Below are 56,723 nucleotides of genomic sequence, written 5' to 3' on the forward strand. Positions count from 1 at the left end.
CGCTTGCAGACGTCCAGGATCGAGTAGAATCAACGCCATGCGCTTCGTCCAATAAATTTAAACCGGACAGCCGTGGGACAAGCCCGGCCATGACAGCGAGTGTGTAGACGCAGGGCGCGCCCCTTGGCACAAGCCCGGAATCCATTTCCCGGCGTGAGCTGCGGCGCGATGGATTTCGGGCTCGACGCTGTGCATCGCGCCGGAATGACGTTGGAGAGCGATCAGCCCCTTGGCTGCACCGGCGTGCCGTCGGCCATGATGGCCACGCCCCTCCGCTCGACGATCATCCCATAGGCCTGCGGCTGGCGGTGGAGGTCGAAATTGAACGTCGTGCGCTTGTAGGAATTGCAGAGATCGAGATCACAGCGAGCGAACGCGAGTTCGTCGCCCTTGGTCGTGCATCGCGCGATGATCTCGCCGGAGGGGGCGATGATGCAGCTGCCGCCGATATGGTCGACGCCCTCTTCGACGCCGGCCTTGGCGACGCCGACCACGAAGGTGCCGTTCTGGTAGGCGCCGGACTGCATCACCAGATGATTGTGGAACAGCGAGAGATCGTCATGCTCGGGCGCCGGCGGATTGTGCACCGGGGTATTGTAGCCGATCATGACCATCTCGACGCCCTGCAGCCCCATCACCCGATAGGTCTCGCTCCAGCGGCGGTCGTTGCAGATCGCCATCCCCATCACACCGCCGAACGCATCCACCACACCGAAGCCGGAGCCCGGCTCGAAATAGCGCTTTTCCAGATGCTGAAACCTGCGCGATGGCTCGTGCTCGGCGTGACCAGGCAGATGGACCTTGCGGTACTTCGCAACGATTGCGCCGCTTTTGTCGACGAGAATCGACGTGTTGTAGCGATGGACGATTCCGGCCTCGATCGTCAGCTCGGCGTAGCCGAGGCAAAATCCCATTCCGCTCTCGCGGGCGAGATCAAACAGCGCTTGCGTCTCCGCGCCCGGCATCTCGCGTTCGAAAAAGCCGTCGATCTCGGCCTGGCCCTCGAAGTACCAGCGCGGAAAGAAGGTGGTCAGCGCGAGCTCGGGATAGACGATCAGATCGCAGCCGTTGGTCCTGGCCTGGCGCATCAGCGCCATCAGCCGCGCCACGACGTCCGTCCTCGTCTCGGTCTTCGCGATCGGACCCAATTGGCCGGCCGCGACAGTCACAAATCTCGCCATCAATTGCCCCTCTTTCATTTCCCGGATTGATCGGGCCTGTCGCGCATATGCAGATTTTGCGCCTGATGGCGCCGGCGTCAAAGGATGAGCCAGCACGCGCAGGTATTCAGGAACTTCCGTGGCCAATCTGCAACGGTTCCCGACGATCTAAGACCGGCCAAAAGAAACGCCCATTGCGGCCACGAACCCTGCTCACAACGCCGTGAGACAAGTCAGGGGAACGACGATGCGTGCACAACGCGTTTGGAACGTGACGGGAGCCGCCAGCATCGGGCAGCTTCAGTCCAGATTGGACGATTTGAACAAGCGACTGAACCAGCTCGAGAGCCAGCATCCCGAGAGCGGGAAGGTCGACGAGCTGAAATCGAGCGCACTCAGCCTGTCGCGGGAGATCGACGACATCCGCTGCGCCGAGGCGACCGCCGCTTTACGGGACTTGCTGCGGAAATAGTCGCACCTCGACGATTCGGCGCTTGCGCTGCGGAACCAACGCTCCGCCCCGCCATTTCCCATGGAGAGCATGGAGTAAAATCATGACCAGGCACCTGACGCGAGCCCATCTCGCGCGCGGTGTGGCCGGCGCGGTTTCCACGCTGGTCCTGTGCGCGACGGCGGCGTTCACCATCGCGTACCACTTCGCGCTGTGAGGAAACATTCGCATGATGTCCGACCCCGAGGAGTCGGTGAGGCTGCAAGGCTTTGGCGAGATGACGTTGCGCACGGCGATCGCGACGGTGATGTTGCTTGCGCCGCGCGAGCGCGCAGACGCTGCGATCTTCCGTGTCCGTGACGGGGTCCGTCTGGCCGCAAGCGAGATCGCCGAGCTCGCGTCGGAATGGGGCATCGCGCCCGCAGCCGAGATCAGGTCGCCAAGACTCGTTCCCGATCCGCACTGGTCCGACGTTGTCCGCGGCATGGTGCGCGAAGCGCCGCTGCCGTCGCTGATGGTGGCGTTTTTGATCGGCGTCATGGTGACGCGGCGGTGAGGCTGCCCTCACCGCCGACGCAACGCCCCAACCTATTCGTGGCGGTCCATCGCGGACATCGTCTTGGTGTCGCGCATCGTCAGGTAGACCAGCAGCGACACCGCGATGCAGCCGGTCAGGTACCAGTAGAACCAGCTTTCGTGGCCAATGGACTTGAACCACAAGGCAATCGATTCGGCAGTGCCGCCGAAGATCGAGACGGTCAGCGCATAGGGCACCCCGACCCCGGTCGCGCGCACGCTGGTCGGAAACAGCTCCGTCTTCACCACCGCATTGATCGCTGTATAGCCTGATACGATCATCCAGGCGGCGGCAATCAGCAGAAAGGCCGAGAATGCATCGTGAGTGGCCTGCAGCGTGGTCAACAGCGGGATGGTGAACAGAGTGCCTGATACACCGAAGCCGATCAGAAGCCATTTGCGCCCGATGCGGTCGGAGATCGCGCCGTAGACCGGCTGCAGCAGCATCGCGAAGACGAGGCTGCCCGCCGTCACCATCGTGGTCTGGTCGTCGGTCAGCTTCACCGAGAGACGAAGGAATTTCTGCATATAAGTGGTGTAGGTGTAGAACGCCGCCGTGCCGCCCATGGTCAGTCCCACCACCAGCATCAGTTCGCGCGGATAGTTGAGCAACGCGCGAATTGAGCTGGATTTCTTCACCGCGGCCTGACTGTTCTTGAAGGCGTCGGTCTCGTGAAGGTTGCTGCGCATCAGCGCGGCGACGACCGCGAGCACGGCACCGAACGCAAAAGGCACGCGCCAGCCCCAGGCGCGGATCTCGTCCGTCGAAAGAAACACCTTCTGCAGGAGAAGCAGCACGAGGATCGCGCAGAGCTGTCCGCCGATCAGGGTCACGTACTGGAAGCTGGAGTAGAAGCCGCGATTCTTCTCGTCGGCGACCTCGCTGAGATAGGTGGCGCTGGTGCCGTATTCGCCGCCGAGGCTCAACCCTTGCAGGATTCGCGCAAGGCCGAGCACGACGGGAGCGGCAAGGCCAATCGACGCGTAGGTCGGTGTCAACGCGATGATCAGCGAGCCGAAGCACATCATCACGACGGACAATGTCAGCGCATTGCGTCGGCCATAGCGGTCGGCGAGATGGCCGAACAGCCAGCCGCCGAGCGGACGCACCAGAAAGCCGGCGGCGAACAGCAGCGCCGCGTTGAGTTGCTGCACCACCTCGTCGCCTTCAGGAAAAAACGCCTTGGCGAAATAGAGCGAGAACGCCGCATAGGCGTAGAAATCGTACCACTCGACGAGATTGCCGACCGAGCCGACGAAGATCGCACGCAGCCGGCGCTTCATGTCGGCAGCATTGGCGCGCGCCGCCGTGACGGGCTCGCCCATCGTCTGAATTGAGGCTTCCTGTGAACTCACGACATTCCTCCGCAGATTTATTGGAAAACCGGATGGTTTCGTCGCGGCTTCAGCAACGACTGTGCCAAGCGGGAGCGACGTGCGGAAATGCGGGGAATTGCAAGAAGTGGCGCGGATTCTTGCGAAGGACGCCCCGACGTGGGCCAGGCTATCGGCGAGAATCCGCCGATGCGAGGGCCGCCATCGGCGGATTTCCGCCGATGGCTTGCCGGCTCAGGGATCCTTGCGGCCGGGTCGCGCCAGCGCGTATTTCGCCATCTTCTCGTTCAGCGTCCGGCGCGGGACGCCGAGCTCCTCGGTGACGGCAGCAATCGACCAGTCGTGCTCGCGCAAGGCGGCCTCGATCAGGGCACGTTCATAGGCCGCGACGCGATCGGCGAGCGTCCGCTGCGGCGCTCCCGGCTCGCCGCGCCGAAGGATCTCGGCAACGCTGCGGCCGGTCGCCGCGAGCCCCAGCGCATAGCGTTCCGCGACGTTCTTCAGCTCGCGCACATTGCCGGGCCAGTCATGGGCGAGCAGCGCATCGAGATCATCCGCCCGCAGCGGCGACATCGTGCGGCCCGCGCCCTTTGCGGCGGCAGCGGCAAAATGCTCGAACAGCAGCAGGACGTCGTTGCCGCGCGCGCGCAGCGCCGGCAGGTGGATCTCCGCCGCGGCAAGGCGGAAGTAGAGATCGGAGCGGAAGCGTCCCTGGCGGCTCTCCGCAGCGAGGTCCCCCTTGGCAGCCGCGACGACGCGAACATCGACGGGCAGGAGCTTGTTGGAGCCGATCCGCTCGATCGTGCGCTCCTGGAGAGCGCGCAGGATCTTGGCCTGGAACGGCAGCGGCATGCTCTCGATCTCGTCGAGCAACAGGGTGCCGCCGTTGGCGTGCTCGAATTTCCCGATGCGGGCGCCACGTGCGCCGGTGAAGGCTCCGGCTTCGTGGCCGAACAATTCGCTTTCGAACAGCTCGGCCGGAATCGCCGCGCAGTTCACGGCGACGAACGGCGCCTTCGCACGCGGTCCGAAATCGTGCAGGGCCCGCGCCACCACCTCCTTGCCGGTTCCGGTCTCGCCGGTGACGATTACGTCGCGATCGTGGCCGGCGAGCTCGAGCACGCTGGCGCGCACCGCGTTCATCGGCCTCGACAGGCCGATCAGGCGTGCGTCGATCTCACCAGGCGCGGCGAGACGATCCGAGAGCTGGCGCAGTTGCAATTTCAGCCGCCGTCGCTCGACCGCGCGCATCATGACCGCCGAAAGCAGTTCGGGATCGTGAGGTTTTTGCAGCAGATCGTAGGCGCCCTCGCGCATCGCGGCCACCGCCAGCGGCACGTCGCCATGCGCGGTCAGGAGCACCACGGGGATGTCTGGATCGACCCGGTGAATATCACGCATCAGTTCGAGTCCGGACCGGTGCGGCATGCGAAAATCGGTCAATACGGCGTCAGGCAGGATTTCCTGTACCAGGCGCAAGGCTTCGTCGGCACCGGCGGCGGCGCGAACCGTGAAGCCGCCAAGCTCCAGCCATTGCCGCACCGAGTTGCGGACGATCTCCTCGTCGTCGACGACGAGCACGGACCCGGTCATGCCTGCAATTCCTGATATTGCGAGGCCGGCGCGACATCCATGAGCGGAATGACGACCTTGAAAGTCGAGCCCCTGCCCGGCGCGCTATCCACCAAGATATCTCCTCCGAACTCCCTGACGATTCCGTACGAGATCGAGAGCCCAAGGCCAAGCCCCTCGCCGGTCTCCTTGGTGGTGAAGAACGGATCGAACAGCACCTTGACGTGCTCGGCTGCAATGCCGGCGCCGGTGTCACTGACCTCGATCACTGCGCTGGCGCCTTCCCTGCCGAGCGCGACGGTGAGCAGGCGCCGCTCGGAGTCGCGCATCGCATCGATCGCATTCGACACAAGGTTGACCACGACCTGCTCGAGCCGGATCGGATTGGCGAGACTATGGAGCGGCTCGGCGGGCGCCGCGCGCACCACCTCGATATGCTCGTTGTCGATCCGGTATTGCAGCAGGCGGACCGCATTGTCGACCACCGGGGCGAGCGCGACGGCGCTACGCGTGCCGGTCTCCTTGCGCGCGAACATTCGCAAATGATCGATCAGTGCCTTCATGCGCTCGGCAATCGAAGACATCAGCTCGAGGTTGGCGGCAGCACGATCGACCTCGTTGCGGCGGAGCAGGACACGGCTGCTCGCGACATAGGTGATCAGCGCCGCCAGCGGCTGGTTGATCTCGTGCGCGACACCGGCGAGCGCCTGACCGAGGCTCGCGAGCTTGGCGCTCTGCACAAGGCTCTCCAGGGTGCGGCGCAGCTCTTCCGTGCGCTCGGCTACGCGCCGCTCCAGAACATCATGCGCCTCGAGCTTGGCCCTGACGACCTGGCGCCGCTGATAGGCAACCAGCACCACCAGCAGCGACGCGATCAGCGCAAACATTCCGGCGATCGCGACGGTCGCCGCATTGCGCCGTGCATCCACGACATCCGAGAACAGCAGCAGCTTCCAGCCCTGATCGTGCGGACGGATCTGAAGGGCATACTCCCCGAGTTCGATATTGCCGCGGCCGCGCGCGCGACCGATCTGGATGCGTTGACGGTCGCCCTTGGGCACGAAGACGGGCGCGGCGTCGATGGCTTGACCGAATTGCTGCACGGCATTCAGTTCAGCGAGACGCTCGGCGGGGACCGGCACCAGCGGACGATATTTCCAGTCCGCGCGGCTGGCGAGAAAGATCACACCGTTCTCATCCTCCATCGCCACGAGGTCGCCGGCACGCGCCCAGTCGGCCTCGAGCGCGGAGAGATCGATCTTGACCACGGCGACGCCGAGGGTCTTGCCGCCTTCCGTGATCCGATGCGACAGGAAATAGCCGGGCTGCCCCGTCGTGGCACCGACGGCGTAATAGTGACCTTCGCCGGCGCGCATGGCGTCGACGAAGTAGGCGCGGAATGCGTAATTGTGTCCGACGAAACTCGACTCCTGATCGAAATTGCTCGCCGCCAGAGCAAGGCCGGTGCTGTCGAGCACATACAGCTCCGCGGATCGCGCGCCCTGATTGAGGGATTTGAGGTAGCGATTGGCGGCGGCGATCGCCGCTGTGTCCCGCGGATCGCGGTAGAGATCGCGGATGGGATCGGCGAGCGATAGCACCGCCGGCAGATAGCGATAGCGCGCAACCGTCGCATCGAAGGTGCTGGCGATCAGCGCAAGCCGGTCATTGGCCTCCCGCTGCATGCGCGCAAAGCCGGCATCGAGCGCCAGGACGTAAGCCAGCCAACCCGCCGCCGCGATCGCCGCGAGCGCAAACGCACCAATCAGCGCGTATCGCAGCTGGGCTGGACGAGGAAGTTGCATCGAGGCTCCGGATCGAGGCGATATCGCTAGGTACCACATCGCAAGACGCGCGCCGCTGCGAACACGCCGCTCGCACGGGACTTCTTGGCGGAACGCCCCGGGCAGGTCGTTCATTGGCCGTGGCGTTGAACCGGCTGTGGAGCCATGCTCGCGGAACATGGTCACCCTGCTCCGGCCAAATCGGCCGTGGACCCGCCCCGAAAATCGTTGCAAAAAGGGCGCCCAAGGCGCTGGCGGCCGGTCCGCCAAGCCTTTGGAAAAGGTCAACTTTTGGAAGAATGGTCGGAGTGGCAGGATTCGAACCTGCGACCCCTGCGTCCCGAACGCAGTGCTCTACCGGGCTGAGCCACACTCCGACAAGAGGCCGGCTTATAGCGTCGGGTTTGGCGCACCGCAAGCGGCCGAGATGAGGAATTTTGCCCCTGTGAAAACGGGTCTTGAAACGTCGATTTTACCGGCAGGCCCAGCCGCCGCCGAAGCCGCCGCCCGAACCTTGGCGGCCGGCGGGCTGGTCGCGTTTCCGACCGAGACCGTCTACGGGCTCGGCGCGGACGCCGCCAACGCCACGGCGGTCGCCCATATCTACAGCGCCAAGGGCCGGCCGGCCTTCAATCCGCTGATCGCCCACGTCGCCGACCTCGCGGCTGCGCGGCGGATCGGGCGATTCGATGCGCGCGCGTTGAGGCTCGCGGAGGCGTTCTGGCCAGGACCGCTGACGCTGGTGGTGCCGAAAACGGACGACTGCCCCGTGGCGGATCTTGCCACTGCGGGCCTCGACACGGTTGCGATCCGCATTCCCGCCCACCCCGTGGCGGAAGCGATCTTGCGGGCCTTTGGCGGGGCGGTGGTGGCGCCCTCGGCAAATATCTCGGGCCACGTCTCGCCGACACTGGCCGCGCATGTCGAGAACGATCTTGCGGGACGGATTGACCTGATCGTCGACGGCGGGCCGGTCGCGGTCGGCGTCGAATCGACCATTGTGGGCTGCTTCGAGGCGCCGATGCTGCTTCGCCCGGGCGGGCTCTCGCGGGAGCGGATCGAGGCCGTGCTGGGCGCGCCGCTGGCGCGGCCGCCGGTGGAGACTGAGAGCGACGACAGCCAGCCGCTGGCGCCGGGCATGCTGGCCTCGCATTACGCGCCGCGCGCCCATGTACGGCTTCGCGCGCAGGACGTTGCGCCGGGTGAGGCGCTGCTGGCATTCGGCCCTGCCCGCTTGCCGGGCCAGAAGGCGGCCGCGGCTGTCATGAATTTGTCGCCCGCGGCTGATCTCGATGAAGCCGCCGCCAATCTGTTCGGCTATCTTCGCAGCCTCGATGCGAAGGCACCGAAGGCGATTGCCGTGATGGCGATCCCTGAAGAAGGCTTGGGCGAAGCGATCAACGACCGGCTGCGGCGTGCTGCGGTGGCACGATAAGAAGTAGAGACGAGACGATGAACATCAATCAATCCGCCACTCCGCCGCTCGCGCCCGAACTGATCGACCAATTCCGCAAGATCGTCGGCGACAAGCACGCCATCACCGACGCGACCGACATACAGACTTACGTCACCGAGGAGCGCAATCTGTTCCACGGCCGCTCGCCGCTGGTGTTACGCCCGGGCTCGACCGCGGAAGTCTCCGCGATCTGCAAGCTCGCCTCCGAGCACAAAATCGCGCTGGTGCCGCAGGGCGGCAACACCGGCCTCGTCGGCGGGCAGACCCCGCACAATGGCGAGGTGGTGGTGTCGCTGCGGCGGCTGGACAAGATCCGCGAGGTCGACACCGCCTCCAACACCATGACCTGCGAGGCAGGCGTGGTGCTGCAAATCGCGCAGCAGAAGGCGTCCGACGTGGACCGGCTGTTTCCGCTGTCGTTAGGTGCGGAAGGAAGCTGCACCATCGGCGGCAATCTCTCGACCAATGCCGGCGGCACTGCCGCGCTCGCCTATGGCGTCGCGCGCGAGATGGCGCTGGGGCTGGAGGTCGTGCTGGCCGACGGGCGCGTGCTCAACGTGCTGTCGAAGCTGAAGAAGGACAACACCGGCTACAATCTGCACAATCTCTTCATCGGCGCAGAGGGCACGCTCGGCATCATCACCGCGGCGACATTAAAACTGTTTCCGAAGCCGCGCGCGGTCGAGACCGCCTATGTCGGACTGAAATCGCCGGCGGCGGCGCTGAAATTGCTAACGATCGCGCAGAGCGAGGCTGCCAATGCGCTGACGAGCTTTGAGCTGCTCTCGGAAATGGCGGTGGACTTCTCAGTCCGCCACGGCATCGACGTGCGCGATCCCCTCGCCGAGAAGCATCCCTGGTACGTGCTGATGGAATTGTCCGCCCCCAGCGACGATGCCCGCACGCCGTTGGAGACGATCCTCGCCCGCGCCATGGAGGAGGAGATCGTCGATGACGCCGTGATCGCGGCCAATCTCACCCAGCGCGGCAATTTCTGGAAGCTGCGCGAGGAAATGTCGTCGGCGCAGAAGCCTGAGGGCGGCTCGATCAAGCACGACATCTCCGTTCCCGTCGCCGCGGTGCCCGCGTTCATCGAAGAAGCCAACGCCGCCGTGGTGAAGCTGATCCCCGGCGCGCGGCCGGTGCCGTTCGGCCATCTCGGCGACGGCAATCTGCATTACAATGTCAGCCAGCCGATCGGCGCCAACACCGCGGATTATCTCGCGCGCTGGCACGAGATGAACGCCGTGGTGTTCGAGATCGTGCTGCGCATGGGCGGCTCGATCTCGGCCGAGCACGGCATCGGCGTGCTCAAGCGCGACGAGCTGCCTGAGGTGAAGGACAAGACCGCGATCGAGCTGATGCGATCGATCAAGGCGATGCTCGATCCGCACGGCATCATGAATCCGGGGAAGGTGCTGTGAGCGCTCTTGCGATCGACGCGATCAGGGATGCCGATGTCGAGAACGTCGTGGCGCTGTGGCAGCGCTGCGGCCTGACGCGGCCCTGGAACGATCCGCATGCCGATATCGCGCTGGCGCGGCGGCGCGACAATTCGACGGTGCTGGTCGGCCGCGACGGCGGCGCGATCGTCGCCACCGTCATGGTTGGTCATGACGGCCATCGCGGCTGGGTCTATTACGTCGCGGTCGATCCCGATGGCCGCAAGCGCGGCTATGGCCGGGCGATCATGGCGGCTGCCGAGGACTGGCTGCGCGCGGCCGGCATCGCAAAACTTCAGCTGCTGGTCCGGCGCGAGAATGCGCAGGCCAATGCGTTCTATGACTCGCTGGGCTTCGAGCTATCGACCTCGGTGATGTTCCAGAAGTGGCTCGACGGCCGCGCCAGTTCGTAGGCAACCAAGATGTGGCCTCGAACGCACCTGCGCCCCCTCGCCCCGTTCTTACGGGGAGAGGGCTGGGGTGAGGGGCTTCTCTCCCCACGCGAGATCGTCGACGGACCTGTACCCCCTCACCCGGATTGCACCGGACGATGCTTCGCATCGCCGAGGCAATCGACCTCTCCCCGCGAGCGGGGCGAGGTGAAGACAACAGAGAGACAGCAATGACCATCTCCGACCGCGTCCGCATCAAGGACATCCGCGTGCTCTCGAACGGCTGGACCACGCTGAAGAGCACCACGTTCGAGTACCGCCGCAGCAATGGCGAATGGCAAACGCAGAAGCGCGAAACCTATGAGCGCGACAATGCTGCGGCCATCCTGCCCTACAATCGCGCACAGCGCAGCGTGATCCTGGTGCGCCAGTTCCGCCTGCCGGCCTTCATCCGCGGCTATGACGATCTTCTGATCGAAGCGGCCGCCGGCGTGCTCGACGACGCCGCGCCCGAGGTGCGCATCCGCGCCGAGGCCGAGGAGGAAACCGGCTATCGCCTGCATCACGTCGAGAAAGTGTTCGAGGCCTTCATGAGCCCGGGCGCCATTACCGAGAAGCTGCATTTCTTCGTCGCCGAGTACGAGCCTGCGATGCGCGTCAGCGCCGGCGGCGGCCTCGCGCACGAGGGCGAAGACATCGAGGTGCTGGAGCTCGGCATCGACGAGGCCTTAGCGATGATCGCCGACGGAAGGATCATCGACGCCAAGGCGATCATGCTGCTGCAATACGCCGCGCTGCATATTTTCAGGTGAGCCTGCCGCTGGCTTCTTCCCTTCGCCCCATGTGGGAGAAGGTGGCATAGGCGGCCTTCGGCCGCCATTCTTAAGAACGCCGAAGCGAAGCTTCGGCCAGGGCGCCGGATGAGGGGTATGTCGCCGCGTATTCAAATGCGAATTGGATTCGCGGATAGATACCCCTCACCCGTCTCGCCGCGACGCGGCGAGCCACCCTCTCCCCGGTCTGAACACCCACAAGGGAAGAGGGTAAGACCACGCGGCTCCCTTGCTGGATTGCAATTCTGTCCTGCGCCGCGCTGCCCCCTGTTGAGCACCCCGAAAACTATCTCTAGTCTGGCTCCAACCAAGAACCAGGAGACGCGCCCATGTCCGCTCCGCGCGACGACGAATTCGGCTTTGCGCCCGACTACGACTCCCCCATCCCCTATATGCAGCGCACGCGGGATTATTACACCGCGATCGGCTACACCACGCCGTATCGCTGGGCGCACTACATCGAGGCGCCGTTCCAGAAGCTGAACAGGCCGCTGGCACAGTCGCGCGTAACGATCATCACCACCGCGGCGCCGTACGATCCTGATAAGGGCGACCAGGGTCCGGGTGCGGCGTATAATGGCAGCGCGAAATTTTACCAGGTCTATGACGGCGACACCTCGCAGCAGCACGATTTGCGCATCTCGCATATCGGTTACGACCGCAAGCACACCACGGCCACCGACAACGGCACCTGGTTTCCACTGCCGCAACTGTTGAAGGCGTCCGCTTCGGGGCGCATCGGCGAGGTGAGCCAGCGCTTCTTCGGTGCGCCGACCAATCGCAGCCATCGCGTCACGCTCGATACCGACGCACCGGAGATCCTGGCGCGCTGCCTCGCGGACAAGGTCGATGCCGCCGTGCTGGTGCCGAACTGCCCGGTCTGCCACCAGACCACGGCGCTGGTGGCGCGGCATCTGGAGGCCAACGGCATTCCAACCGTGATCATGGGCTGCGCCAAGGACATCATCGAGCATGCCGCCGTGCCGCGCTTTCTGTTCAGCGACTTCCCGCTCGGCAATTCCGCGGGCAAGCCGCACGACGTTGCCTCGCAGGCGCAGACGCTGGAACTGGCGCTTCGGCTGCTGGAGAGCGCGAGCGGGCCGCAGACCACGATGCAGTCGCCGCTGCGCTGGAACGAGGATGCCTCCTGGAAGCTCGACTACAACAATGTCGCGCAGCTTTCGCCGGAAGAGCTGGCGCGCCGCCGCGCCGAATTCGACAAGCAGAAGGAGATCGCGCGCGGCAACCGCGCGGCCTGACGTCCTCCAATAACAACAATCAAGGGAGAGAGGCGTGACGCGACCGTTCGAGGGCGTGAAGATCCTGGACTTCACCCAAGTGCTGGCCGGCCCCTATGCGAGCTACCAGCTCGCGCTTCTCGGCGCCGACGTCATCAAGGTCGAGCGGCGCGAGGGCGAGGACATGCGCCGCACGCCGCTCTCTCGTGAATGGGCCGAGCGCGGGCTGGCGCCGGCGTTCCAGGCCATCAACGGCAACAAGCGCAGCCTGACGCTCGACCTGCAAAAGCCAGAGGCGATCGCGATCGTAAAGAAGCTCGCCGCGACCGTCGACGTCGTCATGGAGAATTTTCGCCCGGGGGTGATGGACAAGCTCGGCATCGGCTATGAGGCGCTCTCGGCGATCAATCCCAAGCTGATCTATTGCGCGGTGTCAGGTTTCGGCCAGACCGGCCCGGATCGCCTGCGGCCCGGCTATGACGGCAAGATACAGGCGCTGTCGGGCATCATGGCGATCACCGGCCATCCCGAGACGGGTCCGACGCGCGCGGGCTTTGCCGTGTGCGACGTGCTCTCCGGTGCGACAGCGGCGTTCGGCGTGTCGAGCGCGCTCTACCAGCGCGACCGCACCGGCAAGGGCCAGCTCATCGACGTCTCCATGCTGGAGGCGACGATGGCGTTTCTCTCCGGCCAGATCGCGGACTGGTCGGTCGCGGGCCATCGCCAGCAGCTGTCGGGCAACCAGGCCGTGAGCCGTAAGACCACGGCGAACCTTTTTCGGGCGGGTGACGGCTACATCCTGCTCGCCGTCAACAACGAAAAACAATACCGCGCGCTGATGGCGGCGCTCGGCCGCGAGGACACGTTGAACGATCCCCGCTTCGCCGACTGGTTTTCCCGCAACGAGAACGAGCCGGCACTGCGCGCCATCATCGAGGCGGCGCTTGCGAAAAAGCCGGCGCGCGAATGGGAGACGATTTTGGAAGACGCCGGCGCGCCCTGCGCCAGCATCTGGAAGGTCGAGGAAGTCATTGATCATCCGCAGATCAAGGCCCGCGGCGCGATCCAGGAGCTGGATACGCCCTACGGCCGCCTGCGCTTTGCCGGCAGCGGGTTCAAGCTCGCACATGGTGGCGGACGGCTGGACCGGATGGCACCGGAGCTCGGCGCGGATACGGATGCGGTGCTGGGCGAGCTGGGGTTCGATGCGGCGGAGATTGCGGCCTTGAGGGCAAGGGAAATCGTGTGAGGGTAGCGCCACAAACTCAACCGTCGTCCCGGCGAAGGCCGGGACACATTACTACGAAATTGAGTTTGGCGAAGGTTGCCCACGACCATCGCGCACAACAACTGCTCCCTGGGGGTATGGGCCCCGGCCTTCGCCGGGACGACAGCATATTTCGTGACCCCGTCTTGCCTAGAACAACGACCCCTGCCCGTCATCTGATGACGCGGCCGCAACCTTCCGCACCGCCTTCTTCGGCTTCGCAGCCTCCGCCTCCATCTCTTCCGCGCTGATCGGCAGCAGCAATTGCTCGTCGTCATTGACGACGCGGTTGACGCGGGTGGAAACCGGGTGCCAGACGAATTCACCAAGGCGCGGGGCCGTCATCAGCGGCAGGATCGCATCGATCTCATCACCGCGGCAATCGAGCCAGCGCTCGAAATCGCGCGGGCTGATGGTCACAGGTACGCGGTCATGCAGCGCGGCGAGATCCTCGCCCGCCGCTGCCGTGACAATCGCGACCGTGTCGAGCTCCTCGCCGTTAGGTCCGATCCAGGTCTCGAACACCGCGGCGAAGCCGAGCGGCGCGCCGTCGGCGTGATGGATGAAGAACGGCTGCTTGCGGCCGTCAACCGCCTTCCATTCGTAATAGCCATCGGCCGGAATCAGCCCACGCCGGCGGCGAATCGCCTTCTTGAAGGCGGGCTTCTCCAGCACCGTCTCCGAGCGCGCGTTGATCAGCAGCGTAAAGCTCTTGGGATCCTTCACCCAGCTCGGCAGCAATCCCCAGCGCATCAAGCTGAAATGGCGGGCGCCATTCTCGACCAACACCACCGGAATCGGTTGCGTCGGGGCGACATTGTACCGGGGCGGGAAATTCGGCTGCTCGATATACCCGAACAGTTGCCGTAAAGCCGCGGGGGCCGAAGTTATGACGAAGCGTCCACACATCTTAGGGCGTCTATATAGGGTCCGTTCAGGTCCTTTTAACCCCGAACGTTAACACTGCGGCCGATGAGCTCAATGGCCTCCCAACCCGCGACGCGCGCACAGACGGGCCCCGAGGCCGCGGCCTGGGCTGAGCGCCTGCGCGTGGCCAACATCAACCCGCGGACCGGGCTTGCCACCGACTATCTCAACCATTTCAATGAAGCCGTGATGCTCCTGGAGATGATCCCGGACATGCCGGAATGCGCTGAGGACTTCTTGACCTGGTCGCCGCTGTCCTATGCCGAGCATTTTACGGCCTCGAACTTCAGGGCGCGGGATCTCGCCATCGAGGCCTATGAGAAGGCCGCTCCCAACGTGCGTGCCCAGTTCGACCACATCACGGACACCATGACCTCGATCCTGACCGCGGTCGGCTCGGCCATGCGCGAGGTCGAGAAGGACACGACCCGCGTCCGCCTTGCCGAGCAGGCCACTCTCTGGGTCAAGCCGCTGATCGCGACCTGCGGCGGCATCATCAATGGCGGCGCGGAAGCCGACGTCGATACCATCATGGCGAACTGAGCTCATGAGATTCGATCAAAGGCCGGCGCGAACACGGACCACCTCTCCCATAGGGAGAGGTCGGCGCATCGCGCCGGGTGAGGGGTTGCGATCCCTCGCAGGAACGGTGCCCCCTCACCCGATTTGCCGCGCAAATCGACCTCTCCCCGCTGGGGAGAGGTGACGAAGCCATGGCTTCGGTCGTCCAGCCCACCCATCCCCAGATCGCGGTCAGCGCGGCCATCTTCCGCGACGGCAAGGTGCTGCTGACCCGCCGCGCCCGCTCCCCCGCCAAGGGCTTCTACTCGCTGCCGGGCGGCCGGGTCGAATTCGGCGAATCGCTGCATCAGGCGCTCAGCCGCGAGGTCGACGAGGAGACCGGGCTTCGGATCGAAATCATTGGCCTTGCCGGCTGGCGCGAGGTGCTGCCAGCGGCCCCCGGAGCCGGCCATTATTTGATCATGTCCTTTGCCGCCCGCTGGGTGGCCAGGGAACCGTCCCTCAACGACGAGCTCGACGATTACCGCTGGATCGACCCGGACGCATTGGGGAGCCTCGGCGATCTCAAGCTGACCGGCGGGCTGGAGGAGATCGTCCAGTCCGCTCACCGGCTGATCCTGACTTAAGCCAGCCGCGAACTGCACCTCTCCCGCTTGCTTGCGGGAGAGGCCTCCCCGACCCTCCCCCGCAAGCGCAAGAGGGAGCGCACCTTCACTGCGCCCCTAACCTTGCCTTGCTTCCCCGACCCCGAGGGGGCATACAGCCCGCCGATGTCGATGCGATTTCTGGCCATTTTTGCCCTGATTCTCGCCTGCGCCTCCGCGCCCGCCCGGGCCCAGGATGTGGCGGCGCCGTTCGACGCCGATTTGCAGCGACTGGCCGAGATTCTCGGCGGCCTGCATTATCTGCGCGGCATCTGCGGCACCAACGAGGGCAATAAATGGCGCAGCGAGATGCAGGCCCTGATCGATGCCGAAACCCCCGCCGGCGAGCGCCGCACCCGCATGATTGCGGCCTTCAACCGCGGCTTTAACGGTTTTCAACAGACCTATCGGAGCTGCACGCCGGCGGCGACGGTGGCGATCCGCCGTTATATCGAGGAAGGCTCGAAGATTTCGCGGGATCTGACGGCGCGCTACGCGAACTAGCTTCTCTCTCCGTCATTCCGGGGCGCGCGCAGCGCGAATCCGGAATCCATCGAGCCGCAGAGTTGATAGCACGATGGATTCCGGGCTCGCGACTTCGTCGCGCCCCGGAATGACGAGCAGCGGAACCCTGTCATCGTCTTTGTCCACACGCATTAACCGTTCTTAAAGATGTGCCCTAGCGGACGTTAATACGCGTGCTACACCTCATCTGCAGCGCATCGCCGTGGATCGCGCCCCAGCCCTGATCGAGTTTCATGAGCCAGCCGATTTCCTACGCCCCCGCCCGCGCGCCGCTGCCCGACCACGAGCAGAAACAGGCCGCCTTGAGCTATCTGAACGAGGCCTGGGCCGAAGCGCGCCATGACGGTGTCGACGGCGACTGCCTCGCACAGGCGAGCCTGTTCGCGGCACTCGCCGAGCTCGTCGGCACCTATGGCGAGGACGCGGTGGCGAAGTTCGTCGAGGGGTTTCCCGCCCGCATCCGCAACGGCGAATTCTCGGTCTGCCTCGCGAGGCAGTAAGGACCGCCGGGAACGCCCCGCCCCGCGAGCGCAGCCATTCGTCAAGGCTCGATCTTGAGCGTCGCCTTCATGTTGGGATGATAGCGGCAGTAATACTCGACCGTCCCCGCCTTCTTCAGCACTGAAGTCGCCGATTTCTTCGGTGGCAATGTCACGTCGAAATCGCCGTTCTTCGCGGTGGCGGTGTGGGCGAAGACGTCCTTGTTGATCCATTCGATGGTGTCGCCGACCTTCGCCGACACCTCCGCCGGCGAGATCACGAGATTCTCCATCGTGATCTCGATGGTCGCGGCATGCGCCGGGACGGCCAGCGACAGGAAGGCAATCGCAAGCCCGATTGATCCGAGGCGTCCCGGGTTCATCACACGCCTCCTATTTCAGCTCAGCCGCGACATGCTCAGCATGCTGCTGATGACCCTGAAAAATCTTCAGGCCGGTCTGCAACAGGCTCTTCAGCTCCGCATTGCCGGCAGACGGAATGAGCTGGGTCTCCAGCGCGCCGTTGACCGCCTTGTGATAGGCGACCTCGTTGGCGACATAGGCCTTGTCGAACGCCGCGCCGTCCAGCTTGTCGAACTCGGCCAGCTTGTCGCTCGCCTGCTTCGACAGCGTCTTGCTGGTGTCGTTGTCTTCAGGCGTGACGTTGAGCTTCTTGACCAGCGCCAGCGCCTGCTTGTTGACCGCTTCGTGGTCGCGCAGCATGTCCTCGGCAAACGCCTTGACGTCCTTGTTCTTGGCCTTTTTCTGCGCCTGCTTGGCCGCGTTGATGTCGATCACGCCGGCGGTGTAGGCGATGTGGGCGATCTGCGGATCGGTGAGCTTGTCGGCCGCACGTGCGCCTTGCAGCAGCATGGGGCTGGACAGCAGAATGGCTGCGGCGATCGCCGCGCTCCAACGAACGAACATGGTTTGACACTCCTGTGCTGCCGGATGTTTTGCCGGCGCGTTGCTTCACAGGAATTGGATGGGAGTTTCGCGCGAACGTTCCCGAGAAAATTCAGCCACCGATCCCGAGCCGCTTCAGCACCGCCTCGGTCAGACGTTCGCAGCGCCAGCCGGCAAACGGGAACGCGTCCATCATCACCGGGCCGATCTCCTTCTCGACATTCTCGCGCAGCATGGTGCGGGCGCGATGCAGTCGCGTCTTCACGGTTTCGGGCTTGACGGCGAGCAGATCGGCGGTTTCCTCGATGGACATCCCCTCCATGACGCGTGCGACGAAAACCATGCGGAATACATCCGGCAACTCGTCGATGGCGCGCTCGACGACGCGCTGGATTTCACGTTGGGCCATGGTCCTTTCCGGATCGCCTGGAGGAGAGACGGGAAATTTGATGATCTGCGCCTCGAGCGCCTCTTCCGGCACTGCGCCGAGCTCGACATGCGGCTTGCGACTCCTGGCGCGGCCAAGCGCCTCGTTGATCGCGATGCGCGACAGCCAGGTCGACAACCCGGAATCACCCCTGAAGCCATCGAGATGGGTAAAGGCGCGGACATAAGTCTCCTGCACCACGTCCTCGGCTTCGCTGTCGTTGCGCAGGATGCCGCGCGCGAGTCGGTAAAGCCTGCGGTTGTTGGCCTGCATGATCTCGCGGAGCGCCGCCTCGTCCCGGTCGCGCGCGCGGCCGATCAGCTCGGCTTCCGTTGTTCTGGCGCCGGCGGGCAGGCCGGCTGCGGTCCGTTGCATGGCGGTCACCTGTCTCCGTTGGTTCCGGACATTGGATGCAGGCTGGCAGAAAAGGTTCCCAACTTTCTTACCCTCCGCGAGAACGTAAGATTTCCCCCTAATCCGTCTCGATCGGCAGCGACGGGTCCCTCGCCCATTCGCCCATGGAGGCATCGTAGAGCGTCAGCTTGTCGTATCCGAGCCGCGTCAGCATCAGCAAATCGATCGTCGCCGAGATGCCGCCACCGCAATACAGGATCACGTTCTTGTCGCGCGTGACGCCCGCCGCCGCGAATTTCGCTTCGGCGTCCGCAAGCGAGGTCAGCGTCTTGTCGGCATTCACAAGCGTCGCAGCCGATACGTTGACGCTGCCGGGCACGCGGCCCGGCCGGCCATAGCGGCTCGGCTCGAGGCCTTTGTGAAATTGCGGTCCGAGCGCGTTGACGGTGACGGTCGAGGGGTCGCCGATCCGCGCCTTCACGAAGCTCTTGTCGACGAAGAAGCCCGCGCGCGGTGTCGCCTTGAAGGTCGTCGCCGGATAGCCCTTCGGGGCGCCGGTCTCGACAGGTCGTCCCTCGTCTTTCCATTTGTCGAAGCCGCCATCGAGCACCTGCGCGTCGAGGCCGAGCGAACGCAGCATCCACCAGAACCGGGTCGCCCACATCATGGTGCCGATGCTGTAGAGCACGATGGTCTTGTTGGCATCGAGGCCGTGGCGGCCGAAGGCGGCCTCGAGCTGGGCCACGGCCGGCATCATGAAGAACTGTTGCGCAGAGGTGTCGGAGAACTCGCCCTGCAGGTCGAGGAAATCGGCGCCCGGGATGTGGCCAGCCGCGAAGGTCTTGTCGCCGGGGACGGCGCGATACGGCACGTCGCTGCCTGGCGGCACGGGCTCGTTGTAGGTCGTGCAATCGTAGATGCGGAGATTGGGGTCACCGAGGATGGCGGCGAGTTGCCCGGCGGTGATGAGGGGTTGGGTCATTGACTGCACTCCCCCTCCCCGATGTCGTCCCGGCGAAGGCCGGGACCCATAACCACAGGGAGACGTTTGACGAAGATTAGCAGCTAATCCCTTCGCCGGGACTGCGACCGTCAATCACCGCGAGATTCCGCGGTATGGGTCCTGGCTTTCGCCAGGACGACACCAACTGTGCGGCATCGACGCCGCACAGTCCTACTGCTTCAGTGTCTCCAGAAACCGCACCGGCTCACCCTGCGAGGGCGTCACGAGTTCGCCCTGCCACATCACGCGACGGCCGCGGATGAAGGTGCCGACGGGCCAGCCGGTGACGCGGACGCCGTCATAGGGGGTCCAGCCGGCCTTGGAGGCCACCCATTTATTGGTGATGGTCTCGCTACGCTTCAAGTCGACGATCGTGAAGTCGGCGTCGTAGCCGGCGGCGATGCGGCCCTTGCAGGCCATGTTGTAGAGGCGCGCGGGGCCGGCGCTGGTGAGATCGACGAACCTTGCCAGCGACAGGCGGCCGGCATTGACGTGGTCGAGCATCAGCGGCACCAGCGTCTGCACGCCGGTCATGCCGGAGGGCGAGGCCGGATAGGTCTTCTGCTTCTCTTCAAGCGTATGCGGGGCGTGGTCGGAGCCGAGCACATCGATGATGCCCTGCTCGATGCCGCGCCAGATGCCGGCGCGATGATCGGCGCCGCGCACCGGCGGATTCATCTGCGCCAGCGTGCCGAGCCGCTCATAGCATTCGGGCGCGACCAGCGTGAGGTGATGCGGCGTCGCCTCGCAGGAGGCGACGTCCTTGTGATCGCGCAGGAATTCGATCTCTTCCTTGGTCGAGATGTGCAGCACGTGGATGCGTTTTCCCGTCTCATGCGCGAGCTTGACCAGACGCTGCGTCGCCATCAGCGCGGCGGTTTCGTCGCGCCAGACCGGATGCGAGCGCGGATCGCCCTCGATGCGCAGCGACTTGCGGTCGTTGAGACGGTACTCGTCCTCGGCATGGAAGGCCGCGCGGCGGCGGATCACCTGGAAGATGCGGCGCAGGCTTTCGTCGTCCTCCACCAGCAGCGCGCCGGTCGACGAGCCGATGAACACCTTGACGCCGGCGCAGCCCGGCGCGCGCTCCAGCAGCGGAAGATCCTGCACGTTTTCGCGGGTGCCGCCGATGAAGAAGGCGAAATCGCAATGCATTCGGTGATGGGCGCGCTTCACCTTGTCGGTGAAGGTGGCCTCCGTCACCGTGAGCGGAGACGTATTCGGCATCTCGAACACGGCGGTGACACCGCCCATCACGGCGCTGCGCGAGCCGGTCTCGAGGTCTTCCTTCTGCTCCAGTCCGGGTTCACGGAAATGCACCTGCGTGTCCATCACGCCGGGCAGGATGTGGAGACCCTTGCAGTCGATCACCTCGGCTGCGGACGCCTGCGAGAGCGGACCCAGCTCGGCGATGCGACCATTGGTGATGCCGATATCGCGAACACTCTCGCCATCCTGGTTGACGACGGTGCCGCCTTTGAGGATCACATCGAAACGCTGCGTCATGGCTGGAGGCCTCTCTCATCCCCAAGCGCAGGGCTCGAGGTCTTGTCGTTTATGCCTTGCGGGCTTACGTTCCGGAGCACCATGTCGCAAGAGATTTTCGCATGAAATCAGCGTTTCTTCCCGACCGGGGCGTGATCAAGGTCGCGGGCGAGGATGGGCGCAACTTCCTCAACGGCCTCATCACGACCGATGTCGACAGGCTCAAGCCGGGCCTGGGGCGATTCGGCGCGCTGCTGACGCCGCAGGGCAAGATCATCGTGGATTTCCTGATCACGGAAGCACCCGCCGGCCATGGCGGCGGGTTCCTGATCGACTGCCCGAAACCGCTGGCCGAAGGCTTCGCCACCAAGCTGAAATTCTACAAGCTGCGCGCCAAGGTCACCGTGGATAACCTCTCCGACGATCTCGGCGTGCTCGCGGCCTGGGACGGCCAGCCCACAGCGCAGCCGGACCTCGCCTTCGCCGATCCGCGCCATGCCGAGCTCGGCACTCGCATCTTGATCCCCGAGGATCTCAAGCAGAAATTGTCCGATCTGATCGGTGCCGAGCTGGTCGATGCGACCGACTATGAGGCGCACCGCATCGCACTCGGCGTGCCGCGCGGCGGACTCGATTTCATGTACAGCGATGCGTTCCCGCACGAGACCAACATGGACCGCCTCGCCGGCGTCGATTTCGACAAGGGCTGCTATGTCGGCCAGGAGGTCGTCTCGCGCATGCAGCATCGCGGCACTGCGCGCACCCGCAGCGTCAAGGTGCTGCTCGATGATCTCTCGCCGGAGACCGGCGTCAGTGTCATGGCCGGCGACAAGCAGGTCGGCACGATGGGCTCATCGGCGAAAGGAAAGGGCATCGCTCTGGTGCGCATCGACCGCGTTGCGGACGCGCTGGATGCCGGCCAGCCGCTCACCGCCGGCGGCCTCGCCGTGAGGTTGGCAGACCCCGATGTCGTTCGCATTCCCGCAAAGCAGCCCATCGCATGAGCCGTGCTCCCCGCCTGCATCCCGACGGAAAGACACGCTGCCCCTGGCCCGGCGAAGATCCGCTCTACGTCGCCTATCACGACACCGAATGGGGCGTGCCTGAATATGATGACCGCGCGCTCTATGAAAAGCTGATCCTCGACGGTTTTCAGGCCGGCCTGTCCTGGATCACGATCCTGCGCAAACGCGACAATTTCCGCAAAGCATTCGACGATTTCCAGCCGGAGAAGATCGCGCGCTACAACGACAGGAAGGTCCACGCGCTGATGAACGACGCCGGCATCGTGCGCAACCGCGCCAAGATCGACGGCGCGATCCTGAGCGCGAAGTCCTATCTCGACATCATGGAGAAAGGCCCCGGCTTCTCAAAGCTGCTGTGGGACTTCATGGACGGCAGGCCCAAGGTCAACAATTTCAAGACCACGGCAAGCGTGCCGGCATCGACGCCGCTTTCGGTGCAGATCTCCAAGGAGCTGTCCTCGCGCGGCTTCAAATTCGTCGGCCCGACCATCGTCTATGCCTTCATGCAAGCGACCGGCATGGTCAACGACCATCTCGTCGACTGCCACTGCCACGCGACCTGCAGCAAGCTGCAGCGCAAGCCGCGCCTCAAGGCCAAATGACGGCCAAGAAGACCGCACGCGCAACGGAGTCCCGCGCTTGGCAGCGCATGCTGTCGGGCCGGCGGCTCGACCTGCTTGATCCGTCTCCGCTCGATGTCGAGATCGCCGACATCGCGCATGGGCTGGCGCGCGTGGCGCGCTGGAACGGGCAGACCACCGGCGCGCATATCTTCTCGGTGGCGCAGCACACGCTGCTGGTGGAAACCGTGCTGCGGCACGAGATGCCGCGCGTCGACCAGCGCATCCGGCTCGCAGCCCTGCTGCACGATGCGCCCGAATACGTGATCGGCGACATGATCTCGCCGTTCAAGGCCGTGCTCGACGGTCATTACAAGGCGGTGGAGAAGCGCCTGCTCGGCGCCATCCACATCCGCTTCGGCCTGCCGCCGATGCTGCCGGAGGAGATCACGCTGGCGATCAAGGCTGCCGATCGCGGCGCGGCCTACCTGGAGGCGACCGAGCTTGCCGGCTTCAGCGAGAGCGAGGCCAAGCGCCTGTTCGGCAAGGATCCCGGCCTTTCCGACAGCGTCCGGCGCGACTATCTGACGCCCTGGACGGCGGCACGGGCCGAGAAGCAGTTTTTGGAACGATTTGGCGCAGTGTTTGCGTAAGGTCTCGTAGGGTAGGCAAAGGCGCGAAGCGCCGCCCACCAACCGTTCGCGTTTGCGACAAAAGTGGTGGGCACGCTTCGCTTTGCCCACCCTACGGCGGTTGTTATAATCCCCCAAAAAGGTCCGCCATGATCCACGTCTGTTCGCTCGCCGCCCTTCCCGAAACCGTCCGCCGCACCGGGGCCAGCCATGTGCTGACCGTGATGGCCAATGTCGAGCAGGTGGCGCGGCCGGTGTCGGTTCTCCCTGCCAATCATCTCAAGGTGTCGATGGACGACATCACCGAGGAGATGGATGGCTTTGTCGCGCCCTCCGAGGCGCATATCGACCAGGTGCTGAATTTCGTGCGCGGCTGGGACCGCGGCGCGCCCCTGGTGGTGCATTGCTATGCCGGCATCAGCCGCTCCACGGCGAGCGCATTCGCCGCCGTCTGCGCACTCAATCCCAATCGCGACGAGGTCGAGATCGCGAAGAAGATCCGCGCCGCCTCTCCGATCGCCTCGCCGAACCGGCGCATCGTCGGCCTTGCCGACCGCGCGCTGGGGCGCAACGGCCGCATGCTGCGTGCCCTCGACGAGATGGGCCCGGGCGAGATGCTGGTCGAAGGCCGCCCCTTCGTGATCGAGCTCGAATGACATCAGCGATCGTCACCGGATGAGCGAGAAGCTGCTGACGCCGATCGAGATCGGCCTGACTGCTGCGATCGTCGCGATCGAGGATCACGAGCCGCTGGTGCTCACCGCGCGCGGCGGCGACGGGCTCGCGGGCCTGCCGTTCGGCCCGTTCGATGCGCCGAGCCATCGCACCTTCGAGATCGGCCTGCGCGCCTGGGTGGAGGCACAAGCGGGGCTTCGGCTCGGCTATGTCGAGCAGCTCTATACTTTCGGCGACCGCGGCCGCCATGCCGAAGCCGGCGATACCGGCGCGCATATGGTGTCGATCGGCTACCTCGCGCTGACGCGTGCCGCCGAAGGTGCAGCAAGTGCGGCGAGCTTCGAGCCCTGGTATCGCTTCTTTCCCTGGGAAGACTGGCGCGAGGCGCCGCCTGCGATCATCGCCCGTGACATCATCCCGGCGCTGACCAAATGGGCCGAGGAGGAGACGCCGGAGACCACGCGCGCATTGCCGCGCAGGGATCGCGTGCGGTTCTATTTCGGCCTCGAAGGGGCGGCCTGGGACGAGGAGCGCGTGCTCGACCGCTACGAGCTGCTGTACGAGGCCGGCCTCGTCGAGGAGGCGCGGCGCGACGGCCGGCCAGCGGCACTGGCGCGCACGGCGCTGCCCGCGCTTGGCACCTCCATGCGGTTCGACCACCGCCGGATCCTCGCCACGGGAATCGCACGGCTGCGCGCAAAGCTGAAGTATCGCCCTGTGGTGTTTGAACTTTTGCCCGCCGAGTTCACACTCACTGAGTTGCAGTACACGGTCGAGGCGATCTCCGGCCGGCACCTGCACAAGCAGAATTTCCGCCGCCTGGTCGAAACCGAAGCCTTGGTCGAACCGACCGGCGTGATGTCGACACAGACGGGCGGGAGACCGGCGGCGCTCTATCGCTTCCGCCGCGACGTGCTCCAGGAGCGACCCGCGCCGGGCTTGCGCGTACGCTCCCGGCGCTAGATCAAGATTGCGTTCGGCCCCTGCCCGCCGATCGCCAGGAGGCCCTATGCTCGACGCCCCGTTCGACGTTTTTGCGGTGATGATTGCGATCGTCGCGTTCCTGATCGCGCTGAAGGCGTCGAATCAGGCAACCGAGTTGCGCCGACGGCTGGGCTCGCTGGAGGCCGCATTGCAGGCGCAGCGACAGGTCCAGCCGCCGCCGCTGCTGCCCTTGCAGGAGCAGGCGAGCACGCCCGCGGCAGAGCCGCCGCCGCTTGCGCCAGAAGCCGAGGCCGCACCGCCTCCGCTCGTCACCGAAGAGGTTTCGCCGCCTCCGCTCGAAGCCAGCACCGAAGCCGAAGCGCCACCGCCGCCGCCCGCCCCGGCACCCGGTTTCGAAGAGCGGCTCGGCACGCGCTGGGTGGTGTGGATCGGCGGCCTTGCGCTCGCGCTCGGCGGCTTCTTCATGGTGCGCTATTCGATCGAGGCCGGCCTGCTCGGCCCCGGCGTGCGCGTGTTCCTCGGCAGCTTGTTCGCAGTCGCGCTGCTCGGCGCCGGCGAATGGACGCGGCGCAAGGAGAGCATCTCCACCATCGAAGCCTTGCCGATCGCCAACATTCCCGCGATTCTCACCGCGGCCGGGACCGCGGTTGCGTTCGCCACAGTGTACGCGGCCTACGCGCTCTATGGCTTCCTCGTGCCTGCAACCGCCTTCGTGCTGCTCGGCATCGTCGCGATGGGTACGCTCGCGGCCGCATTGCTGCACGGGCCGGCGCTCGCGGGCCTCGGCGTCGTCGGCGCCTTCGCGACGCCAGTGCTCGTCTCCAGCGGCAAGCCGGATTATTGGGCGCTCTATGTCTATCTCGCCATCGTCACCGCCGCGAGCTTTGGACTCGCCCGCATTCGGCTGTGGCGCTGGCTCGCGGTAACGACGATCGTCTTCGCCGTGCTCTGGATCTTCCCGGGCCTCGATACCGGTGACCTGCACGTCGCGCCGCATGCGTTCCACGTGATCGCCGGCTTCGTGCTCGCCGCATTGCTCGTGGTCTGCGGCTTCATGTTCGGCCCGACCATCGAGGACGGACAGATCGAGCCGGTGTCGTCGAGCGCGCTCGGCGCCTATCTGTTCGGCGCGATGCTGATCGTGCTGTCGAGCGGACATGCCGATCTCGCGTTGATCGCCTTCACGCTGCTCGTTGCGGCGACGCTGTTCGTCGCCTGGCGCGCGGAGGCTGCCGGCGGCGCGCTGGGTGCCGCGGCTGCGACCGTATTCATCGTGTTCGCCGAATGGGCCGTGCGGGCCAATCCCGACATGCTGGTGCTGCCGGGCGGCGCCATGCCCGGCATCACGCCGGCCGCCACCGACAGCGCGGTGACGCTGCATCTGGTGATGGCCGCGATCTTCGCCGCCGGCTTCGGCATCGCGGGCTTCTTCGCGCAAGGGCGATCGAATTCGGCGATCATTCCCGTGGTGTGGTCAGCGGCGGGTGTCGCCACGCCGATCGCGATCCTGGTCGCGCTCTACGCCCGCATCGCCCATCTCGACCGTTCGATCCCGTTCGCGATCCTCGCGGTGCTGCTCGCAGCCGCCTTTGGCGCGGCCACGGAAACGCTGACCCGCCGCGAAACGCGGCCGGGCCTTGCGATCTCGACGGCCCTGTTTGCGACCGGCACGCTCGGTGCGCTGGCCTTGGCGCTGACCTTCGCGCTGGAGAAGGGCTGGCTCACCATCGCGCTGGCGCTGATGTCGCTCGGCACCGCCTGGATTGCGATGCAGCGGCCGATCCCGTTCCTGCGCTGGCTCGCCGCAATCTTCGCCGGCATCGTCACCGCGCGCGTCGGCTACGATCCGCGCATCGTCGGCGACGCCGTCGGCACCACGCCGATCTTCAATTGGCTGTTGTGGGGCTATGGACTGCCGGCGGCCTCGTTCTGGGCGGCGAGCATCTACCTGCGCCGCCGCGGCGACGACGCGCCACTGCGCATGGTGGAGACGGCGGCGATCCTGTTCACCGCGCTGCTCGCCTTCATGGAGGTCCGCCATCTCGCAACCGGCGGCGACATGATCGCGGCGCCGTCACTGCTCGAAGCCGGCTTGCAGGTCTGCGTGGCGCTGGCCATGGCGATCGGGCTGGAGCGGCTGCGGCTGCGCAGCCACAGCATCGTGCACAATGTCGGCGCGGTCGTGCTCACCGCGATCGCCGGCCTCATCAGCGTGTTCGGCCTTCTGATCCTGGAAAACCCGCTGCTGTGGCATATCGATGTCGGCGGCGCCGTGTTCAACCTGCTACTGCTCGGTTACGCGCTCCCGGCAGTGCTCATGCTGCTGCTCGCCTATGCGGTGGCCGCCGAGCGCGGGAAGGTCTATGCCAACACGATCGCGGGCGCAGCTCTCGTGTTTGCGCTGGCTTACGTCACCCTGGAGATCCGCCGCTTCTATCACGGCCCGTTCCTCGTCAACGGCGAGACCACGGGAGCCGAGCAGTACACCTACTCGATCGGCTGGCTCGCCTTTGGCGTCGTGCTGCTCGGCATCGGCATAACGGTCAACTCCGAGCGGGCACGGCTGGCCTCTGCCGCCGTGATCGCACTGACGATCCTGAAGGCCTTCGTGATCGACATGTCGACACTCACAGGCGTCTACCGCGCATTGTCGTTCATGTGCCTCGGTATCGTGCTGGTCGCCATCGGCTGGCTCTACCAGCGGATCCTGTTTCGGCGGCAAGTAACGCCGCCGCCGGCTCCGCAGGCACAAGCGTAAGAGGCCGTCGAGCTTTCACCTCTTCCCGTCGGGGAGAGGTGAAAACAAGCTCGACCGCTCGCTTTCTAGGCCGCGCGGACCGACTCCAGGAACTGCGCGACCTCGACCTTGAGACGGGTGCTGTCGGTCGCCAGCGACTTCGCCGCCGAGAGCACCTGCGTCGAGGCCGAACCGGTCTCGACCGCGCCGCGCTGGACGTCGGTGATGTTCATCGAGACTTCCTGCGTGCCGACCGAGGCCTGCTGGACGTTGCGCGAGATCTCCTGCGTCGCCGCACCCTGCTCCTCGACCGCGGCGGCAATGGCCGCCGACACCTCGGACAGCCGCTCGATGGTGCCGCCGATTTCCTGAATGGCACTGACGGATTCCTGCGTCGCGGCCTGAATGCCCGAGACCTGCGCCCCGATCTCGCCGGTTGCCTTCGCGGTCTGCTCGGCCAGCGCCTTCACCTCGGAAGCAACGACGGCAAAGCCGCGGCCGGCTTCGCCCGCGCGCGCCGCCTCGATGGTGGCGTTCAGCGCCAGCAGGTTGGTCTGGCCCGCAATGGTGTTGATGAGCTCGACGACGTCGCCAATGCGAGAGGCGGCCTGCGACAACGCATTGACCCGGTCGTTGGTCCGCGCCGCCTGGTCGACGGCTTCCGCGGCCATCCGCGCCGAATCCTGCACGCGGCGGCTGATCTCGGTGATCGACGATGACAGCTCCTCCGAAGCGGATGCCACGGCCTGGACGTTGGTGGAGGCTTCCTCGGACGCGGCGGCGACGACGGTCGCAAGCTCCTGCCCGCGTTGCGCAGTATTGGTCAGCGTCGTCGCGGAGGCCTCGAGCTCGGTCGAGGCCGCTGACACGGTGCCGACGACTTCGCCGATCATCGCTTCGAATTTGCGGGTGATGGCGTCGACGCGGCGGCCGCGTTCGATCTTGGCTTCGGCGTCGGCCGCGGCCGCCTCATCGGCGGCCCGCTTGGCGATCAGCGCTTCCTTGAAGATCTGGAGCGCGTCCGCCATCGAGCCGATCTCTGTCTTCTCGCCGCGATGCGGCACGTCGGCCGAGAGGTCGCCCTCGCCGAGCGACTGCATCGGCTTGATGATCGAGGCAATGCCGCGAGACACATCGCGCACGAGATAATAGGCCGCACCGATCGCGATCACGACCGAGAGCACGATGATGCCGACCAGCACGCGGAAGATGGTCGCGTAGCTATCAGCCGCCTGCTTGGTCTCGATCTCGGCACCACGGTTGTTGAGCTCGATGCCCTTCTGCAGCAGCGGATCGGCCGCCTGGGCCATCTTCGCGACCTTGGTCTGCAGCATCTCGTTGGCTTCAGTCGGGAACTTGCCGGGGCTCTTGCGCGACAGCACCATCACGTCCTGCACGCCGTTCAGATACTCGGCCCACGCCTTGGTCCATTGCTCATAGAGCGAGCGTTCCTCGGCGCTGGTGATCAGCGGTTCGTAGACCTTGCGGGTCTGATCGATACGGGCCTGCAGCGAGGCGAGGCGCTTCTCGGCGGCTTCCTTGCCCTCGGGGGTGTCCTGCATCAGGTGCAGGCGCAGCGCGACGCGCAGCTCGTTGATGTCCGCACGCATCGAGCCGAGCGCACGCACGCTTGGCAACCAGCTCTCTGCGATCTCGACGGTATGGGAATTGATGTTCTGCATCGTGCCGATCGCGACAACGCCGACGCCGGCGAGCGAGAGCACGAGGACCGACAACACGGTCAGAAGCTTGAAGACGATCGACAACTTCGACATCACGACAAATCCCGATGATACCCAAACGCACCAGTCGCCCGCGTCGCAACCGCCGCGGCCGACGGCGGCGCGGACGTCATTCCAACAGTGCTGGCTGGTTCTTATCCGGTAAGATTCTGCCCATAGTCGCAAACACCCGTTAACAGGAGCCTAGTGAAACTACTGAATTCGCCGTCGATGAGGTTGCCTGCTCTGCAACCATTTGTTGCAGAGCAGCAGATGTCACCCGACGTCACACCAGCGCACCGCCGAATGCGGCTCGAACAAATCAGTGAAGTCCTCAGGCCGCCCGCACCGAATCCAGGAAACGTGCGACCTCGCTCTTCAGCCGGTTGCTCTCCTGCGACAGCGATTGTGCTGCCGAATGCACCTGGGCCGAGGCAGCCCCGGTCTCGCCCGCCCCCCGCTGGACCTCGCCGATATTTGCCGACACGCCCGAGGTGCCTTGCGCGGCATGCTGGATGTTACGGGAGATCTCCTGGGTCGCTGCGCCCTGCTCCTCGACCGCAGCGGCGATGGTCGACGAGATCTCCGACATCCGCGCGATAGTGTCGCCGATCTCCTTGATCGCTCCGACGGAGTCTTCGGTCGCCGATTGGATCGCGCCGATGTGCTGACCGATCTCACCCGTGGCTTTCGCGGTCTGCTCGGCGAGCGCCTTCACCTCGGTCGCGACCACGGCAAAGCCCCTGCCGGCCTCGCCCGCCCGCGCCGCCTCAATGGTCGCGTTGAGCGCCAGGAGATTGGTCTGGGCGGCGATGGTGTTGATCAATTCGACCACGTCGCCGATGCGGGAGGCAGCCTTCGTCAATTCGGCGACGCGCGCATTGGTGCGTTGGGCCTGCCCGACCGCGATATCGGCGACGCGCGCCGATTCCTGCACCTGGCGACCGATCTCGGAGATCGAGGAGGTCATTTCCTCGCTCGCCGACGACACCGATTGCACGTTCGCCGACGCCTCCTCCGAGGCTGCCGCCACGGCGGCCGCAAGCCCGTTGCCGCGCTCGGCGGCCTGCGTCAGCGTGTTGGATGAGGCCTCGAGCTCGGTAGCCGCCGACGACACGGTCTCGATGATCTCGCCAACAGCGCCTTCGAAACCATCGGCAAGCCGCTTCATGTCTACCTTGCGCTGCTCGCGCCCGCGCGCATCGGCTTCGGCCTGTTCAGCGCGCAGCCGCTCTGCCTCCATCATGTTGGTCCTGAACACCTCAACCGCGCCGGCCATCTCGCCGATCTCGTCCTTGCGACCGACGCCGGGGACGACGATGGAGAGTTCGCCGCGTGCAAGACGCGTCATCACATCGACCATGCCGGACAGCGCCTTTGAGATCGAGCGTCCGAGCAGCAGGCCGATCACCGCCAGCACCACCACGGTGATGAGGAAGGCAATTATCATCCGCAGCCGCACCGCGTCGCGGGTCGCGGCCTCGGTTGCGTCAGCCTGCTTGTACATGGCGTCGACTGCGGTCCGCACCTCCGCCATCACAGGCTCGACCTCACGAAAGGTCTTCATCATGGCGGCGTCGAGAGCCGCACTCTGTTGCGCGGTCTCGGCCCATGCCGCGAACTCGGACTGGTATCTCTGGAGCTTCGCCGTGATGTCGTTCATCACGGGTGTAGGGACTGCGACGACCTCTATCGCCTTGGAGAATTCAGCCGCGGCCTTCTTCAGTTCAGCAATGTATTTTGGGTCACGCCGCAGCATGAAATCCTTCTCGTGCCGGCGCATCATCAGCATCCAGCTCGTCGACCTGGGATCGTCGACCTCCTTCAGCTTCGCTTCGATGTCATGCACCGCGGAGCGGAGCGAGCCGGACAGGCCGAGCGTCTCGCTCAGCCCCAGCCTGGTCTCGGCAGCAACCAACGCGTTGAAATCCGCAGTGTAGCGCTTGAAGCCCTCCTGGGCCTGCTTGGTCTTGTCGAACAGAGCGACCATACCGCCGCCCGCCATCAGCCGCTCGACCTCGTCGAATTCGCGATTGATTGGACCAACCAACTCGGCATGCGCCTTGGCGTAGCTCTCATTGCGACGCTGCTGAAAATTCTTCTCGTTGCGACGAGCCTCCAGCATCTCGATCGAAATCTGCTTGTTGATATCGGCGATCGCGCGAGCGCGGTTGGCCACGTCGCGGGAGGCGTCCTGGGAGAGGCTGCCCATCTCATAGATCGCGCCAAAGGCGACCAGGCCGACAAGACCGAAGAGTCCGATCGCCATCACCTTGTGGGTCAGACGGATGGAAAGGCCGCTCATGAAAGGTGCTCCAAAAACTTCAAGGCGCAATACGGATGGACGAATCAACGCCCCGGAATATTGCGGAGATCATGTCTGCGTCACTTTTCCGGAAGGTTAACCCTGCATCGCATTCGTCGCGGTGCCGCAATATGGTTGCGAGCAAACGCCACACCGTACGAGGTTGCGAGCTCGTGCCTATTGGGCATGCCGCAGTCAGGCCGCGCGCACGGTCTCGAGGAATTTGCCGACCTCGAGCTTCAGTCGGCTGCTGTCAGTGGACAACATCTGTGCAGCCGACAACACCTGCGAAGACGCAGATCCAGTCTCGCTTGCGCCGCGCTGCACTTCGGTGATGTTGGACGAGACCTGATGCGTGCCGTGTGCGGCCTGCTGCACGTTGCGTGAAATTTCCTGCGTGGCCGCGCCCTGCTCTTCCACGGCGGCCGCGATGGTCGAGGAGATCTCGGACAGCCTCTCGATGGTATCACTGATGTCCTTGATGGCGCCGACCGATTCCTGCGTGGCCGCCTGGATGCCGGAGATCTGCTGGCCGATCTCGCCGGTCGCCTTCGCCGTCTGTTCGGCGAGCGCCTTGACCTCCGAAGCGACGACGGCAAATCCCTTGCCGGCCTCGCCGGCGCGCGCCGCTTCGATCGTCGCGTTGAGCGCCAGGAGATTGGTCTGGCCCGCGATGGTGTTGATCAGCTCGACCACGTCGCCGATGCGCGTCGCCGCCTTGGACAGTTCGCTGACGCGCTCGGTCGTGGTGCGGGCCTGACCGACGGCCTCGCTGGCGACGCGCGCGGATTCCTGCACTTGACGGCTGATTTCGGTGATCGAGGACGACAGCTCCTCGGTTGCGGAGGCCACCGACTGCACATTGGTGGAGGCTTCCTCCGAGGCCGCTGCCACCACGGTGGTGAGCTGCTGCGTGCGCTCGGCAGTCGAGGTCAGCGTCGTGGCGGACGCTTCGAGCTCGGTCGAGGCCGACGATACCGTGCCGACGATCTCACCCACAGCGCCTTCGAAGCTGTCGGCGAGCCTGCGCATCTCCGCCTTGCGCTGCTCGGCCGCGAGTTGATCCTGCCGCATCTTGGCTTCCGCTTCCTCGCGCGCCTTCTGCTCGGACAAGATCTTGAATTTCTCGACGGCACCGGCAACCTCGCCGACCTCATCCCTGCGGCCGAGTCCCGGCAGCACCACGGAGAAGTCGCCCCCGGCGAGCTTCTCCATCGCGACCGTCAGCGCACGCATGGGCCGCGCGATGCTGAAGACGGAGAAGATGCAGGCACCGATCAGGAGCAGCGCGACCAGCACGCCGGTGACGAACGACGTCCGCGCGACGGAGGAGGCCTCTGCTTCCGCCGCGGCGCGAGCATCGGCGCTACTCTGCTTGGCAAAGTTGGTGATCTGGTCGGCCAGCACGGAGATCTCGTCGTTGATCGGCACCAGCATTTCTCTGCGGACGCGGTCAACTTCGGCAGTCAGCTTGGCCAATTGTGCGGCCGCTTCGCCGTCCTTCTTCACGTCGATCGCGAGTTGCTGCTTGCGGATCGATTCGATCTGCTGCTGCCCTTTGCCGAAATCACCGACCAGCGCCGTCAGGCGATCGATTCGCTTGCGGTTGTCCGCCGAGCGCGAGAGCCTGGCCATTTCTGCCCCGAACTGCAGCGCTGACTTCTGCCGGTCGTTGAAATAGGTGACTGCCTTCTGCAACTCTGCCGGGGAGGACGATGTCAGGATGTCGCGAATGCCGATCTGCATTCCCCGCACCGAGGCCTTCGCGTCGGTGGCGTTGATCGCAATGATCTGCTGCTGCGATGCTGCCGCTCCAAGTGCCTGAACCTCGGCACTCCCGTTCATCTGGAGGAAGATCATCAGCGCCACGAGGCCGATGGTCAGCACCGAGGTGACGGCGAGCTTGGTGCCAATTCGCAAGTTTTGAATGAACATCATTGCAATAATTCCCCGGGTCAGCTTTGCGGCGGCGAAGGCGTAAACGGCCAGGGAAGGCTAACCGGCAGGTTGCTCATTAACGTTAAGCGCGGACGTTCGCCGGGTAGGTAGAATTACGGAAATGCTGCTCAAGCCGCCCAATTTTCACAGCTGTCACGTGCAAAGAACCGCCATTTCGCGGATTTGCAGAGGCAGCGTTCGTTAACGCCGGCCGGCATTTGCATCCGTATCAGCACAGCACAAGGCCTCGCCGACCAGGCTGATGCGAAACACCGGCTCCTTGTTCTCGTCGAGCAACTCCATGCTCCACTTCGCATTCGGCTTCAGATTGCGTGCGATACTGCCGAGCAGATTGGCGCAGACCTCGGTCATCTCGGTCCATGCGGCGGCGCGATCCTCGAACTCGTAGGGCTGGTCGGCGGCGCCGGAATAGCGGCCGGTGCTGATGCGAAAGAAATACAGCGACATCGTAGAACCCTTGCGTAGGGACCGCCCCCCGGCCGTCACGCAAGCTGGGGGGCGAGTCGCTACCAAGGCATAAAAACCGCGGGCCGTATGATTACGGCGCGCGGCTTCGCGTGCGATACATTCGTCAAAGGCAGGTAAATGGCGTGCGCAGTTTCGCTGCTGCACGTCACTCGGTCGAACGACGCAATTCCAGCGGGCCGTCGTTCTTCGCCGGCTCGGACTTCGCTTCCGACCTCACCGGCTCGATCCGGCTGCTCTCGACCCGAGGCGTCTCGACGCGCGCGGCGACCTCGGTGCTCGATGTGGTGACCGAACCGGTGTGCTCGGGCGCCCGCAGCGAGCGCGGCCGCGCCACGGCGCGCGCCATCAGCATCTGATTGCCGCCCTGATGGTGGAAGTCGCAATAGGCGAAACCCATGCCCGAGACCGAGCCGCGGAAGCTGCGATCGTCGGTCTTTTCCAGGTTGAAACAAGGCTCGAACGGAATGCCCTTGATCGATGCGCAGACATTCTGGCCACGGATCTGGAGCGTGTTGCCGGGCAGGCGGAGATGGCGCACCGGGCCAGAGCCCGAGAACTGCACCGCGCCGGCGGCGCCGAGATCGTCGAGGATACGGCCTGCACCGCGGGTGCCGTCGAAACAGGTGAAAGCGAACACCTTGCCGGCAACGAAACGCCGCGCCTCATCCGCGTTCATACTCCCGGCCAGGGCGATGGCCGGCGCAAACGTCACGACTGCCGTGACAGCCCCCAACACAATACGCGCAAGCATGCTCAACTCCGAACCAAACCCCCGCAGCGGGCGATGCCTTATCTCTTTACCCGCTGCTTACCATACTAACCATGGCGACATTGAAGCAGCTTGGTTGGTAAAGTCTGAACGCCGTTAGACAATTTTTACCACGATGCGGCCGCGGACCGCGCCCGCGAGGATCTTAGCGCCCCATTCCGGAACTTCGTCTAGCGGAATTTCCTTAGTTATTTCAGATAGTTTCGCCCGATCCAGGTCGGAGGCCAGGCGCTGCCAGGCGACCCTTCGCGGCTCGATCGGGCACATCACGGAATCGATGCCAAGAAGGCACACTCCGCGCAAAATGAAGGGGGCGACAGAAGACGGCAGGTCCATGCCGGCGGCCAAACCGCAGGCGGCGATGGCGCCGCCATACTTCGTCATCGACAGCAAGTTGGCGAGCGTGGTCGAGCCAACGCTGTCGACGCCACCGGCCCAGCGCTCCTTGGCCAGCGGCTTTGCCGGTGCCGACAGTTCACTACGGTCGATCACCTCAGCGGCGCCGAGGCTCTTCAGATATTCGGCCTCGGACGCGCGGCCGGTGGAGGCGATGACGTGATAGCCGAGCTTGGACAGCACGGCCGTGGCAACCGAGCCGACGCCGCCGGCCGCGCCGGTCACGACAACAGGCCCGCTCTTCGGCGATAGACCGTGCTTCTCCAGCGCCAGCACCGAGAGCATCGCGGTGAAGCCGGCGGTGCCGATCGCCATGGCATCGCGTGCCGACAGGCCCTGCGGCAGAGCGACCAGCCAGTCACCCTTGACCCGCGCCTTCTCGGCATAGGCGCCGAGATGGGTCTCGCCCATGCCCCAGCCGGTGCAGACGACCTTGTCGCCCGCCTTCCATTGCGGATGGGACGAGGCTTCGACCGTGCCGGCGAAATCGATGCCGGCGATCATCGGAAAGCGACGCACCACGGGTGCCTTGCCCGTCAGCGCGAGGCCGTCCTTGTAGTTCAGCGTCGACCATTCCACGTGGACGGTGACGTCGCCATCCATCAGCTCGGCTTCGTCGAACTGCGCAAGCTGCGTGGTGGTGCCCTTGTCGGCCTTGTCGATGCGGATCGCCTTGAATGTGGCCACGGCTTGAACTCCCTGACTTGTTCGACCGGGATGTTTAGCCGATCAGGCAGGCTGCGCAACCGCTCGTGCAACGGGCTTCTCCACGATCGGAAGGTTGATCAGCGCCGAGAGGACGCCGAACAGGATCGAGAGCCACCAGATCGGCGTGTAGGAACCGAACTTCTCGAACACGATGCCCCCTAACCAGACACCGAGGAAGCCGCCGACCTGATGGCTGACGAAGGCGAAGCCATAGAGCGTGGCGAGCCACCGCGTGCCGAACATCAACGCCACCAGCGCCGATGTCGGCGGCACCGTCGACAGCCAGGTCAGGCCGGAGACCGCACCGAACGCGATCGCCGAGAACGGCGTGATCGGGAACGAGATGAAGGCGAGCGTCGCCAACGCACGGGTGAGATAGATCGTCGAGAGGATGTATCGCTTCGGCAGCGAGTTCTGGAGATAACCGACGCTGAGCGAGCCCATGATGTTGAACAGGCCGATCGCCGCGATCACCCAGCCGCCGATTTGCGTCGAGATGCCGCGGTCGACCAGGAACGCCGGCAGATGCACGGTGATGAAGGCAAGCTGGAAGCCACAGGTGAAGAAGCCGAGCACCAGCAGCACGTAGGAGCGATGGCCGAAAGCCTCCGCGAGCGCCGTCGTGATGGTCTGCTGATCTGCAGGTGTCGAGCTGGCGCTGCCCGCGACCGGCGGCGTCGAAATGGCGAGTGCCAGTGGGATGATCAGCAGCATCAGGAAGCCGAATACGCTGAGCGCCTGCTGCCAGCCGAAATTGTCGATCAGCGCCACGCCGATCGGCGCGAACAGGAACTGGCCGAGCGAGCCCGCCGCGGTACCGGCGCCAAGCGCAAGGCCACGCTTCTCGGCCGGCAGGAGTTTCGTGAACGCCGACAGTACCAGGTTGAACGAGCAGCCTGCCAGACCGAAACCAACCATCACGCCCGCGCCGATGTTGAGCGATAACGGCGTCGACGAATAGCGCATCAGCAAGAGGCCGCCGGCATAAAGCAGCGCGCCGACGCACATCACGCGAAACAGGCCGAAGCGATCGGCGACCGCGCCCGCGAATGGCTGGCCCAATCCCCACAACAGATTTTGCACGGCGATGGCGAGGCCGAACACGTCGCGGCCCCAGGCGAACTCATGGCTCATCGGCTGCACGAAGAAGCCCAGCGCCGAGCGCGGACCGAAGCCGAGCATGCCGATGGCGCAGCCGCAGAGGATGATGACGGCCGGCGTGCGCCAGTTGGAGGAACGCGAGGCCGGACCGAGTTCGCCCGCTTGTATCGACATGGTGTTCCTCATCGCCCTTGGCGGATCCGGAATAGGTAACCGCGCGTCCGAGGTTTAATGCAAATGCATGAAACGCCCAGGTCGAAAATGGTTGCGTTCCCTGCGGGGCTGCCGCGGGAGCATTGCGTTTCATCGCGGCCTTTCGCTGGCGTGACTTGACGGGAATGTGTGCGAGGAGACCTAGCGGCGCTGTCCGGGCCGTGCTACATTCGATTTACTCATATTGAGCATATATGAGCTTTGGGGACATCCGCCCGGCCTCTCGGCCGGATTTCTCAGGCTTTATATATACTCATGTTGAGCATAATTGTTCATATGGGAGGCTTCGATATGCCGATCACTGGAATTTTCGGTCCTGACGATTTCGCCAATCGGCCGCCGGGGCAAGCGACCGCCGCGCCGGCAGTGCCGATGCAAACAAGAGCCGTCCTGCCAAGCCCCTCGCTGGAATGGACAAGCGAGGTCGAGCGCGCCACCGCGCCGATCTACGACCGCGTCAAGCATGTGATCCCGCCGATCGAATGGCCGCTGATGGCGCCGACGATTCACGCGATCAATCAGCTGAAGCGGACGCGCAATGCGGTGATCCTCGCGCACAACTACCAGGCGCCGGAGATCTTTCACGGCGTCGCCGATATCGGCGGCGACTCGCTCCAACTCGCCGTCGAGGCCACCAAGGTGAAGGCCGATGTCATTGTGCAGTGTGGCGTGCACTTCATGGCGGAGACCTCGAAGCTGCTCAATCCGGACAAGACGGTGCTGATCCCGGACTCTCGCGCCGGCTGCTCGCTCGCCGCCAGCATCACCGGCGCCGACGTGCGCCTGCTCCGCGAAAAATTCCCCGGCATCCCCGTGGTTGCCTATGTCAACACGTCGGCGGAGGTGAAAGCCGAGGTCGACATCTGCTGCACCTCGTCGAACGCGGTGCAAGTGGTGGAGAGCCTCAACGCCCCGAGCGTGATCTTCCTGCCCGATCGCTACCTCGCGACCTATGTGGCCTCGAAGACTGACGTGAAGATCATTGCCTGGAAAGGCGCCTGCGAGGTGCACGAGCGCTTCACGGCCGACGAGCTGCGCGCCTTCCGCGACGCCGATCCCTCCGTGCAGATCATCGCGCACCCCGAATGCCCGCCGGACGTGCTGGCGGAAGCCGACTTCACCGGCTCCACCGCGCACATGATCAACTGGGTCCGCGAGAAGCGTCCGAAGCGCCTCGTGATGATCACGGAATGCTCGATGGCCGACAATGTCCGCGCCGAGCTGCCGGATGTGGAGATGCTGCGTCCCTGCAATCTCTGCCCGCACATGAAGCGCATCACGCTGTCCAATATTTTGGAGAGCCTGCTGACGCTCGGCGAAGAAGTGACGATTGATCCGGCGCTCGCAGAACGGGCGCGGCGTTCGGTCGAGCGGATGATCAATCTGAAGAATTGAGGGCGAAATGGCGCAACACGAGCAGTGTCGTCCCGGCGAAGGCCGGGACCCATAACCACAGGAAGGTGTGGTTGCGAAGAACGGCGTTACACAGCTCTGCAAACCAACAACTGCCGCGGAGTATGGGTCCCGGCCTTCGCCGGGACGACGATGAGGAAAGAACCATGACAAACACCATCCACAATCTCACCCGCTCGACCGACGACGTCGTGATCGTCGGCGGTGGCCTGGCCGGACTGTTTTGCGCGCTGAAACTCGCGCCGCGGCCGGTGACGCTGATCTCGGCGGCGCCGCTCGGACAGGGCGCGTCGTCTGCATGGGCGCAAGGCGGCGTTGCGGCCGCGGTCGCCGATGGCGACAGTCCGGAAGCCCATGCCGCCGATACCATCGCGGTCGGTGGCGGCATCGTCGATCAGGCAGTCGCGCTCGGGATCGCGCGCGAGGCTGCGCCGCGAATTCACGATTTGCTCAGCTACGGCGTGCCGTTCGATCGCGATCTCGAGGGCCGGCTTGCGGTCGGGCGCGAGGCCGCGCACTCGGCGCGGCGGATCGTGCACGTGCGCGGCGACGGTGCGGGCGCGGCGATCATCGCAGCGCTCAGCGAGGCCGTGCGGCGTACGCCGTCGATCCGATTGATCGAAGGTTTTTCTGCCGAAGCGCTGCTCACCGAAGACGGCGCCGTCACCGGACTTCAGCTACGCGAGGCCGGCAATTTCGCAGCGAGGCCCGTGATGATCGCCTCGCGCGCCGTCGTATTTGCCACTGGTGGTATCGGCCATCTCTATGCCGTCACCACCAATCCGGTTGAAGCCAATGGATCGGGCCTCGCGATTGCCGCGCGCGCCGGTGCTGTGATCGCCGACCCCGAGTTCGTGCAGTTCCACCCAACCGCCATCATGGTCGGCCGCGATCCCGCGCCGCTGGCGACCGAGGCGTTGCGCGGCGAAGGCGCGACACTGATCAACAGCGAGGGCGAACGCTTCATGGCGGCGCGTCATCCGCTCTCCGAGCTGGCGCCGCGCGACATCGTGGCGCGCGGCGTGTTCGCCGAGATCGCGGCAGGACGCAGAGCCTTCCTCGATGCGCGGCAGGCGCTGGGCGCGCATTTCGCCGACAAATTCCCAACCGTGCATGCAAGCTGCATCGCCGCCGGCATCGATCCGGCGAAGCAGGCGATCCCGATCGCGCCGGCCGTGCACTACCACATGGGCGGCATCGCGGTGGACGCGCGCGGTCGCAGCTCGATCGACGGCCTCTGGGCCGGTGGCGAAGTGTCGTCCACCGGCGCGCATGGCGCCAACCGGCTCGCTTCCAATTCGCTGCTGGAGGCCGTGGTCTACGCCGCACGCATCGCCGACGACATCGCAGGCCGCACGATCCCCTCGCCTGCCCGCCTGCCCGAAGCGTTGGTAACGCCGCGCGGCAGCGCGCCGGATGCAAGCGCTGTGAAGCGGCTGCGGGCGATGATGAGCGCGCATGTCGGTGTGATCCGGGAACGCGACGGACTCGCAGAAGCCGCGCGCAGTTTTGCCGCGCTCGAACACTCGGCCACGAGCATCCCGGTCCGCAACATGGCGACAGCGGCGCTGCTCGTTGCGTCCGCGGCCTGGAGCCGGTGCGAGAGTCGCGGCGCGCACTTCCGTTCCGACCATCCGACGGATGTCCCTGCGCTGGCGCAGCGAACCATGACGACACTGGCCGCTGCGCGCGAGGTCGCGAACGGCCTCACCGAGCATTCAACGCCGCAAATCGCGCAAACCATGACCGCGTGAAGGAAATCCCATGACCGCTCCGACTTCCCTGCTTGATCCCGACGCCTTCCTCTCCCCGCTCGCCATCGATGAGGCCGTGCATCGCGCCCTTGACGAAGATCTCGGCCGCGCCGGGGACATCACCTCATTCGCGACGATTCCCGAAGCGACCAAAGCGCAGGCCGTCCTGGTCGCACGCCAGTCCGGCATCATCGCAGGCCTGCCGCTCGCGGTAGCGACGCTGCGAAAGCTCTCGTCCGACATTGAGGTGCGCGCGCATGTCCGCGACGCTGCCCGCGTCGCCCGCGGGCAGCAGGTGTTGACGATTTCAGGGCCGGCCCGCGCCATTCTCACCGCAGAACGCACCGCGCTGAATTTCGTCGGTCGTCTCTCCGGCGTCGCCACGCTCACGGCCGCCTATGTCGCGCGCACCGAGGGCACCAGAATGCGCATCTGCTGCACGCGAAAGACCACGCCGGGATTAAGAGCGCTGGAGAAATACGCGGTGCGTTGCGGCGGCGGCTTCAACCATCGCTTCGGCCTCGACGACGCGATCCTGATCAAGGACAACCACATCGCAGTCGCCGGCGGCATTCGCCCCGTGCTGGAGCGCGCCCGCGCCCATGCCGGCCATCTCGTCAAGATCGAGATCGAGGTGGACACGCTCGCCCAGCTCCGCGAGGTGCTCGATGCCGGCCTGGCCGAAGCGGTGTTGCTCGACAACATGGATATCGCGACGCTGCGCGAGGCAGTGCGGATGACGGAAGGGCGCGTCGCGCTAGAGGCTTCCGGCGGGGTTACGCTGGACTCCATTCCCGCGATCGCGGCGACCGGCGTCGATTATGCCTCATCCGGCGCATTGACGCATTCCGCGCCGAATTTCGACTGCGCGCTGGATATTGAGGCTTGAGGCAGCGATACTTGTACTAAGTCGTCATGCCCGGGCTTGTCCTGGGCATCCACGACCTTGCTGCGCGTGCCTAAGAACGTGGATGGCCGGGGCAAGCCCGGCCATGACGCTGTGGAGACACTACCGCCGCTCGGTCACGCCCATCTCGGCTGAGCTTTTGGCTTCCTGGACGAGCTCCGCCGAAAGCGCGGCGGTCTGCGCCGGCGTGCCCCAGCTCGGCTCCTCGCTGCCGTCGCCCCAGTTTCGCGGCCGGTAGAAGGTGTGCACACCGAACTTGTACATCTTCTTCATCTCGGCGACCCAGGACGGGCGCACCCAATAGGCGTGGTAGTGCGTGGACTTGCCGACCTCGGGCAGCCAGATCTGGCCGTCGAGCATCGCCTTCGAGATCTTCTTGGCGCGATCCCACATCTCGGGCTCGCGGATCACGTCGGGATTGTTGTCGCAGGCGAAGGTGAACTGGCAGGCAAAGTGCCGGTACTTGTTCTGATAGACGACGCCGCACACGGTGTCCGGATACTTGCCGGAGAACACGCGGTTCATCACGACTTGCGCGACCGCGATCTGGCCGCGCACGGCCTCGCCGCGGGATTCGAAATAGACCGCCTCGGCGAGACACTTCTCGGACTTCGCGCGCGACTTGTCGTCGAGCGCGAGCCGCTCGGCCGGCGATTTGGCGCGCTGGTTGTCGGCATTGACCTCGCCCTTCGGCGCGACACTCTCGCCGCTTTCGGTCGCGTTTCCGACGTCCTCGTTCGGCGGCGACAGCGAGGCCAGCTTCATATCGGGGTCGGGCATCACGATCAGCGGCTCGGCGCCGGGCTGCCAGCTCTCGATGCTCTCGGCGGAGCCGCCGAGCGAGGAGCTGCCGAAAAACAGGTTCGAGGTCTTCACGCTGAAGGGATCGCGCGGCGGGGCGGCGATCGTCGTCTGCTTCAGGGCGTCGAGCGGCTGGGCCGCGAAGGACAGCGCATTGTCGTCGGCCTTCGGCGGATTGGCATATTGCGGCAGAGGCGGCGCGCGCATCGCCTCCTGAAGCTCGGGATCGAGCGCCGCCGCGGATTCCGGCGACATCGCCTGCGGCTGCGAGACCGGCAGCTGAGCCGTTTTGGCGCCGAACACGGAGCTGTTCGAGGTGGCGGGATCTTGCGGCGCAGGCGCGGCAGTGGGAGCGGCCGTCTCAGGCACGGGTGTCACGGTGGCGAGTCGATCGCCCTTCAGCGCGCGATCGACCTTGGGGAAATCGGAGGCCTGGTAACGCGCAGGCGCCTGGAGCACCGGGTTGCGCGAGATCGAACCGGTAACGTCACGGCCGTCGAGGCTTGCGAGGCGAACCATTGCGCTCTGCGGCGCGGAGGTCCCGATCGGGCGCGAGAAGCTGTACGTGGCAAGCTGAATAGACGAGGCCGCAGAGAACACCTGCTTCTGCCAGCGCTCGGCAACGCCGGGCTGACGCGCCAGCAGCGAGCCAATGTCCTGATAACCGGTCTCTCGCGGCATCAATGCGAAGACCAGGAGACCGATGCCGAAGGACGCGAACCGCGCGCCCTTCGGATGGTTACGCAACACAAACATCGTTACGCTCACGCTACGCTTACACCAGAACAATCGAGCCGCAGTACATCCGTGCAATTCGATCTTTATCGTGAGTATCTAATTTAGGTTGCCGGGGCGTTAATCGCCGTTGCGCAGCCGACACACTCAAGCGATGTCAGGTGTTTTCACGGGGCGATGCTGTGCGTTGGTAAATGCCGGCTCATCTGAAGCGGTAAACAAGTGGTCAACGCGAATGGTGAAGGAACTCTTGCTGACAATTCTCGCGCACACGTATCGTTACGGGACGCGTGATGAGTTCCGTTGTTGACACGACGCATCCACATAGCCGGTGTCTTGCCACGCGAAAGCGGGACATCCAGTTCGCCGCTGCTTCTCGGTTCAGTCGCTGCCGTCTTGAGTACTGGATCGCCCGGTCAAGCCAGGCGATGACAGCGAGTGTGCGGCGCTCGCGATGACGACGTGGAGAGAGAGACCACAAATAAAAAGAGGCGGGGCTGGGCCCCGCCTCTTTCGCATCTCGTATGCCGTCCTGCCCTACGCCTGGCTCGCAATCGCCTTGCCGAGCGCGGCCTGCGCTGCGGCAAGCCGCGCGATCGGCACGCGGTACGGTGAGCACGAGACGTAGTCGAGGCCGACATTGTGGCAGAACGCCACGGAGGCCGGATCGCCGCCGTGCTCGCCACAGATGCCCATCTTGAGCTTCGGGCGCGTCTTGCGGCCGCGCGCGACGCCGATCTTGACGAGCTCGCCGACGCCTTCCTGATCCAGCGAGATGAAGGGATCGATCGAGAGAATGCCCTTCGTCACGTAGGGACCGAGGAAGCTCGCGGCATCGTCGCGGCTGATGCCGTAGGTCGTCTGCGTCAGGTCGTTGGTACCGAACGAGAAGAACTCGGCGCTCTCGGCGATCTCCTCCGCGAGCAGGCAGGCGCGCGGCAGCTCGATCATGGTGCCGACCTGATAGGCGAGCTTGGTGTTGGTGTCGCGCATCACCGCCTTCGCGGTGGCGTCGATCCGCGCCTTGACCAGGTCAAGCTCGGCCTTGGTCGCGATCAGCGGCACCATCACCTCGAGGCCCACGGCCTTGCCGGTGCGCTTCTCGGCCTCGACCGCAGCCTCGAAGATCGCGCGGGCCTGCATCTCGGCGATCTCGGGATAGGCGATCGCGATGCGGCAGCCGCGGAAGCCGAGCATCGGATTGAACTCCGACAGCTCGCGCGCACGGTCGGCCAGGCGCCGCGGGTCGGTGTTCATGGCGCGCGCCACTTCCTCGACCTCGGCATGGGTGTGCGGCAGGAACTCGTGCAGCGGCGGGTCGAGCAGACGGATCGTGACGGGCAGGCCCTTCATGATCTCGAACAGCTCGACGAAATCGGCGCGCTGCATCGGCAGGAGTTTAGCCAGCGCGGCACGGCGCGACTGTTCGTCTTCGGAGAGGATCATCTCGCGCACCGTGCGGATGCGCGTCTCCTCGAAGAACATGTGCTCGGTGCGGCACAGACCAATGCCTTCGGCGCCGAACTTGATCGCGGTGCGGGCGTCGTCAGGCGTGTCCCCGTTGACGCGAACGCCGATCTTGCGGACCTGGTCGGCCCAATTCATCAGCGTGCCGAATTCGCCGGAGAGCTCCGGCTCGATCATCGGCATGCGGCCGGCCAGCACCTGGCCGAGCGAGCCGTCGATGGTGATGACGTCACCGGCCTTGAAGGTGCGCGAACCGATGCTCATGGTGCCGCGGCCGTAATCGACGCGGATGGTGCCGCAGCCCGAGACGCAGGGCTTGCCCATGCCGCGCGCCACCACGGCGGCGTGCGAAGTCATGCCACCGCGCGTGGTCAGGATGCCTTCGGCGGCGTGCATGCCATGGATGTCTTCAGGGCTGGTCTCGATGCGGACCAGAATGACCTTGCGCCCGTCGCCCTGGAGCTTGGCCGCTTCGTCCGAGGAGAACACGATCTCGCCCGAGGCCGCGCCGGGCGACGCCGGCAGGCCGGTCGCGATGACGTCGCGCTTGGCGTTGGGATCGATGGTCGGATGCAGCAACTGGTCGAGCGAAGCGGGATCGATCCGCGTCACCGCTTCCTTCTTGGTGATCAGGCCTTCGTTGGCGAGCTCGACCGCGATGCGCAGCGCCGCCTTCGCGGTGCGCTTGCCGCCACGAGTCTGGAGCATCCACAGCTTGCCCCGCTCGACCGTGAACTCCATGTCCTGCATGTCACGGTAGTGCTTCTCGAGCTGCGTGTAGATCCGCGTCAGCTCCTTGAAGGCCTCCGGCATCGCTGCTTCCATCGACGCCCTGTCGGAACCGGACTCCTTGCGCGCCTCCTCGGTGATGTCCTGCGGCGTGCGGATGCCCGCCACCACGTCCTCACCTTGTGCGTTGATCAGGAACTCGCCGTAGAGCTTGCTCTCGCCGGTCGAGGGGTTGCGGGTAAACGCAACGCCGGTCGCCGAGGTCTCGCCCATGTTGCCGAACACCATGGCCTGCACGTTGACCGCGGTACCCCAGGATTCCGGAATGTCGTGCAGCTTGCGATAGGTCATCGCGCGCGCATTCATCCAGGACGAAAATACCGCGCCGACTGCGCCCCAGAGCTGGTCATGCGGGTCCTGCGGGAAGTCCTTGCCGGTCTCGCGCGCGACCGCATCCTTGTACTTGCCGACCAGTTCGACCCAGTCCTCGGCGGACAGGTCGGTGTCGAGCGTGTAGCCTTGGCTGTCCTTGAAGGTATCGAGGATTTCCTCGAAGTGATGATGCTCGAAGCCGAGCACCACGTCGGAATACATGGTGATGAAGCGGCGATAGCTGTCATAGGCGAAGCGGCGGTCGCCGGAGAGCTCCGACAGCGCTTCCACCGTCTGGTCGTTGAGACCGAGATTGAGCACGGTGTCCATCATGCCCGGCATCGAGGCGCGCGCGCCGGAGCGCACGGAGACGAGCAGCGGGTTCTTGGTGTCGCCGAACACCTTGCCGGTCAACTTGCCGACATAGTCCAGCGCCTTCTCAACCTGCGACCGCAATTCCTTGGGATAGGTTTTGTCGTGGGCGTAGAAATAGGTGCAGACCGAGGTCGGGATGGTGAAGCCCGGGGGCACCGGCAGGCCGAGATTGGCCATCTCGGCGAGGTTGGCGCCCTTGCCGCCAAGCAGGTCGCGCATCTCCGATCGGCCTTCGGCCTTGCCGTCACCGAACGTGAAGACCCACTTGCCGGCCGGGATCTTGGCTGGTGCGCTCTTGGCAGGTGCACTCCTGGCCGGCGCGCTCTTGGCCGCAACCTTCGGCGCAGTCGGTTTGGTCGCAGCTTTCGCGGCGGGCTTGGCCGCCGGCTTCGAAACCGGCTTGGCAGCAGCCTTGCCGACCGGCTTCGGGGAGCTCTTCACGGCGCTCTTGGGGAGCGCCTTGCGGGCCGCCGGTGCGGCTTTCGCCTTGGCGGAGGGCTTTGATTTCACTGCAGTTTTATTCGGCTTCGAGGCGGCTTTGGCCATAGCTTGCACACAACCTGCGAGAGGGACGGGAAATTGCGGGCCTTACACCACTTTGGGCGGGCCCGCGCAAGTCAGAGTTCCGGAAAATGAAGGCCTAGAGATGGAGCCACTTCAACAATCCGAGCCCAATCGCACCATTGATGATGAGGAAAATCGCCACGATCAGGTTGAGCAGGCGCGGCATGATCAAAATGAGCACGCCCGCAAGCAGCGACAGAAGCGGCGAGATGTGGGCGACGGTGATGTGCATGAATTTTCTTTCCGAGCGTTAGGGCGAATCGCGGGCCGATCATAGCGGACCGGGTTCCGCGGGTAGAGACGCGCAGGCCGCCCGACGAGTTCCGGGCTTCGCGAAAACTGCCCGAAATTGCCGCGTATGCGGCACGGCTTTTTCGGAACATCACGCGCGGCGCAGCATTGGCAACCGGTCGCGCCGCTGGCGCTTCCCGTAACACCATTTCGCAAGACCACGTCGAAGGAGTTGCCCATGCGAAACAGGATTCTTGCCCTTGCAGCGCTCGCGGCCGCGATCGGCTCGCCCGTCGCGGCGCCGGCGCAAACCGGAATCACAGTGGGACGCGCGCCCGCGGTGGTCGACAATGGCCCAACGATTGCGGTCGAGCAGCGGCCGGCCTTCCGTGACTATGTGGTCGAGCAACGTGTCCCGGCCTTCAGCATTCCCGATCGCGTCGTGGTCGGTGCCACCTTACCTGAAACCGGCATCACCTATTATGACGTGCCGCAACGTTTCGGTGCGACGACCTATCGCTACACGGTCATCAACGGCGAGACCGTGCTGGTCGAGCCACGCTCGCGGCGCATCGTCGAGGTGATGGACTAGGGTTTCTAGTGATCAACTAGATGTCCGGCGCGTCACATCAATCAGGCTGACGCGAGCAGTGGAAACGGACATCAGGCCCCGCCCGGTCTTCCCCCCGCCGGGCGGGGCATTTTTGTACGTGGTCGTTCCGGGGCGGTCCGCAGGACCGAACCCGGAACCTCGAGATTCCGGGTCCGCGCTTCGCGCGCCCCGGAATGACGGCCTCATCTGCGAAGAGATCAGTCCTGGATCTTCGAGAAATCCGCGACCGCACGCGTGGCGCTGCGGATCTCGTTCAGCAGCTTCAGGCGGTTCTCGCGCACCTTCGCATCGTCGTCATTGACGCGCACCTTCTCGAAAAACGCATCGACCGGCGAGCGCAGCTTCGCCAACGCGCGCATCGCGGCGGCAAAGTCTTCCTTGGCGACAGCGGCGCTCGCTTCCGCCTTCACCTCTCCGATCGCCTTGGCCAGCGCCTTCTCCTCCTCGAGGCTGTAGAGCGCCGCATCGGGCGCGCCGTCGAAGGCCCGCTTGTCCTTCTTTTCCTCGATCGAGAGAATGTTGCTGGCGCGCTTGGTGCCTGCGAGCAGGTTTTTGCCGTCGTCGCTCTCGAGGAACTTGCCGAGCGCCTCGACGCGGCGGACGATCATCAGGAGATCGTCCTGGCCGCCGAGTGCGAACACGGCATCGACGAGATCGTGACGTGCGCCCTGCTCGCGGAGCTGGACCTTGAGACGGTCGGCGAAGAAGGCGAGCAGATCGTTCGGCAGCTTCTGCGCGTCCGCAGGTTTTACCGACAAGCCGGCAAGCGCAGATGCAGCCGCCTTCATCAGCGACAAGCGCAGAGCGTTCTCAGCGATCAAACGAATGACGCCCAGCGCCGCACGGCGCAGCGCATACGGGTCCTTCGATCCTGTGGGCTTCTCATCAATGGCCCAAAAGCCGACCAACGTATCGATCTTATCGGCAAGCGCCACCGCAACGCTGACCGGATCGGTCGGCACGCGATCGGCAGGGCCTTGCGGCTTGTAGTGCTCCTCGCAGGCCGCGGCGACGGACGCGTCCTCGCCCTGGGCCAGCGCGTAGTACTTGCCCATCAGGCCCTGCACCTCGGGGAATTCGCCGACGACTTCGGTCAGCAGATCCGCCTTGGCCAGATGCGTGGCGCGCTTCGCCCTGGCGACATCGGCGCCAACAAGCGGCGCAATCTCAGCGGCGAGGCGCTCGATGCGCTTGATGCGCTCGGCTTGCGTGCCGAGCTTCTCGTGGAACACGATCTGCTCGAACTTCGGCAGCCGGTCCTCGAGCCTGGTCTTCAGATCGGCCTCGTAGAAGAATTTTGCATCGCTGAGCCGCGCACGGATCACGCGCTCATTGCCGCCGATGATGGTCTTGCCACCGTCGATGGCCTCGATATTGGCGACCAGGATGAACTTGTTGGCGAGCTTGCCCGTCTTGGGATCGCGCACCACGAAGCATTTCTGGTTGTTGCGGATGGTGGCGCGGATCACCTCGTCCGGAGTCTTCAAGAACTCCTGCTCGAACGAGCCCATCAGCACGACCGGCCATTCGACGAGGCCCGAGACCTCGTCGAGCAGGTTCTGGTCCTCGACGAGATCAAAGCCTTGCGCGAAGGCAAGCTGCTTGGCGTCGGTGAGGATTGCGTCCTTGCGCCGCTCGGGATCGAGCACGACTTTCGCGTCCAGGAGCTTGGCTTCGTAGTCCTCGAAACGGCGGACGGAAATAGCCGATGGCGCAAGGAAGCGATGGCCGTAGGTGGTCTGGCCGGCCTCGATGCCGTCGACCTCGAACTTCACGACATCGGGCTCTTCAGTCTCGAGGCCGAAGGTTGCGGTGATCGCGTGCAACGGACGCACCCAGCTGAGCGATCCGGGCTTGCCCGAGCGCGCGCCCCAGCGCATCGATTTCGGCCAGGGGAAGGTACGGATGATGACGGGTAGGATCTCGGCGAGCACGTCGATTGCGGCGCGGCCGGGTTTCTCGATCAGTCCGATGTAGAAATCACCCTTGGGATCGCGCTGGATCTTGGCCTCGTCCAGCGAGTTCAAACCCGTCGCTTTCAGGAAGCCCTGCACGGCTGCATCGGGCGCGCCGACTTTCGGGCCGCGGCGTTCGGTTTTCAGATCGGGCTGGCGCGCAGGAATGCCGTGCACGGTGAGCGCAAGACGGCGCGGCGTCGCAAAAGCTTTCGCGCCCTCATAGACCAGACCCTCGGCGACGAGCTTGTCGGTGGCCAGGCGGCGCAGATCGTCGGCCGCCTTGGCCTGCATGCGCGCGGGGATTTCTTCCGAGAACAGTTCAAGCAAAAGATCGGGCATCAGGCCGCTCCACCGGCTTCGGTGTGCACCCAGGCTTCGCCGCAGGCTTTCGCCAGCTCGCGGACCCGGAAAATGTAGCTCTGTCGCTCCGTCACCGAAATCACACCGCGCGCGTCGAGCAGGTTGAAGACATGGCTCGCCTTGATGCACTGGTCATAGGCCGGCAGCGCCATCAGATGGACCTCGCGCTTGCCGGATTCCGAGTTTTTTTGCCAGCCGGCATCGAGGTATTTCTTGCAGGCCGCTTCGGCCATCTTGAATTGCTCGAACAGCATCGCCGTGTCGGCATGCTCGAAATTGTGTCGCGAGTATTCCTGCTCGGCCTGGAAGAACACATCGCGATAGCTGACCTTCTCGGCGCCTTCGCGGCCGTTGAAGTTCAGGTCCATGATGCGGTCGACGCCTTGCAGATAGCAGGCGAGCCGTTCGAGGCCGTAGGTGAGCTCGCCTGCGACCGGTGCGCATTCCACGCCAGCGACCTGCTGGAAATAGGTGAACTGGCTGACTTCCATGCCGTCGCACCAGCACTCCCAGCCCAAGCCCCAGGCGCCGAGCGTCGGGCTCTCCCAATCGTCCTCGACGAAGCGGATGTCGTGGATGGCGCTGTCGATGCCGATCGCGGCGAGCGACTTCAGGTACAGTTCCTGAAGGTTCGGCGGCGACGGCTTGAGAATGACCTGGAACTGATAATAGTGCTGGAGCCGGTTGGGGTTCTCGCCGTAGCGGCCATCCTTGGGCCGACGCGAAGGCTGCACATAGGCAGCGTTCCACGGCCTCGGCCCGAGCGCGCGCAGGGTGGTCCCGGGGTGAAAGGTGCCGGCGCCGACTTCCATGTCGTAGGGCTGCAGAATCACGCAGCCGTAATCCGCCCAGTAGCGCTGCAGGGCCAGGATCAGGCCCTGGAACGAGCGGTCCGGGCGCATATGGGCGGGCAATGAGGCGTCCATCGTCAGATCAGGCTCTCGCGGGGGGTTTTGAATCGCGCGGGACCGTATCGACGGCGGCAGTGGGAATCAAGGCAAAGGGGGACGGAAATGGCTGTCATTCCGGGGCGATGCGCAAGCATCGAACCCGGAATCTCGAGATTCCGGGTTCGCCCTTAGGGCGCGCCGGAATGACGGTACCTACCCCGGCCGATAAGCTCCGGTCACGGGGTCACGCTTCAGCGTCTGGATGGTCCCCATATGGGCGGCCTCGGCGACGCGCGAGAGGCGCATCTCCTCCAGCTCCTCATTGATCCTGAGTGCGGTCTTGTAGGCCCAGCGGACCACGGCAAGCCCACCCAGCACGCCCGCGAATGCGACGAACGGCGGCATCGGTCGATCCTTGTCTCATGCTCAGCCCCCACACGCATATTCGCGCACTCCGCCCCGCGCCGCAATTGGCCCGGCGAGGGGCCAAATGGCGCGGGAGGACGCCGCCTAGAACCCGAATTTTGCCCAAATCGCCCGCGTCTCGACCGCCGAGATCAGCTCGTCCGGCAGCCCGGCCATTGATTCCATGGCCGAAAGCTGGCCCGCGCCGGGCGATTTCCGCCCCAACAGGCCAGACAGCAGCCCGGTCGGCTGCGCAATCACGGGGGTGAGAACTTTCTCGCCATAGCGGGCACGAAGAGTTGAGCGGAGATCGCCGATGCCGTCGGCGAGCCCGAGCGTGATCGACGTCTCGCCGGCCCAGTATTCGCCCGTGAACAGGGTGTCGTCGGCGCCCTTGAGCCGCGTACCCCGACTCTCCTTCACCAGCGCGATGAAGATCTGGTGGATCTCGCGCTGAAGCGCCTTCAGCTTGGCGACGTCGTCGGGGTTTTCCGGCAGGAAGGGATCGAGCATCGCCTTGTGGGCGCCGGCTGTGTAAAGGCGCCGCTCGATGCCGAGACGCTTGATCGCCTCCTGAAAGCCGAAGCTGCCGCCGACCACGCCGATCGAGCCGAGGATCGAGGAGGGATCGCAGAAAATCTCGTCGCCGGCGCAGGCGATCATGTAGCCACCGGACGCTGCGACGTCCTCCACGAACACCAGCACCGGCAGCTTCTTCTCCGCCGCGAGCTGCTTGATGCGCAGATAGATCTGGCGCGACTGCACCGGCGAGCCGCCGGGCGAATTGATCACCAGCGCCACCGCCTTGGCGTTGCGGACCGAGAAGGCCCGCTCCAGCACCCGCGCGAGACCCGCAAGCGTCATGCCCGGGCGCAGCGGCGTCACCGCGCCGATGACGCCCGATAGCCTCACCACCGGCACCACCGCAGTGCCCGGACGGAAGCGCGCCGGCAGATATTGCATGAGCTTGTCGGCCAGGCCGGAACTCCCGCGATCGTTCAATTGTTCGGCCATGCCGTTACTCCTGATTAACCAATTCTTATCACGCGACTGTCATTGAAGTTGCCTGGAACGTGTTTTGCAGAATCCCCGTTGGGAAGCTGCAATGAGGCAGCGGAGGAAGCGACATGAAGATCTATCTGCTGTTGATGCTGATCGGCGCGCTTTTCACGGCGATTCGCTTTACGTCCCCGCAAGAGCAGCAGTCGGAATCGCTTCCCCAATAAGCCGTCACGGCTTTGCCAGCGGCAAGACCGCTCTCCCCTCCAGAATATTCCTCACCTCTTTTTTGGGCAGGCGTGACTCATCATTGAGCATGAGGCCTGGCAGCAACCGCATCGGCGCCTTGCCGCCCTTGACGGCACGCACCAGCACGCGGATCGCCGGTCTTTCCGCTTCGCCATGAACCGGCAGGACCGACACGCTGCCGAAACCGCGTGACAGCGCTGCCAAGACGTCCGCAATCCCATCCGCGCGCCAGATCAGCGTCAGCACGCCGTTCGAGCGGAGTATCCGCCGCGCTGCATGCAACCACGCATGCAGCGTCTCCTCCGTCGCGACATGCGCGGTGTGACGCGCCTTTTCGGGCGAGCCGCGATGCCGCGTGGAATCGTTGAAGGGCGGGTTCATCAACACGCAGTCGGCGCTGTCTGGCATGAGCCCATGGGCCGCAAAAGCCTGCGCATCGGCCGTGACGTCGAGCACGATCACGTCGGCAGGAATCGCATTCGCCGCCGCATTGGCCCGTGCCAGCTCGGCCAGCTCCGGATCGATCTCGACGAGACAAAGATCGATTCCGGCGACGCGCCGGCCCAGCGCCAGTCCGGCAGTGCCGATTCCGGCACCGAGATCGACCACGCGGTCGCCGTCGCGGGCCTCCGTCGCCGCCGCAAGCAAGATGGCGTCATGCCCGGCGCGGTGACCGGATCGCTTCTGCTTGAGCAGCAGCTGCCCGCCGAGAAAGGCGTCCTCGGTGAGATCTGTGACGACGTCAATCATCGCCGCGCAGTTCGTGGCTGAGCCCGGCCTCGGTCAGGAGTTGCCGGGCCTCGGTGGCATCGTCCTCATGGACCAGGATCCGTCGCGGCAGGACGCCGAGCGAGCCCTCGATGACGCTCATGTTCTGGTCCAGCACCAGATGATGGATGTTGGCACCGTCCAGCAGCGCGCCGATCGCCGACACCAGCACGATATCATTGGTCCGAACCAGTTCTCGCAAAACGGGTCTCCTGCCTGACGGGGGTGAACGGCAAATGTCAATGGTTCCACAGGCCTTGCCGCATCCCCGTCCAGTTTCTATTGTCTTTCCGTCAGAATAGCCCTTCCGGGGCAAATATTGGAGACCGGCGTGGCCGTCATCGTACCTTTCGAAACTCCCGGCGCGTCGATCGAAGAGCTGGTTGCCCTTGTCGCCCCTGATATGGAGCGCGTCAACGCCACCATCCTGTCGCGGACCGGGTCGGACGTGACCATGATCCCGGAGGTCGCCAACCACCTCATCTCCTCCGGCGGCAAGCGGCTGCGGCCGATGCTGACGCTCGCCATGGCCAACCTCGCCGGTTACACCGGCGACGGCCATATCAAGCTCGCCGCCTCCGTCGAATTCATGCACACCGCGACCCTGCTCCACGACGACGTCGTCGACGAGAGCGAGATGCGCCGCGGCAAGCTCTCGGCGCGCATGCTCTGGGGCAACGAGGCGAGCGTGCTGGTCGGCGACTTCCTGCTCGGGCAAGCCTTCCGCATGATGGTCGAGGTCGGCTCGCTGCGCGCGCTGGACATTCTTTCCGCGGCCGCCGCCACCATCGCCGAGGGCGAGGTGATGCAGCTCGCCGCCGCCAAGAACACCGCGACCACCGAGGACGAATATCTCGCCGTGATCCGCGGCAAGACCGCCGAGCTGTTCGCGGCCGCCTGCGAAGTCGGGCCCGTGATCGCCAACCGTCCCAAGGCCGAGCAGACCGCCTGCCGCTCGGTCGGCATGAATCTCGGCATCGCCTTCCAGCTCGTCGACGACGTGCTCGACTATGGCGGCAAGAGTGCAAAGCTCGGCAAGAACACCGGCGACGATTTCCGCGAGGGCAAGATCACGCTGCCCGTTGTGCTCGCCTTCCGTCGCGGCAACGACACCGAGCGCGCGTTCTGGATCAAGGCGCTCGAGCGCGGCGAGATCGGGGACGCCGACCTCGATCACGCCATCGGTCTGATGAACAAGCACCGCGCGCTCGAGGATACGCTGAGCCGCGCCCAGCACTACGGCGCCATGGCCGTCGATGCGCTGGCGCTGTTCCCGTCCTCGCCGATGAAGAGCGCGCTGGAGCAGGTGGTGGCGTTCTGTCTGGCACGGTCGCATTAGCGGCGACGCGCTTAGGCGCCTGCGCACCCAAACCTCGGTGTCGTCCCGGCGAAGGCCGGGACCTATCCCGCGCGATCCATTCGTCAGCGCGAGGTACGCGTACCGCGCCGACACATCTTCACCGCCAGCCTTCGCCAAACCACTCCGTGTGGTTATGGGCCCCGGCCTTCGCCGGAACGACACCGTGGAGATAGCAGTCGCAACTGCATCAACACCGTCATTGTGAGCGCGCCGAAGCAATCCAGAATCCCTCCGCGGCAACGGACTGGCTTGCTTCGCTGTGCTCGCGATGACGGCACGTGACGCGCGGCCGTCGCTCACCAACTCGCATCTCAAACCGCGGCGCCAACTCTGATCACGGCGACAGCTCTCAGAAACAATGTCGCAGCCTCAGCCCTCTCCTTCCCATCCACTCCCGCCCGCCAAGTGACTTGCATTTTGCAAGTCACGAACCTACCTTCCTGCCATGCAGCCCAAATTGCCCTCCATCCTGGAATGTCCGGTCGGCCGCGCCGTGGAGACGGTTGGCGAATGGTGGAGCATCCTGATCCTGCGGGATGCGCTTCAGGGCTCGACACGGTTTGACGAATTCGAGCGCAATCTCGGGATTGCGCCGAACATCTTGTCGCGACGCCTCGCCCATCTCACCAAGACTGGCATGTTCGTCCGTCGCCGTTACAACGCACGGCCGCCACGCTACGAATATGTGCTGACGGACAAGGCGCGGGATTTCTTCCCCGTCATCGCGACGCTGCTCGCCTGGGGCAACAAGCATCTCGCGCCGAAGGGCGAATCCATCCTGCTGGCGAGCCGGGACGATCGCCGGCCGCTCGACCCGGTCGTGGTCGATGCCGCCGACCTGCAGCCGATCACGCTCGCCAATGCGGTGGTGATCGCAGGCCCCAGCGCCAGCCGCCTGATGCGGCGGCGGCTCACTTCGCTCAAAGCCATGAACCCGGCCATTGCGCCGGATGGAGACTGATATGCGTCGTGTCGTCGTGACGGGAATGGGCGCAGTGTCGCCGCTCGGCTGTGGTGTCGAATTGTCCTGGCGCCGGCTGCTCGCCGGCCAAAGCGGGCTGCGCCCGCTGCCCGAATGGGCGCAGGCGCTGCCGGCACGCATTGTCGGCCTCGTGCCCGACAAGGCCGATGATGCCGACGGCGGTTTCGATCCGGCACAGGCTGCGGCACCAAAGGATCAGCGCAAGATGGACCGCTTCATTCTGTTCGCGTTGCTCGCGACGGCAGAAGCGGTGGCACAGGCCAAATGGATGCCGCGGGAAGCTGTGGCCCTGGAGCGAACCGCGACGATCATCGCCTCCGGCGTCGGCGGCTTCCCGGCGATGGCCGAGGCCGTGCGCATCACCGAGCAGCGCGGTGCGCGCCGGCTCTCGCCCTTCACGATCCCCTCGTTCCTCGCCAATCTCGCCGCCGGCCACGTCTCGATCAAATACGGCTATAAGGGCGCGCTTGGCACCCCCGTCACCGCATGTGCCGCTGGCGTGCAGGCAATCGGCGATGCCGCGCGCATGATCCGTGCCGGCGAGGCCGACGTCGCAATCTGCGGAGGCACTGAAGCCTGCATCGACATCGTCAGCCTCGGCGGCTTCGCGGCAGCGCGCGCGCTGTCGAGTTCCTTCAACGACGAGCCGGCGCGCGCCTCGCGCCCGTTCGATCGCGATCGCGACGGCTTTGTGATGGGCGAAGGCGCCGGCGTTCTCGTGGTCGAGGAGCTGGAACATGCGCTGGCGCGCGGCGCCGAGCCAATCGCCGAGATTGTCGGGTACGGCACCACGGCTGATGCCTACCACATGACATCGGGTCCGCCCGATGGCGACGGCGCCCGTCGCGCCATGGAGATTGCACTTCGGCAGGCGAACCTTGCGCCGGCGGATCTGCAGCACCTCAACGCGCATGCGACCTCGACGCCCGCCGGTGACGAGAGCGAGCTCGGCGCGATCGGTGCGCTGTTCGGCCGCAGCAATTCCATCGCGGTGAGCGCGACCAAATCGGCCACCGGTCATCTGCTTGGCGCCGCCGGCGGGCTCGAAGCGATCTTCACGGTGCTCGCTCTGCGCGACCAGATCGCGCCGCCGACGCTCAATTTCGAGAACCCCGACGCAGGGGCTGACGGTATCGACATCGTGGCAGGCCGCGCACGGCCGATGCCGATGCAGCATGCGATCTCCAACGGCTTCGGGTTCGGCGGAGTAAACGCCAGCGCGATCTTCCGCCGCATGGGCTAGACGAGAGGTCTTGCAATCGCGCCGCGCTGCGCTACGAAAACAGGATGATCGACACGAATATCTGGCTGTTCCTTGCTGCCGCCCTCGTCATTGCCGCCATTCCCGGCCCCGGCATCTTCTACGTCGCGGCGCGAACCTTGTCGGAAGGGCGCGCCAGCGGCTTTGCTTCGACCGCGGGCACGGCGCTGGGCGGCCTGGTTCATGTCGTCGCCGGCAGCCTCGGCATCTCCGCTATCATCTTGGCGAGTGCCGAGCTGTTTACGGCCGTGAAATTTGTCGGCGCACTCTATCTGGTCTGGCTCGGCATCAAGACTTTTCGAAGCGCCGGCCACGCCCGGCCGCTCGGGAGCGAAACCGTCGGCGACAAGCGCGCCTTCCGCGACGGGGTCCTGGTCGAGGCACTGAACCCGAAGACCGCAGCGTTTTTCCTCGCCTTCATCCCGCAATTCCTCGATCCCGCGGGAACGAGCCCCACGCTGCAATTCATCGTGCTTGGCGCCATCTCGGTGACGCTGAACACGTTCGCCGATATCGGCGTGGTGCTGATGGCGTCCGC

Annotated in this window: 52 protein-coding genes and 1 tRNA gene (1 of these 53 running past the window's edge); 26 read left to right on the top strand and 27 right to left on the bottom strand. The window is 65.0% G+C overall.

All coding sequences use genetic code 11. From position 1 onward, the window contains the following. Positions 1–221: 221 nt before the first annotated feature. The gene (locus JQ587_RS32725) at positions 222–1,181 is read right to left on the bottom strand and encodes an N-carbamoyl-D-amino-acid hydrolase (RefSeq protein WP_212428094.1); all 960 of its coding nucleotides are present in this window, start codon (positions 1,179–1,181) and stop codon (positions 222–224) included. Positions 1,182–1,407: 226 nt separating this feature from the next. On the opposite strand from JQ587_RS32725, the gene JQ587_RS32730 reads away from it, so the two are divergent. Together JQ587_RS32730 and JQ587_RS32735 are read left to right on the top strand one after the other, a co-directional pair. Beyond that, positions 1,408–1,632 (top strand): hypothetical protein, encoded by a 225-nt coding sequence (locus JQ587_RS32730; protein WP_212428095.1) that lies wholly within the window; start codon positions 1,408–1,410, stop codon positions 1,630–1,632. A gap of 208 nt (positions 1,633–1,840) precedes the next feature. Continuing rightward, entirely contained in the window at positions 1,841–2,167 is a 327-nt protein-coding gene (locus JQ587_RS32735) for a hypothetical protein (protein ID WP_212428096.1), read from the top strand. Positions 2,168–2,199: 32 nt separating this feature from the next. Here the strand turns inward: JQ587_RS32735 and JQ587_RS32740 are convergent, their stop codons facing one another. The 4 genes from JQ587_RS32740 to JQ587_RS32755 form a co-directional block, all read right to left on the bottom strand. Continuing rightward, positions 2,200–3,513: an MFS transporter gene (locus JQ587_RS32740; RefSeq protein WP_212428156.1), complete on the bottom strand. Its 1,314-nt coding sequence runs from the start codon at positions 3,511–3,513 to the stop codon at positions 2,200–2,202. 243 nt (positions 3,514–3,756) lie between these two features. Beyond that, positions 3,757–5,115, bottom strand: a complete 1,359-nt coding sequence (locus JQ587_RS32745) for a sigma-54-dependent transcriptional regulator (RefSeq protein WP_212428097.1) — start codon at positions 5,113–5,115, stop codon at positions 3,757–3,759. Continuing rightward, positions 5,112–6,899: an ATP-binding protein gene (locus JQ587_RS32750; protein WP_212428098.1), complete on the bottom strand. Its 1,788-nt coding sequence runs from the start codon at positions 6,897–6,899 to the stop codon at positions 5,112–5,114. The genes JQ587_RS32745 and JQ587_RS32750 overlap by 4 nt, the downstream gene beginning before the upstream one ends. A 279-nt stretch (positions 6,900–7,178) precedes the next feature. Beyond that, positions 7,179–7,255: transfer RNA gene (locus tag JQ587_RS32755), tRNA-Pro, on the bottom strand. Positions 7,256–7,323: 68 nt separating this feature from the next. Here JQ587_RS32755 and JQ587_RS32760 point away from each other — a divergent pair. The 6 genes from JQ587_RS32760 (at position 7,324) to JQ587_RS32785 (ending at position 13,488) form a co-directional block, all read left to right on the top strand. Then, positions 7,324–8,313 carry an L-threonylcarbamoyladenylate synthase gene (locus tag JQ587_RS32760; protein ID WP_212297635.1) on the top strand — a complete coding sequence of 330 codons (990 nt, stop codon included), beginning with the start codon at positions 7,324–7,326 and terminating at the stop codon, positions 8,311–8,313. Positions 8,314–8,330: 17 nt separating this feature from the next. Next, positions 8,331–9,758, top strand: coding sequence for an FAD-binding oxidoreductase (locus JQ587_RS32765; RefSeq protein ID WP_212297634.1), 1,428 nt, complete (start codon positions 8,331–8,333; stop codon positions 9,756–9,758). Further along, positions 9,755–10,189 carry a GNAT family acetyltransferase gene (locus JQ587_RS32770; RefSeq protein WP_212297633.1) on the top strand — a complete coding sequence of 145 codons (435 nt, stop codon included), beginning with the start codon at positions 9,755–9,757 and terminating at the stop codon, positions 10,187–10,189. The genes JQ587_RS32765 and JQ587_RS32770 overlap by 4 nt, the downstream gene beginning before the upstream one ends. Positions 10,190–10,398: 209 nt before the next feature. Then, positions 10,399–10,980 (top strand): NUDIX hydrolase, encoded by a 582-nt coding sequence (locus tag JQ587_RS32775; RefSeq protein ID WP_212428099.1) that lies wholly within the window; start codon positions 10,399–10,401, stop codon positions 10,978–10,980. 350 nt (positions 10,981–11,330) lie between these two features. Further along, positions 11,331–12,260, top strand: a complete 930-nt coding sequence (locus JQ587_RS32780; protein ID WP_212428100.1) for a glycine/sarcosine/betaine reductase selenoprotein B family protein — start codon at positions 11,331–11,333, stop codon at positions 12,258–12,260. A gap of 34 nt (positions 12,261–12,294) precedes the next feature. Further along, positions 12,295–13,488 (top strand): CaiB/BaiF CoA transferase family protein, encoded by a 1,194-nt coding sequence (locus JQ587_RS32785; protein ID WP_212297630.1) that lies wholly within the window; start codon positions 12,295–12,297, stop codon positions 13,486–13,488. 168 nt (positions 13,489–13,656) lie between these two features. On the opposite strand, the gene JQ587_RS32790 is transcribed toward JQ587_RS32785, so the two are convergent. Continuing rightward, entirely contained in the window at positions 13,657–14,415 is a 759-nt protein-coding gene (locus JQ587_RS32790) for an SOS response-associated peptidase (RefSeq protein ID WP_212428101.1), read from the bottom strand. Between the two features lie 63 nt (positions 14,416–14,478). Here JQ587_RS32790 and JQ587_RS32795 point away from each other — a divergent pair, with 63 nt between their 5' ends. From JQ587_RS32795 to JQ587_RS32810, 4 genes are all read left to right on the top strand, one after another. Next, positions 14,479–14,976: a hypothetical protein gene (locus JQ587_RS32795; RefSeq protein WP_212297628.1), complete on the top strand. Its 498-nt coding sequence runs from the start codon at positions 14,479–14,481 to the stop codon at positions 14,974–14,976. 170 nt (positions 14,977–15,146) lie between these two features. After that, on the top strand, positions 15,147–15,581 hold the full coding sequence (locus tag JQ587_RS32800) for an NUDIX hydrolase (protein WP_212297627.1): 435 nt from the start codon (positions 15,147–15,149) through the stop codon (positions 15,579–15,581). A gap of 144 nt (positions 15,582–15,725) precedes the next feature. Continuing rightward, a complete protein-coding gene (locus JQ587_RS32805; protein ID WP_212298043.1) occupies positions 15,726–16,103 on the top strand; it encodes a TIGR02301 family protein in 378 nt (125 codons plus the stop codon). Positions 16,104–16,357: 254 nt separating this feature from the next. Beyond that, positions 16,358–16,624: a hypothetical protein gene (locus JQ587_RS32810; RefSeq protein ID WP_092227477.1), complete on the top strand. Its 267-nt coding sequence runs from the start codon at positions 16,358–16,360 to the stop codon at positions 16,622–16,624. Between the two features lie 41 nt (positions 16,625–16,665). Here the strand turns inward: JQ587_RS32810 and JQ587_RS32815 are convergent, their stop codons facing one another. From JQ587_RS32815 to JQ587_RS32835, 5 genes are all read right to left on the bottom strand, one after another. After that, positions 16,666–16,986 carry a cupredoxin domain-containing protein gene (locus JQ587_RS32815; protein ID WP_212297626.1) on the bottom strand — a complete coding sequence of 107 codons (321 nt, stop codon included), beginning with the start codon at positions 16,984–16,986 and terminating at the stop codon, positions 16,666–16,668. Between the two features lie 10 nt (positions 16,987–16,996). Further along, entirely contained in the window at positions 16,997–17,530 is a 534-nt protein-coding gene (locus tag JQ587_RS32820; protein WP_212297625.1) for a DUF4142 domain-containing protein, read from the bottom strand. Between the two features lie 91 nt (positions 17,531–17,621). Further along, positions 17,622–18,311, bottom strand: coding sequence for an RNA polymerase sigma factor (locus tag JQ587_RS32825; protein ID WP_212297624.1), 690 nt, complete (start codon positions 18,309–18,311; stop codon positions 17,622–17,624). A gap of 97 nt (positions 18,312–18,408) precedes the next feature. Next, positions 18,409–19,272 carry a sulfurtransferase gene (locus JQ587_RS32830; protein ID WP_212428102.1) on the bottom strand — a complete coding sequence of 288 codons (864 nt, stop codon included), beginning with the start codon at positions 19,270–19,272 and terminating at the stop codon, positions 18,409–18,411. Between the two features lie 192 nt (positions 19,273–19,464). Further along, the gene (locus JQ587_RS32835) at positions 19,465–20,799 is read right to left on the bottom strand and encodes a dihydroorotase (RefSeq protein WP_212428103.1); all 1,335 of its coding nucleotides are present in this window, start codon (positions 20,797–20,799) and stop codon (positions 19,465–19,467) included. Between the two features lie 101 nt (positions 20,800–20,900). On the opposite strand from JQ587_RS32835, the gene ygfZ reads away from it, so the two are divergent. From ygfZ to JQ587_RS32865, 6 genes are all read left to right on the top strand, one after another. Then, positions 20,901–21,782 (top strand): CAF17-like 4Fe-4S cluster assembly/insertion protein YgfZ, encoded by an 882-nt coding sequence (gene ygfZ / locus JQ587_RS32840; RefSeq protein WP_212428104.1) that lies wholly within the window; start codon positions 20,901–20,903, stop codon positions 21,780–21,782. Beyond that, entirely contained in the window at positions 21,779–22,405 is a 627-nt protein-coding gene (locus JQ587_RS32845) for a DNA-3-methyladenine glycosylase I (protein ID WP_212428105.1), read from the top strand. The genes ygfZ and JQ587_RS32845 overlap by 4 nt, the downstream gene beginning before the upstream one ends. Further along, a complete protein-coding gene (locus tag JQ587_RS32850) occupies positions 22,402–23,016 on the top strand; it encodes a YfbR-like 5'-deoxynucleotidase (protein ID WP_212297619.1) in 615 nt (204 codons plus the stop codon). The genes JQ587_RS32845 and JQ587_RS32850 overlap by 4 nt, the downstream gene beginning before the upstream one ends. A gap of 128 nt (positions 23,017–23,144) precedes the next feature. Next, positions 23,145–23,651 carry a tyrosine phosphatase family protein gene (locus JQ587_RS32855; RefSeq protein WP_212297618.1) on the top strand — a complete coding sequence of 169 codons (507 nt, stop codon included), beginning with the start codon at positions 23,145–23,147 and terminating at the stop codon, positions 23,649–23,651. Positions 23,652–23,670: 19 nt separating this feature from the next. Then, positions 23,671–24,633, top strand: a complete 963-nt coding sequence (locus JQ587_RS32860; protein ID WP_212297617.1) for an NUDIX hydrolase — start codon at positions 23,671–23,673, stop codon at positions 24,631–24,633. 46 nt (positions 24,634–24,679) lie between these two features. Continuing rightward, positions 24,680–27,373: a DUF2339 domain-containing protein gene (locus JQ587_RS32865; RefSeq protein ID WP_212428106.1), complete on the top strand. Its 2,694-nt coding sequence runs from the start codon at positions 24,680–24,682 to the stop codon at positions 27,371–27,373. A gap of 65 nt (positions 27,374–27,438) precedes the next feature. Here the strand turns inward: JQ587_RS32865 and JQ587_RS32870 are convergent, their stop codons facing one another. The 7 genes from JQ587_RS32870 to JQ587_RS32900 form a co-directional block, all read right to left on the bottom strand. Then, positions 27,439–29,127: a methyl-accepting chemotaxis protein gene (locus JQ587_RS32870; RefSeq protein WP_212428107.1), complete on the bottom strand. Its 1,689-nt coding sequence runs from the start codon at positions 29,125–29,127 to the stop codon at positions 27,439–27,441. Positions 29,128–29,407: 280 nt separating this feature from the next. Further along, positions 29,408–31,378: a methyl-accepting chemotaxis protein gene (locus JQ587_RS32875; protein ID WP_212428108.1), complete on the bottom strand. Its 1,971-nt coding sequence runs from the start codon at positions 31,376–31,378 to the stop codon at positions 29,408–29,410. A 195-nt stretch (positions 31,379–31,573) separates the two neighbouring features. Beyond that, the gene (locus tag JQ587_RS32880) at positions 31,574–33,316 is read right to left on the bottom strand and encodes a methyl-accepting chemotaxis protein (RefSeq protein ID WP_212428109.1); all 1,743 of its coding nucleotides are present in this window, start codon (positions 33,314–33,316) and stop codon (positions 31,574–31,576) included. A gap of 201 nt (positions 33,317–33,517) precedes the next feature. Next, the gene (locus JQ587_RS32885) at positions 33,518–33,784 is read right to left on the bottom strand and encodes a DUF6894 family protein (protein WP_212297612.1); all 267 of its coding nucleotides are present in this window, start codon (positions 33,782–33,784) and stop codon (positions 33,518–33,520) included. A 166-nt stretch (positions 33,785–33,950) separates the two neighbouring features. Beyond that, the gene (locus JQ587_RS32890; protein WP_212428110.1) at positions 33,951–34,556 is read right to left on the bottom strand and encodes a hypothetical protein; all 606 of its coding nucleotides are present in this window, start codon (positions 34,554–34,556) and stop codon (positions 33,951–33,953) included. A 114-nt stretch (positions 34,557–34,670) separates the two neighbouring features. After that, complete coding sequence (acuI, locus tag JQ587_RS32895; RefSeq protein WP_212428111.1) at positions 34,671–35,657, bottom strand: acrylyl-CoA reductase (NADPH); 987 nt, start codon at positions 35,655–35,657, stop codon at positions 34,671–34,673. A gap of 42 nt (positions 35,658–35,699) precedes the next feature. Continuing rightward, a complete protein-coding gene (locus JQ587_RS32900; RefSeq protein WP_212428112.1) occupies positions 35,700–36,953 on the bottom strand; it encodes an MFS transporter in 1,254 nt (417 codons plus the stop codon). A gap of 330 nt (positions 36,954–37,283) precedes the next feature. Here JQ587_RS32900 and nadA point away from each other — a divergent pair, with 330 nt between their 5' ends. The 3 genes from nadA (at position 37,284) to nadC (ending at position 41,048) form a co-directional block, all read left to right on the top strand. After that, a complete protein-coding gene (nadA, locus tag JQ587_RS32905) occupies positions 37,284–38,387 on the top strand; it encodes a quinolinate synthase NadA (protein ID WP_212428113.1) in 1,104 nt (367 codons plus the stop codon). Between the two features lie 164 nt (positions 38,388–38,551). Further along, on the top strand, positions 38,552–40,159 hold the full coding sequence (locus tag JQ587_RS32910; protein ID WP_212428114.1) for an L-aspartate oxidase: 1,608 nt from the start codon (positions 38,552–38,554) through the stop codon (positions 40,157–40,159). A 10-nt stretch (positions 40,160–40,169) separates the two neighbouring features. Next, positions 40,170–41,048, top strand: coding sequence for a carboxylating nicotinate-nucleotide diphosphorylase (gene nadC / locus JQ587_RS32915; RefSeq protein WP_212428115.1), 879 nt, complete (start codon positions 40,170–40,172; stop codon positions 41,046–41,048). Between the two features lie 120 nt (positions 41,049–41,168). On the opposite strand, the gene JQ587_RS32920 is transcribed toward nadC, so the two are convergent. The 3 genes from JQ587_RS32920 to JQ587_RS32930 form a co-directional block, all read right to left on the bottom strand. Beyond that, positions 41,169–42,623 carry a cell wall hydrolase gene (locus JQ587_RS32920; protein WP_212428116.1) on the bottom strand — a complete coding sequence of 485 codons (1,455 nt, stop codon included), beginning with the start codon at positions 42,621–42,623 and terminating at the stop codon, positions 41,169–41,171. A gap of 516 nt (positions 42,624–43,139) precedes the next feature. Next, positions 43,140–46,091 carry a pyruvate, phosphate dikinase gene (gene ppdK / locus JQ587_RS32925; RefSeq protein WP_212428117.1) on the bottom strand — a complete coding sequence of 984 codons (2,952 nt, stop codon included), beginning with the start codon at positions 46,089–46,091 and terminating at the stop codon, positions 43,140–43,142. 94 nt (positions 46,092–46,185) lie between these two features. Beyond that, a complete protein-coding gene (locus tag JQ587_RS32930) occupies positions 46,186–46,341 on the bottom strand; it encodes a DUF3096 domain-containing protein (RefSeq protein WP_014497329.1) in 156 nt (51 codons plus the stop codon). 237 nt (positions 46,342–46,578) lie between these two features. Here JQ587_RS32930 and JQ587_RS32935 point away from each other — a divergent pair, with 237 nt between their 5' ends. Further along, on the top strand, positions 46,579–46,932 hold the full coding sequence (locus JQ587_RS32935; RefSeq protein ID WP_212428118.1) for a DUF1236 domain-containing protein: 354 nt from the start codon (positions 46,579–46,581) through the stop codon (positions 46,930–46,932). A 218-nt stretch (positions 46,933–47,150) separates the two neighbouring features. Here the strand turns inward: JQ587_RS32935 and glyS are convergent, their stop codons facing one another. From glyS to JQ587_RS32965, 6 genes are all read right to left on the bottom strand, one after another. Beyond that, the gene (gene glyS, locus JQ587_RS32940; protein ID WP_212428119.1) at positions 47,151–49,250 is read right to left on the bottom strand and encodes a glycine--tRNA ligase subunit beta; all 2,100 of its coding nucleotides are present in this window, start codon (positions 49,248–49,250) and stop codon (positions 47,151–47,153) included. After that, the gene (locus JQ587_RS32945; protein ID WP_212297601.1) at positions 49,250–50,197 is read right to left on the bottom strand and encodes a glycine--tRNA ligase subunit alpha; all 948 of its coding nucleotides are present in this window, start codon (positions 50,195–50,197) and stop codon (positions 49,250–49,252) included. Before JQ587_RS32945 ends, glyS begins: the two co-directional genes overlap by 1 nt. 177 nt (positions 50,198–50,374) lie before the next feature. Then, positions 50,375–50,566, bottom strand: coding sequence for a hypothetical protein (locus tag JQ587_RS32950; protein ID WP_212297600.1), 192 nt, complete (start codon positions 50,564–50,566; stop codon positions 50,375–50,377). A gap of 105 nt (positions 50,567–50,671) precedes the next feature. After that, positions 50,672–51,580: a S49 family peptidase gene (locus tag JQ587_RS32955; RefSeq protein ID WP_212297599.1), complete on the bottom strand. Its 909-nt coding sequence runs from the start codon at positions 51,578–51,580 to the stop codon at positions 50,672–50,674. A 216-nt stretch (positions 51,581–51,796) separates the two neighbouring features. After that, positions 51,797–52,564, bottom strand: coding sequence for a tRNA1(Val) (adenine(37)-N6)-methyltransferase (locus JQ587_RS32960; protein WP_212428120.1), 768 nt, complete (start codon positions 52,562–52,564; stop codon positions 51,797–51,799). Continuing rightward, positions 52,557–52,784, bottom strand: coding sequence for a putative signal transducing protein (locus JQ587_RS32965; protein WP_212297597.1), 228 nt, complete (start codon positions 52,782–52,784; stop codon positions 52,557–52,559). Before JQ587_RS32965 ends, JQ587_RS32960 begins: the two co-directional genes overlap by 8 nt. Before the next feature lie 129 nt (positions 52,785–52,913). Between JQ587_RS32965 and JQ587_RS32970 the strand changes: the two genes are divergently transcribed. From JQ587_RS32970 to JQ587_RS32985, 4 genes are all read left to right on the top strand, one after another. After that, on the top strand, positions 52,914–53,921 hold the full coding sequence (locus tag JQ587_RS32970) for a polyprenyl synthetase family protein (protein WP_194463797.1): 1,008 nt from the start codon (positions 52,914–52,916) through the stop codon (positions 53,919–53,921). 466 nt (positions 53,922–54,387) lie between these two features. Continuing rightward, positions 54,388–54,903, top strand: a complete 516-nt coding sequence (locus JQ587_RS32975; RefSeq protein ID WP_212297596.1) for a winged helix-turn-helix transcriptional regulator — start codon at positions 54,388–54,390, stop codon at positions 54,901–54,903. A 1-nt stretch (position 54,904) separates the two neighbouring features. Further along, positions 54,905–56,167 (top strand): beta-ketoacyl-ACP synthase II, encoded by a 1,263-nt coding sequence (gene fabF, locus JQ587_RS32980; RefSeq protein WP_212428121.1) that lies wholly within the window; start codon positions 54,905–54,907, stop codon positions 56,165–56,167. Between the two features lie 44 nt (positions 56,168–56,211). Further along, positions 56,212–56,723, top strand: the 5' portion of a protein-coding gene (locus tag JQ587_RS32985; RefSeq protein ID WP_212428122.1) for a LysE family translocator. It continues 121 nt past the right edge of the window; only the first 512 of its 633 coding nucleotides appear in the window; the start codon lies at positions 56,212–56,214; its stop codon lies off the right edge, out of view.

It is taken from the genome of Bradyrhizobium manausense (assembly GCF_018130615.1).
Lineage (GTDB): Bacteria > Pseudomonadota > Alphaproteobacteria > Rhizobiales > Xanthobacteraceae > Bradyrhizobium > Bradyrhizobium manausense_A.

Bases quoted from the DNA above. Each gene is read 5' to 3' on its own strand.
- JQ587_RS32930 (WP_014497329.1), bottom strand. From the start codon at position 46,341: ATGCACATCACCGTCGCCCACATCTCGCCGCTTCTGTCGCTGCTTGCG.
- JQ587_RS32735 (WP_212428096.1), top strand. From the start codon at position 1,841: ATGATGTCCGACCCCGAGGAGTCGGTGAGGCTGCAAGGCTTTGGCGAG.
- JQ587_RS32775 (WP_212428099.1), top strand. From the start codon at position 10,399: ATGACCATCTCCGACCGCGTCCGCATCAAGGACATCCGCGTGCTCTCG.
- JQ587_RS32725 (WP_212428094.1), bottom strand. From the start codon at position 1,181: ATGGCGAGATTTGTGACTGTCGCGGCCGGCCAATTGGGTCCGATCGCG.
- JQ587_RS32865 (WP_212428106.1), top strand. From the start codon at position 24,680: ATGCTCGACGCCCCGTTCGACGTTTTTGCGGTGATGATTGCGATCGTC.
- JQ587_RS32765 (WP_212297634.1), top strand. From the start codon at position 8,331: ATGAACATCAATCAATCCGCCACTCCGCCGCTCGCGCCCGAACTGATC.
- JQ587_RS32835 (WP_212428103.1), bottom strand. From the start codon at position 20,799: ATGACGCAGCGTTTCGATGTGATCCTCAAAGGCGGCACCGTCGTCAAC.
- JQ587_RS32820 (WP_212297625.1), bottom strand. From the start codon at position 17,530: ATGTTCGTTCGTTGGAGCGCGGCGATCGCCGCAGCCATTCTGCTGTCC.
- JQ587_RS32975 (WP_212297596.1), top strand. From the start codon at position 54,388: ATGCAGCCCAAATTGCCCTCCATCCTGGAATGTCCGGTCGGCCGCGCC.
- fabF (WP_212428121.1), top strand. From the start codon at position 54,905: ATGCGTCGTGTCGTCGTGACGGGAATGGGCGCAGTGTCGCCGCTCGGC.
- JQ587_RS32845 (WP_212428105.1), top strand. From the start codon at position 21,779: ATGAGCCGTGCTCCCCGCCTGCATCCCGACGGAAAGACACGCTGCCCC.
- JQ587_RS32945 (WP_212297601.1), bottom strand. From the start codon at position 50,197: ATGGACGCCTCATTGCCCGCCCATATGCGCCCGGACCGCTCGTTCCAG.
- JQ587_RS32825 (WP_212297624.1), bottom strand. From the start codon at position 18,311: ATGCAACGGACCGCAGCCGGCCTGCCCGCCGGCGCCAGAACAACGGAA.
- JQ587_RS32950 (WP_212297600.1), bottom strand. From the start codon at position 50,566: ATGCCGCCGTTCGTCGCATTCGCGGGCGTGCTGGGTGGGCTTGCCGTG.
- JQ587_RS32815 (WP_212297626.1), bottom strand. From the start codon at position 16,986: ATGAACCCGGGACGCCTCGGATCAATCGGGCTTGCGATTGCCTTCCTG.
- JQ587_RS32730 (WP_212428095.1), top strand. From the start codon at position 1,408: ATGCGTGCACAACGCGTTTGGAACGTGACGGGAGCCGCCAGCATCGGG.
- JQ587_RS32860 (WP_212297617.1), top strand. From the start codon at position 23,671: ATGAGCGAGAAGCTGCTGACGCCGATCGAGATCGGCCTGACTGCTGCG.
- JQ587_RS32750 (WP_212428098.1), bottom strand. From the start codon at position 6,899: ATGCAACTTCCTCGTCCAGCCCAGCTGCGATACGCGCTGATTGGTGCG.
- JQ587_RS32745 (WP_212428097.1), bottom strand. From the start codon at position 5,115: ATGACCGGGTCCGTGCTCGTCGTCGACGACGAGGAGATCGTCCGCAAC.
- JQ587_RS32900 (WP_212428112.1), bottom strand. From the start codon at position 36,953: ATGTCGATACAAGCGGGCGAACTCGGTCCGGCCTCGCGTTCCTCCAAC.
- nadC (WP_212428115.1), top strand. From the start codon at position 40,170: ATGACCGCTCCGACTTCCCTGCTTGATCCCGACGCCTTCCTCTCCCCG.
- JQ587_RS32885 (WP_212297612.1), bottom strand. From the start codon at position 33,784: ATGTCGCTGTATTTCTTTCGCATCAGCACCGGCCGCTATTCCGGCGCC.
- JQ587_RS32850 (WP_212297619.1), top strand. From the start codon at position 22,402: ATGACGGCCAAGAAGACCGCACGCGCAACGGAGTCCCGCGCTTGGCAG.
- JQ587_RS32875 (WP_212428108.1), bottom strand. From the start codon at position 31,378: ATGAGCGGCCTTTCCATCCGTCTGACCCACAAGGTGATGGCGATCGGA.
- JQ587_RS32810 (WP_092227477.1), top strand. From the start codon at position 16,358: ATGAGCCAGCCGATTTCCTACGCCCCCGCCCGCGCGCCGCTGCCCGAC.
- JQ587_RS32890 (WP_212428110.1), bottom strand. From the start codon at position 34,556: ATGCTTGCGCGTATTGTGTTGGGGGCTGTCACGGCAGTCGTGACGTTT.
- JQ587_RS32855 (WP_212297618.1), top strand. From the start codon at position 23,145: ATGATCCACGTCTGTTCGCTCGCCGCCCTTCCCGAAACCGTCCGCCGC.
- nadA (WP_212428113.1), top strand. From the start codon at position 37,284: ATGCCGATCACTGGAATTTTCGGTCCTGACGATTTCGCCAATCGGCCG.
- JQ587_RS32910 (WP_212428114.1), top strand. From the start codon at position 38,552: ATGACAAACACCATCCACAATCTCACCCGCTCGACCGACGACGTCGTG.
- JQ587_RS32870 (WP_212428107.1), bottom strand. From the start codon at position 29,127: ATGTCGAAGTTGTCGATCGTCTTCAAGCTTCTGACCGTGTTGTCGGTC.
- JQ587_RS32740 (WP_212428156.1), bottom strand. From the start codon at position 3,513: ATGGGCGAGCCCGTCACGGCGGCGCGCGCCAATGCTGCCGACATGAAG.
- JQ587_RS32960 (WP_212428120.1), bottom strand. From the start codon at position 52,564: ATGATTGACGTCGTCACAGATCTCACCGAGGACGCCTTTCTCGGCGGG.
- JQ587_RS32935 (WP_212428118.1), top strand. From the start codon at position 46,579: ATGCGAAACAGGATTCTTGCCCTTGCAGCGCTCGCGGCCGCGATCGGC.
- JQ587_RS32830 (WP_212428102.1), bottom strand. From the start codon at position 19,272: ATGACCCAACCCCTCATCACCGCCGGGCAACTCGCCGCCATCCTCGGT.
- JQ587_RS32790 (WP_212428101.1), bottom strand. From the start codon at position 14,415: ATGTGTGGACGCTTCGTCATAACTTCGGCCCCCGCGGCTTTACGGCAA.
- glyS (WP_212428119.1), bottom strand. From the start codon at position 49,250: ATGCCCGATCTTTTGCTTGAACTGTTCTCGGAAGAAATCCCCGCGCGC.
- JQ587_RS32955 (WP_212297599.1), bottom strand. From the start codon at position 51,580: ATGGCCGAACAATTGAACGATCGCGGGAGTTCCGGCCTGGCCGACAAG.
- JQ587_RS32880 (WP_212428109.1), bottom strand. From the start codon at position 33,316: ATGATGTTCATTCAAAACTTGCGAATTGGCACCAAGCTCGCCGTCACC.
- JQ587_RS32795 (WP_212297628.1), top strand. From the start codon at position 14,479: ATGAGCTCAATGGCCTCCCAACCCGCGACGCGCGCACAGACGGGCCCC.
- JQ587_RS32920 (WP_212428116.1), bottom strand. From the start codon at position 42,623: ATGTTTGTGTTGCGTAACCATCCGAAGGGCGCGCGGTTCGCGTCCTTC.
- ppdK (WP_212428117.1), bottom strand. From the start codon at position 46,091: ATGGCCAAAGCCGCCTCGAAGCCGAATAAAACTGCAGTGAAATCAAAG.
- JQ587_RS32805 (WP_212298043.1), top strand. From the start codon at position 15,726: ATGTCGATGCGATTTCTGGCCATTTTTGCCCTGATTCTCGCCTGCGCC.
- JQ587_RS32800 (WP_212297627.1), top strand. From the start codon at position 15,147: ATGGCTTCGGTCGTCCAGCCCACCCATCCCCAGATCGCGGTCAGCGCG.
- ygfZ (WP_212428104.1), top strand. From the start codon at position 20,901: ATGAAATCAGCGTTTCTTCCCGACCGGGGCGTGATCAAGGTCGCGGGC.
- JQ587_RS32780 (WP_212428100.1), top strand. From the start codon at position 11,331: ATGTCCGCTCCGCGCGACGACGAATTCGGCTTTGCGCCCGACTACGAC.